This is a genomic window from Dermacoccus sp. UBA1591 (assembly GCF_002322065.1).
Lineage (GTDB): Bacteria > Actinomycetota > Actinomycetes > Actinomycetales > Dermatophilaceae > Dermacoccus > Dermacoccus nishinomiyaensis.
This window is the reverse complement of the sequence record NZ_DCNR01000004.1, coordinates 1,365-49,178: the sequence shown is the minus strand read 5'-3', so window position 1 is coordinate 49,178 and position 47,814 is coordinate 1,365. Positions and strand designations below refer to the sequence as shown.

At 70.0% G+C, this 47,814-nt stretch carries 40 protein-coding genes, 1 tRNA gene and 2 pseudogenes; 29 read left to right on the top strand and 14 right to left on the bottom strand.

The genetic code is table 11. From position 1 onward, the window contains the following. Nucleotides 1-18: 18 nt before the first annotated feature. Both nhaA and acs read right to left on the bottom strand, forming a co-directional pair. Complete coding sequence (gene nhaA, locus B2284_RS00815; RefSeq protein ID WP_136788496.1) at nt 19-1,386, bottom strand: Na+/H+ antiporter NhaA; 1,368 nt, start codon at nt 1,384-1,386, stop codon at nt 19-21. 278 nt (nt 1,387-1,664) lie between these two features. Further along, a complete protein-coding gene (acs, locus tag B2284_RS00810) occupies nt 1,665-3,614 on the bottom strand; it encodes an acetate--CoA ligase (RefSeq protein ID WP_170957217.1) in 1,950 nt (649 codons plus the stop codon). A gap of 223 nt (nt 3,615-3,837) precedes the next feature. Here acs and B2284_RS00805 point away from each other — a divergent pair, with 223 nt between their 5' ends. The 8 genes and pseudogenes from B2284_RS00805 to B2284_RS14400 form a co-directional block, all read left to right on the top strand. Beyond that, a complete protein-coding gene (locus tag B2284_RS00805) occupies nt 3,838-4,698 on the top strand; it encodes a Fic family protein (RefSeq protein ID WP_006944034.1) in 861 nt (286 codons plus the stop codon). A 402-nt stretch (nt 4,699-5,100) separates the two neighbouring features. Next, nucleotides 5,101-6,075, top strand: coding sequence for a CpaE-like family protein (locus tag B2284_RS00800; protein WP_006943999.1), 975 nt, complete (start codon nt 5,101-5,103; stop codon nt 6,073-6,075). Beyond that, nucleotides 6,066-7,184 (top strand): TadA family conjugal transfer-associated ATPase, encoded by a 1,119-nt coding sequence (locus B2284_RS00795; protein WP_240742508.1) that lies wholly within the window; start codon nt 6,066-6,068, stop codon nt 7,182-7,184. Before B2284_RS00800 ends, B2284_RS00795 begins: the two co-directional genes overlap by 10 nt. Further along, entirely contained in the window at nt 7,181-7,879 is a 699-nt protein-coding gene (locus tag B2284_RS00790) for a type II secretion system F family protein (RefSeq protein ID WP_074046550.1), read from the top strand. Before B2284_RS00795 ends, B2284_RS00790 begins: the two co-directional genes overlap by 4 nt. Next, a complete protein-coding gene (locus tag B2284_RS00785) occupies nt 7,876-8,496 on the top strand; it encodes a type II secretion system F family protein (protein ID WP_170957218.1) in 621 nt (206 codons plus the stop codon). Before B2284_RS00790 ends, B2284_RS00785 begins: the two co-directional genes overlap by 4 nt. A gap of 78 nt (nt 8,497-8,574) precedes the next feature. Continuing rightward, nucleotides 8,575-8,787 carry a DUF4244 domain-containing protein gene (locus tag B2284_RS00780; RefSeq protein WP_006943941.1) on the top strand — a complete coding sequence of 71 codons (213 nt, stop codon included), beginning with the start codon at nt 8,575-8,577 and terminating at the stop codon, nt 8,785-8,787. 209 nt (nt 8,788-8,996) lie between these two features. Then, complete coding sequence (locus tag B2284_RS00775; protein WP_038569562.1) at nt 8,997-9,317, top strand: TadE family type IV pilus minor pilin; 321 nt, start codon at nt 8,997-8,999, stop codon at nt 9,315-9,317. Further along, nucleotides 9,314-9,838: pseudogene (locus B2284_RS14400) on the top strand (Rv3654c family TadE-like protein); the annotation flags it as partial. The gene B2284_RS00775 and the pseudogene B2284_RS14400, both read left to right, overlap by 4 nt. A gap of 93 nt (nt 9,839-9,931) precedes the next feature. Here B2284_RS14400 and B2284_RS00770 read toward each other — a convergent pair. Continuing rightward, the gene (locus tag B2284_RS00770; RefSeq protein ID WP_136788499.1) at nt 9,932-12,472 is read right to left on the bottom strand and encodes a DEAD/DEAH box helicase; all 2,541 of its coding nucleotides are present in this window, start codon (nt 12,470-12,472) and stop codon (nt 9,932-9,934) included. A gap of 152 nt (nt 12,473-12,624) precedes the next feature. On the opposite strand from B2284_RS00770, the gene B2284_RS00765 reads away from it, so the two are divergent. Together B2284_RS00765 and B2284_RS00760 are read left to right on the top strand one after the other, a co-directional pair. Further along, nucleotides 12,625-12,975, top strand: coding sequence for an STAS domain-containing protein (locus tag B2284_RS00765; protein WP_286697076.1), 351 nt, complete (start codon nt 12,625-12,627; stop codon nt 12,973-12,975). Between the two features lie 84 nt (nt 12,976-13,059). Next, entirely contained in the window at nt 13,060-14,613 is a 1,554-nt protein-coding gene (locus tag B2284_RS00760) for a DUF7059 domain-containing protein (RefSeq protein ID WP_136788501.1), read from the top strand. Nucleotides 14,614-14,642: 29 nt separating this feature from the next. Here the strand turns inward: B2284_RS00760 and B2284_RS00755 are convergent, their stop codons facing one another. Next, complete coding sequence (locus B2284_RS00755; protein WP_006943991.1) at nt 14,643-15,455, bottom strand: dioxygenase family protein; 813 nt, start codon at nt 15,453-15,455, stop codon at nt 14,643-14,645. A 316-nt stretch (nt 15,456-15,771) separates the two neighbouring features. Between B2284_RS00755 and topA the strand changes: the two genes are divergently transcribed. Continuing rightward, complete coding sequence (topA, locus tag B2284_RS00750; RefSeq protein WP_006943967.1) at nt 15,772-18,594, top strand: type I DNA topoisomerase; 2,823 nt, start codon at nt 15,772-15,774, stop codon at nt 18,592-18,594. A 61-nt stretch (nt 18,595-18,655) separates the two neighbouring features. On the opposite strand, the gene B2284_RS00745 is transcribed toward topA, so the two are convergent. Next, on the bottom strand, nt 18,656-19,216 hold the full coding sequence (locus B2284_RS00745) for a dienelactone hydrolase family protein (protein WP_074045737.1): 561 nt from the start codon (nt 19,214-19,216) through the stop codon (nt 18,656-18,658). A 95-nt stretch (nt 19,217-19,311) separates the two neighbouring features. On the opposite strand from B2284_RS00745, the gene B2284_RS00740 reads away from it, so the two are divergent. The 6 genes from B2284_RS00740 (at nt 19,312) to B2284_RS00715 (ending at nt 24,824) form a co-directional block, all read left to right on the top strand. Next, complete coding sequence (locus B2284_RS00740) at nt 19,312-19,959, top strand: hypothetical protein (protein ID WP_074045736.1); 648 nt, start codon at nt 19,312-19,314, stop codon at nt 19,957-19,959. Between the two features lie 33 nt (nt 19,960-19,992). Next, nucleotides 19,993-20,760 (top strand): MerR family transcriptional regulator, encoded by a 768-nt coding sequence (locus tag B2284_RS00735; RefSeq protein WP_074045735.1) that lies wholly within the window; start codon nt 19,993-19,995, stop codon nt 20,758-20,760. Between the two features lie 236 nt (nt 20,761-20,996). Further along, the gene (gene tmk, locus B2284_RS00730) at nt 20,997-21,803 is read left to right on the top strand and encodes a dTMP kinase (RefSeq protein WP_082740423.1); all 807 of its coding nucleotides are present in this window, start codon (nt 20,997-20,999) and stop codon (nt 21,801-21,803) included. Further along, nucleotides 21,800-22,981, top strand: coding sequence for a DNA polymerase III subunit delta' (locus tag B2284_RS00725; RefSeq protein WP_074040169.1), 1,182 nt, complete (start codon nt 21,800-21,802; stop codon nt 22,979-22,981). Before tmk ends, B2284_RS00725 begins: the two co-directional genes overlap by 4 nt. Before the next feature lie 23 nt (nt 22,982-23,004). Next, nucleotides 23,005-24,570 (top strand): alpha/beta hydrolase, encoded by a 1,566-nt coding sequence (locus B2284_RS00720; RefSeq protein ID WP_083603862.1) that lies wholly within the window; start codon nt 23,005-23,007, stop codon nt 24,568-24,570. A 180-nt stretch (nt 24,571-24,750) separates the two neighbouring features. Beyond that, nucleotides 24,751-24,824 (top strand) — tRNA-Thr (locus B2284_RS00715). Nucleotides 24,825-24,940: 116 nt separating this feature from the next. Here B2284_RS00715 and B2284_RS00710 read toward each other — a convergent pair. From B2284_RS00710 to B2284_RS00690, 5 genes are all read right to left on the bottom strand, one after another. Continuing rightward, entirely contained in the window at nt 24,941-26,662 is a 1,722-nt protein-coding gene (locus B2284_RS00710) for an AMP-binding protein (RefSeq protein WP_115296947.1), read from the bottom strand. Nucleotides 26,663-26,722: 60 nt separating this feature from the next. Further along, a complete protein-coding gene (locus B2284_RS00705) occupies nt 26,723-27,331 on the bottom strand; it encodes a response regulator transcription factor (RefSeq protein ID WP_062256035.1) in 609 nt (202 codons plus the stop codon). A 55-nt stretch (nt 27,332-27,386) separates the two neighbouring features. Continuing rightward, a complete protein-coding gene (locus B2284_RS00700) occupies nt 27,387-28,595 on the bottom strand; it encodes a sensor histidine kinase (RefSeq protein ID WP_200829302.1) in 1,209 nt (402 codons plus the stop codon). A 106-nt stretch (nt 28,596-28,701) separates the two neighbouring features. Continuing rightward, entirely contained in the window at nt 28,702-29,550 is an 849-nt protein-coding gene (locus B2284_RS00695) for an ABC transporter permease (RefSeq protein WP_131941707.1), read from the bottom strand. Between the two features lie 166 nt (nt 29,551-29,716). Then, complete coding sequence (locus B2284_RS00690; protein WP_131941705.1) at nt 29,717-30,637, bottom strand: ABC transporter ATP-binding protein; 921 nt, start codon at nt 30,635-30,637, stop codon at nt 29,717-29,719. A gap of 161 nt (nt 30,638-30,798) precedes the next feature. Here B2284_RS00690 and B2284_RS00685 point away from each other — a divergent pair, with 161 nt between their 5' ends. After that, nucleotides 30,799-31,926, top strand: coding sequence for a hypothetical protein (locus tag B2284_RS00685; RefSeq protein WP_131941703.1), 1,128 nt, complete (start codon nt 30,799-30,801; stop codon nt 31,924-31,926). Between the two features lie 88 nt (nt 31,927-32,014). Here the strand turns inward: B2284_RS00685 and B2284_RS00680 are convergent, their stop codons facing one another. After that, entirely contained in the window at nt 32,015-32,944 is a 930-nt protein-coding gene (locus B2284_RS00680; protein ID WP_235006308.1) for a bile acid:sodium symporter family protein, read from the bottom strand. 323 nt (nt 32,945-33,267) lie between these two features. Between B2284_RS00680 and B2284_RS00675 the strand changes: the two genes are divergently transcribed. After that, nucleotides 33,268-34,656: an MFS transporter gene (locus tag B2284_RS00675; protein WP_131941699.1), complete on the top strand. Its 1,389-nt coding sequence runs from the start codon at nt 33,268-33,270 to the stop codon at nt 34,654-34,656. A 38-nt stretch (nt 34,657-34,694) separates the two neighbouring features. After that, a complete protein-coding gene (locus tag B2284_RS00670) occupies nt 34,695-35,963 on the top strand; it encodes a TerD family protein (RefSeq protein WP_131941697.1) in 1,269 nt (422 codons plus the stop codon). A gap of 36 nt (nt 35,964-35,999) precedes the next feature. Here B2284_RS00670 and B2284_RS00665 read toward each other — a convergent pair whose 3' ends face one another. Beyond that, nucleotides 36,000-37,232, bottom strand: a complete 1,233-nt coding sequence (locus B2284_RS00665; protein ID WP_170957219.1) for a CapA family protein — start codon at nt 37,230-37,232, stop codon at nt 36,000-36,002. 315 nt (nt 37,233-37,547) lie between these two features. Next, nucleotides 37,548-38,138 carry an inorganic diphosphatase gene (locus B2284_RS00660; protein ID WP_006943947.1) on the bottom strand — a complete coding sequence of 197 codons (591 nt, stop codon included), beginning with the start codon at nt 38,136-38,138 and terminating at the stop codon, nt 37,548-37,550. Between the two features lie 126 nt (nt 38,139-38,264). On the opposite strand from B2284_RS00660, the gene dacB reads away from it, so the two are divergent. Beyond that, nucleotides 38,265-39,662, top strand: a complete 1,398-nt coding sequence (gene dacB / locus B2284_RS00655) for a D-alanyl-D-alanine carboxypeptidase/D-alanyl-D-alanine endopeptidase (RefSeq protein WP_136788503.1) — start codon at nt 38,265-38,267, stop codon at nt 39,660-39,662. 105 nt (nt 39,663-39,767) lie between these two features. Here the strand turns inward: dacB and B2284_RS00650 are convergent, their stop codons facing one another. Beyond that, the gene (locus B2284_RS00650; protein ID WP_006943989.1) at nt 39,768-39,986 is read right to left on the bottom strand and encodes a YlcI/YnfO family protein; all 219 of its coding nucleotides are present in this window, start codon (nt 39,984-39,986) and stop codon (nt 39,768-39,770) included. A 450-nt stretch (nt 39,987-40,436) separates the two neighbouring features. Here B2284_RS00650 and B2284_RS00645 point away from each other — a divergent pair. The 8 genes and pseudogenes from B2284_RS00645 to folB form a co-directional block, all read left to right on the top strand. Then, a pseudogene (locus B2284_RS00645) lies at nt 40,437-40,610 on the top strand (ferritin); the annotation flags it as partial. 91 nt (nt 40,611-40,701) lie between these two features. Beyond that, nucleotides 40,702-41,757, top strand: coding sequence for a zinc-dependent metalloprotease (locus tag B2284_RS00640; RefSeq protein ID WP_136788505.1), 1,056 nt, complete (start codon nt 40,702-40,704; stop codon nt 41,755-41,757). Further along, a complete protein-coding gene (gene tilS / locus B2284_RS00635) occupies nt 41,754-42,815 on the top strand; it encodes a tRNA lysidine(34) synthetase TilS (RefSeq protein ID WP_136788506.1) in 1,062 nt (353 codons plus the stop codon). The genes B2284_RS00640 and tilS overlap by 4 nt, the downstream gene beginning before the upstream one ends. 73 nt (nt 42,816-42,888) lie before the next feature. Then, nucleotides 42,889-43,440, top strand: coding sequence for a hypoxanthine phosphoribosyltransferase (hpt, locus tag B2284_RS00630; protein WP_038571717.1), 552 nt, complete (start codon nt 42,889-42,891; stop codon nt 43,438-43,440). A gap of 237 nt (nt 43,441-43,677) precedes the next feature. Next, on the top strand, nt 43,678-45,726 hold the full coding sequence (gene ftsH / locus B2284_RS00625) for an ATP-dependent zinc metalloprotease FtsH (protein ID WP_136788507.1): 2,049 nt from the start codon (nt 43,678-43,680) through the stop codon (nt 45,724-45,726). A 5-nt stretch (nt 45,727-45,731) separates the two neighbouring features. Then, nucleotides 45,732-46,325, top strand: coding sequence for a GTP cyclohydrolase I FolE (gene folE / locus B2284_RS00620; RefSeq protein WP_006944026.1), 594 nt, complete (start codon nt 45,732-45,734; stop codon nt 46,323-46,325). Nucleotides 46,326-46,345: 20 nt separating this feature from the next. After that, on the top strand, nt 46,346-47,305 hold the full coding sequence (folP, locus tag B2284_RS00615) for a dihydropteroate synthase (RefSeq protein ID WP_286697075.1): 960 nt from the start codon (nt 46,346-46,348) through the stop codon (nt 47,303-47,305). After that, a partial coding sequence (gene folB, locus B2284_RS00610) for a dihydroneopterin aldolase (protein ID WP_286697074.1) occupies nt 47,302-47,814 on the top strand: 513 nt, incomplete at its 3' end. The genes folP and folB, both read left to right, overlap by 4 nt.

Genomic DNA, 47,814 nt, shown 5'->3' with positions numbered 1-47,814 from the left:
CGGTGGGCTGCGGGCGGGTCAGGCAGTGCTGGGGCGCTGGTAGACGTCGGGGATGCCGTCGTGGTTGTCGTCCCGCTCTTCCTCCTCGGCGAGCTGGGCGTAGACGCGGTTGCGTCGTGCCAGCACGATGCTGGCGAGCGCAGCCGACAGCAGGCTGCCGAGCAGGACGCCGATCTTGACGTGGTCGTCGGAGGAACTGCCTGATCCGAACGCGAGTTCACCGATGAGCAGGCTGACGGTGAAGCCGATGCCGCCGAGCAGGCTGAGGCCGAAGACGTCGCTCCACGTGAGGTTGTCGTCGAGTTCGGCGCGTGTGAACTTGCTGACGAGGAACGTGCTGCCGAAGATGCCGACCGCCTTGCCGAGCACGAGCCCGGCGATGACGCCGATCGTCACGGCGTCCGTCAGCGTGTCGGTGATGCTCGTGCCGACGACGGTGACGCCCGTCGAGAAGAACGCGAAGACGGGCACCGCGAAACCGGCGGAGTAGGGGTGCAGGCGCTGCTCCATGCGGTCGGCGATCGCGTGCTTGCCCTTGACCGGCACGAGCAGGCCGAGGACGACACCGGCGATCGTCGCGTGGATGCCCGAGTTGAGCACGCACACCCACGCGGCGATGGCGAGCACTCCGAGGACGACGGGGTTCTTGAGGCCCCGCTGAACGGCGACGCCGAAGAGCGCGATCGGCACGATGGCCGCGACGAGCCACGTCAGCGAGAAGCCGTGGCTGTAGAAGATCGCGATGATCGTGATGGCGATGAGGTCGTCGACGACCGCGAGGGTGAGCAGGAACGAACGCAACGCCGTCGGCAGGTGCGAGCCGATGACGGCGAGCACCGCCAGCGCGAACGCGATGTCGGTGGCCGTCGGGATCGCCCACCCCTGCGCGCCGTCGCCACCGGCATTGATGGCGGCGTAGATGAGAGCGGGGACGGCGACGCCGCACACGGCCGCGATGACGGGAACCGCCGCAGCCGAGGGGTTCTTGAGATCGCCGACGACGAACTCGTGCTTGAGCTCGAGGCCGACGACGAAGAAGAACAGTGCGAGCAGACCGTCGGCCGCCCAGTGCGCGACGGACATGTTGAGCCCGAGGAAGTGCGGGCCGATGTGCGCGTCGCGCAGCACCTCATAGCTGTGGCTCCACGGCGAGTTCGCCCACGTCAGCGCAGCCACGGCAGCCATGAGCAGCAGGACCCCACCGATGGTCTCCGTCTGGAGCAGTTCCTTGACGCGCCTCGCCTCGGGCCACGTGCCGCGGGTGAACATTCGCTTGGCCATGCGACCTGCCGTCGCGACGGGGGCTTGGTGCGCGTAGGTCTTGAAGTCCTCGAACTCCGGCGGCTCGTCACTCATCGGAGGGAGGGGGTTCTTGTTGCCGGGCATGGGCGGCTCCTCGGGGGTAGCGCTGAGCAGGGGCACCCGGTGGCTCGTGAGCACTCCTCGGGCGGCCGACCAGACTTCCCGGCACACCAATTGCTGAGAATTCTACGGGAGTTCGCCCCACGTCCGATCCGACGTCCGGTGCGCGGGACGCCCCTGCCCCCGTCCAACTGGCCCCACCACGCGATGGCGGGTAACTCAACGCCGGCAGGCAAGTGCCCGCCTACCTGTGAGTTACCCGTCATCGTGAGCCGGTGAGCCGGTGAGCCGGAGGCGAAGAGCTACTTCTTCAACCCCGCCTGGATCTGAGCCATGACGCTCGGGTCGGCCAACGTCGTGGCGTCACCGGCTTCACGGCCCTCGGCGACATCCTTGAGCAGGCGTCGCATGATCTTGCCCGAACGCGTCTTCGGCAATTCGTCGACGACGAGCACCTGTCGCGGCTTCGCGATCGGCCCGATCTGACGACCGACGTGCGTGCGCAGCTCCTGGACGAGCTCGTCGCGGGCTGCGTCTACGGCGTAGTTCTCCCGCGATTCTTCGCGCAGGATGACGAACGCGCAGACGGCCTGGCCGGTCGTCTCGTCCGCGGCGCCGACGACGGCGGCCTCCGCGACCGTGTCGTGGCTGACGAGCGCCGACTCGATCTCGGAGGTCGACAGGCGGTGACCGGATACGTTCATGACGTCGTCGACGCGGCCGAGCACCCAGATGTTGCCGTCCTCGTCGCGCTTCGCGCCGTCACCGGCGAAGTACATGTCGGGGAAGCGCGACCAGTACGTGTCCTCGTAGCGCTGACGGTCGCCCCAGATGCCGCGCAGCATCGACGGCCACGGGTCGCGGATGACGAGGTAGCCGCTCTCGCCGTTCGGCACGCTCTTGCCCTCTTCGTCGACGACGTCGGCGGTTATGCCGGGCACGGGTGCCTGCGCCGAACCGGGCACGAGCGCCGTGACGCCGGGCAGCGGCGACATCATGATCGCGCCAGTCTCCGTCTGCCACCACGTGTCGACGATCGGGGCCTCACCCGCGCCGATGACGTCACGGAACCACATCCACGCCTCAGGGTTGATCGGCTCGCCGACCGAGCCGAGCACCCGGATGCTCGACAGGTCGTACTCCTGCGGGATCTCCTCGCCCCACTTCATGCAGGTGCGGATCGCCGTCGGCGCCGTGTAGAAGATCGACACCTTCTTGTCGGCGATGATCTCCCACCAGCGACCCTGATGCGGGGTGTCGGGCGTGCCCTCGTACATGACCTGCGTCGCGCCGTTCGCGAGCGGGCCGTATGTGATGTAGCTGTGGCCGGTGATCCAGCCGACGTCGGCGGTGCACCAGTAGACGTCCGTGTCGGGGTGGACGTCGTGGACGACGGCGTTCGTGTACGCCGCCTGCGTCAGGTAGCCGCCCGAGGTGTGGAAGATGCCCTTCGGCTTCCCCGTCGTGCCCGAGGTGTAGAGGATGAACAGCGGGTGCTCCGCATCGAAGTTCTCGACCTCGACGACGGGTTCGGCGGCCTCGAGCGCCTCGTCCCACCACATGTCCTTGTCACCCATCGTGACGTCCTCGCCGGTGCGCTTGACGACGAGTACGCGCTGCACGCTCGTCTCCCCGCTGACGGCCTCGTCGACGGCCGGCTTGAGCGCGCTCGGCTTGCCGCGGCGATAGCCGCCGTCAGCGGTGATGACGACCTTCGCCTCACCGTCGGCGATGCGGGTGCGCAGCGCGTCCGCCGAGAAGCCGCCGAAGACGACGGAGTGGACGGCGCCGATGCGCGCGCACGCGAGCATCGAGATGACGGCCTCGGGGATCATCGGCAGGTAGATCGCGACGCGGTCACCCGCTTCGACGCCGGCGGCGCGCAGAGCCCCGGCGGCGCGCTGCACGCGCTCGGTGAGGTCGGCGTACGTGATGGCCTGCTCGTCGCCCGGCTCGCCGACGAAGTGGATGGCAACGCGCTCGCCGTTGCCCGCCTCGACATGGCGGTCGGCGCAGTTGTAGGCGACGTTGAGCTCACCTCCGACGAACCATTTCGCGACGGGCGCGTCGGACCAGTCGAGGACCTCGTCGAAGTCCTTGCTCCAGGTGAGGCGCTCGCGGGCCTGCTTCGCCCAGAACGCGAGGCGGTCGGCGCCGGCCTCTTCGTACAGCGACGCCTGGCCCACGGCCTGGGCCGTGAAGGCCTCGCTCGGGTGGAAGGGGCCGGGCGTGGGGTCGGGGGTTTCGCTCATGGCGGGCGCTCCTTGCTTAGTCTCGGACACTCCGGCGTCGGCCGCCGAGCGGGCGGGCGCCGGGCCTGCTCGCGCTCGGATCGGGGGAGGCCCCGGATCGTCGGCGCGATGAGGTGTGGATCACAGGCGTCAACCCTTTTCTATCGCATCGCCCGGGTGGCGCGTCGAGGGCGGTTCGCATACTGACGGGTAGCAAACGTGGGGCGCTGAGTACGCTTGCGCCATGACTGCGACCGTCGACGCCGTGCGTGCCCTTGCCGACCTGCCCGAGGTGGGCGAGAGCGTCGATCGTGCCCGTGAAGCCTGCACCGAACTGCGCTGGCACAACGCGTTGCGACGGCGCATCCCGCAGGCCGCCGCCGAGTCGCGTGTGCGCGGGGCGCGGGCCAGCGCCGCGCTGGACGGCGCCGAGGTCTCCGTCGACGTCGTGCGTGAGTTGGTCGTCGGGCTGACGTCGTGGCCCGAGGAGCCCGACCCGCTCGAGCGGGCGCTGCGCGGCGCGGTGCAAGCCACCGCCGAGACGGAGCATGCCCGAGACCTCGTGCTGACGTCCCCGGCTCAGGCCCTCGCACGCCTCCACGTCGCCGTAGCGGGGTCTTCGGCGGGTGTCGATCTGCCGCCCGACGCCGTAGGACGCCCCCGTCGCGATGACGAGGTGTGCGCCGAACTCGTCGAGGTCGGAGCGCCCGTGCCGGCACTGGAACTTCCCGCGCGGCTCGGAGGGCTCTACGAACTCGTCGCGTGCCATGACAAGGCACCGGTGGCGGTGGTCGCCGCCCTCGCTCATGCCGAGATCGCGACGATGCGCCCCTTCGTGCGCGGGAACGCGATCGTGGCGCGAGGTTTCGAGCGGGCCCTCGTGCAGGCCGCCGGGCTCGACCCGACGGGAGTCTGCGTGCCCGAGGTCGGCCACCTGCGCGAGGCGAGCGCGGGATACGTCGGGGCGCTCGCGGCGTATGCGACCGGCTCCGCGGACGGGGTTCGCCTGTGGCTGACGTTCTGCGTCGGCTCGTACGAGCGGGGCGCGCGTGAAGGCATGCGCATCGCGGACGCGGTCCTCGCCGGGCGGCTCGGCGGATTGTAAGCAATTGCCACCCACTTCAGGGTGGAGTCTTGGCGTAATGTGGGTGAAGTCTCAGTAAATCAACAGGTTCCGGCTTGGATTAGCGTGCCCACCGTGACATATTGAAGCAGTGCGCTCCCCTCGGGTCGAGCGCTGGCGTGCATGCCGCACCCCCAAGGGTATGCACGCATAGACAGCCCCCGTCGTCCCCCCGACGGGGGCTGTCGCTGTTCCTGGCCGGTGGGTGCGGCGGGGGCTGGAATTCGGCGGGCCCCGACGGAGGCGCTGAGGCCGCGACGGGCGGGTGCGTCATCCACAGGGTGTGACGGCTACGGCCGGTTTTTGCCCTCGCCTGCAGGCTGATCCACAGGTTCGGCTCTCGCGACCTTGGCCCGGGCTGGTGCCGGCCGTGACGGTGGAGCCATGAACGCATGGGACGACGCGGGGGCGAGATTCGAACTCCCCGGGCGGCATCGAAGCCGCAGTGAAGAGCAGTCCGCCGAGTCGGCGCGAGGCGACGGAGCGCGTGATGCCTGGCCGGATGGCGAGGTGTTCGCCGACGACGTCGATGATCTGGCCGGTTCGGGCGGTGGCATCGTCGGCGTCGGGGATGGGGCCCTCGAGGCCCCGCTCGTGCGTGGACGTCGCATCGCGGTGATGTGCCCCGATTCGAGCATCGACGGTGCGTGCTTCGGGGCTGCGCTCGCGGGGTATCTGGCGAAGGTCGCGGCGGCCAGCGGCTCGTCGAGACCGCCGGTGGCCCTCGTCGACGGTCAACCCGGAACGGGTGGGCTCGACGTGCTGCTCGACCTCGAGACGACGCCCGGTGCGCGCTGGCCGGCCCTGCGTGGCGCGGGATCCCACATCGACGGTGAGCGGCTGCTCGCCGCCCTGCCGCAGCGCGACGGGGTGGCGGTGCTCAGCCACACCGCCTCTCCCGCCGTCGTCGACGAGGAGTCGAGGCGCGCGACGCACGAGGCGCTCGCCCACGTCGCGGGGGACGTCGTGCACTGCCTGGCCGCGCATCCGCTGCCACGCCCGGGGGAGTTCGACGTCATCGTGCTGCTCGTGCGCGGCACGCTCGCGTCGACGGCTGCAGCGCAGCACACGGTGCGAGCGCTCACGGAGCTCGCGCTGGACGAGCCGGGCGGCTCGAGCATCGCGCCGGTCGCGCTCGTCGCGCTCGAGACGCCGGTGCGTACGCGCTCCGTGCTCGCCGAATCGCTCGGTGCCCCGCTTGTCGCGGCCGGCCCGACGCGGTGGCGCATGAGCGCCCACTGCCCGGCCGACCTGCTCGCGGGCCGATGGCCGGGGCAGCGTGAGACGACGATGACCCGCCTCGTGCGCGACGTGTCGATGTTCGTCGCGCGCCTCGAACGGGAGCCGTCATGGGCGTAGCCGAAGGCATGTGGAAGGAGATCCACGCCGGGCGTGCACCGAGCGCGCGCTCGCTCGAATCGCTCGTGAAGCTCGACGCGCCGGTGTTCGGGCAGGAGCAGCGCGTCGCACTCGAGGCGCGCCTCGACGCCGATGTCCTCGGCGCCGGGCCGCTGCGTGAAGCGCTCGAACTCCCCGGGGTGAGCGACGTGCTCGTCAACGGCACCCGGGGTGTCTGGGTCGATCGCGGATGCGGCGTCGAACGGATCGCGCTCGACCTGGGCGGCGAGGAAGACGTGCGGCGACTCGCCGTGCGCCTCGCTGCCGCAGCGGGCCGGCGCCTCGACGACGCGAGCCCCTACGTCGACGCCGTCCTGCCCGGCGGGGTGCGACTGCATGCGGTGCTGCCGCCGCTCGTCGACCACGGCGCACACCTGAGCCTGCGTGTGCCGGGCGGCTTGCGAATCGGTCTCGGCGACCTCGTCGCCCGCGGCGCGATGGACGACGAGGTGGCCGCGCTGCTGCTCGCCCTCGTGCGGGCCAAGGTGTCCTTCGTCATCAGCGGTGGCACCGGAACGGGCAAGACCACGCTGCTCGCGGCGCTGCTGCGTCACGTGCCCCACGACGAACGCCTTCTCGTCGTCGAGGACGTACGGGAGCTCGCCGTCGAACACCCGCACGTGGTGCGACTCGAGGCGCGCTCCCCGAACGTCGAGGGGGTCGGCGAAGTGCCGCTGGCCGCGCTCGTGCGGCAATCCCTGCGCATGCGGCCCGATCGGATCGTCGTCGGCGAGGTGCGTGGCGCCGAGGTGCGTGAGCTCATGACAGCGCTCAACACGGGCCACGAGGGTGGGTGCGGCACCGTTCATGCCAACGCGGCGGCCGACGTGCCCGCGCGTTTCGAAGCGCTCGGCGCGCTGGCCGGCATGAGCCCCGAAGCAGTGCGCACACAGCTGCGGCCGGCGATCAGCGTCGTCATCCACGTCGAACGCGTCGACGGGATGCGCCGCGTCGCGAGCGTCGGGATGATGGGGGGCGACCATCACGGCTTGCGGGTCGAGGCAGCCTGGCAGCGCGGTGTGCGCGCGGGTGCCTGGCCCGCTCTGTGCGACCTGGCAGGTGTGCGATGAACGTCATGACCTTGGCGCTCGCGGCCGCCGTCGCCGTCATCGCTTGGCCGGCTCGGGTGCAGGCTCTTCCGCGGGAGGACCGGCGGCCGGTGCGAGGGGTGCGGCGCCTGAGCAGCAGCGATCCCGAGGCCGAATGCCTGCAGGTCGTGGACGCTCTCGTCACGGTGCTGCGCGCCGGGTCGGCCGTCACGCCGGCCCTCATCATGGCGCTCGATGGTGTGGGGGCCACCTCGGCGGGTGGGAGCGCGACGAGTGCCGGGTGGCAGCGGCTGCGCCTCGAAGCGGTGCGCGACGGTGATGTCGTGCAGGTCTGGCGCGACCTCGGACGCTTGTGGCGCAGCGCCGCGTTCGAGGAGGTCGCCGCGGCCTGGCAGCTGTCGGCGCGGCACGGATGCCCACTCGCCGACGCGATGGAGGGTGCCGCCCGCAGTGTGCGAGCACGGCGCTCGCATCGTGCGTGCGTGGACGGTGCGACGGCGGGTGCGAAGGCGAGCACGTCGGTGCTGCTGGGCCTGCCGGTGCTCGGGGTGGGCCTCGGGATGCTGCTGGGCGTCGACATGCTCGGTTGCTACAGCGGCTTCTCCGGGCTGGTGACGCTGTGGCCCGGGATTGCGCTCATGTTCGTCGGGGCGCGGTGGTCGCGTCGCATGACGGCGTCCGCGCTCAAGGCACCGACCGAGGCGGCGACGTCATGACGGTGTGGGTGCTGGTGGCGGCGAGCGCCGCTGCGATGGCGTTGTGGCCGAGTTCGACGCGGGCCGAGCGGCCCGTCCTCGTCACGAGCGACGAGAGCGACACGGCGGATCATCCGTTGGCGGTCGCCTCCTCCATCGATCTGCTCGCCCTCGCACTGGAAGGCGGGGCGCCCGCCGTCGTCGCGCTCGAGGCCGTGGGAGCGGCGCAGCGGGGAGGGCCGTCGACGGAGACGGCGTTTCGGGATGCCGGCGGGCTCGAGCTGCCGAACAGCGCAGGCTCGCCGGGGAACGCGGCCGGTGGCGTCAGTACGGTCAGCCGCGTCGCGGCGGCGCTGCGCTGGGGCGTGGACGAACGTAGCGCTTGGTCGCTCGCGCCGCCCGTCTGGCGTCCCGTCGCGACAGCCTTCGAACTGGCCGGACGTTGCGGCGCGGCGCCGAGCTCGCTGCTGCGGCAGGCGGCCGACGACCTGCGTCGCTCCGAGGCCGAACGTGTCACGCAAGCGGGCGCGAAGGCCGGCGTGCGCATCGTCCTGCCGCTCGGCTTGTGCTTTCTGCCCGCCTTCATCCTCATCGCCATCGTTCCGCTCGTGCTCGGGCTCGTGAAACTGCCCGCCTGAGTGCCCACACACTCCGTCGCCGCCGGCGCCGGGACGTCCACTCCGGACGACAACCGCACCACCTTCAAGGAGACAACCATGATCGCCACCACCCGCCGTACCCGTGACGAGCTGCTGCGCCGCTGGCGCGCCGCGAGCGAAGCCGCCGAGCACGGCATGTCGACCGCGGAGTACGCCGTCGGCACCATCGCCGCCGTCGCGTTCGCCGCTGTGCTCATCGCCATCGTCAAGTCCGACACCGTCCGATCCGCGCTCGAGGGCATCTTCTCCTCGGCACTGTCGACGCGCTGACGGCGAGGGCGACGATGACCACGCGGGCGACGGCGCTGGGGGTGGCGAGGGCGACCTCGTCGCGGGCGACGCTCACGGCGACGAGTGCTCCATCGACTCGAACGGCTCGGCCTGCGGCCGGTCGGGCGTCGACGAAGCCTGCGTCCGCGACCATGGGATGCAATCTGCCCACATGGTTGCGCCGTCGTTGGTTGGTCGACGAATCAGGCATGGCTACAGCGGAATTCGCCGTTGCGCTGCCCGCCGTTGTTGTCGTCGTCTCGCTCGTCGTCGCCCTCACGCAGTTGTTGTTGACCCATCATCGGACGTGGAACGCCGCCTCCGTCGCCGCCCGTTCGGCAGCCAGGGGTGATGGCGACGACGCCGTACGTCGCGCCGTCGCCGCGACGGGCGTGCCGGCGACGTTGAGCGTCGCTCGCGACGGCGGGTGGGTGACGGTCTCGCTCGTCGCCCGCCCGCCGTCGCCCCTCGGCTGGGTGCTGCCCGATGTCACGGCCCGCGCGGTGGCAGCTCAGGAAGAGGGCCCATGATCTGGCGATCCCGACAGCCGCGTCTACCCCAGCACGGGTCGACGCGTTCGTCGCAGCCATCCCATCTGTGGCGCCGGCTGCCGCGCGCGTATCCACGGACGTGGTCGCGGTCGTCCGCGCAAACACAAACACCGACACCGACACCGACAAGGTCGATACCGGCAAGGTCACGGACACCTGATCCGCGCGCACCTCGGACTCCGAGCGAGCGTGGTGGTGCGAGCGTCGTCATGGTGGGCGTCGTCGGGATGCTCGTCGCGCTGTTCGCGGGTGTCGCGACGTATGCGCGCATCGCCGTCGACGCCGAGCGCGTGAGGCTCGCGGCGGATCACGCGGCGCTGGCGGGTGCGTCCGTCGTGCTCGGCGCAGCACGCCTGCCGGCAGGGGACGCCTGCGCGGCCGCCGGGCACAGTGCTCGCCTCAACGATGCGACGCTCACGACCTGCACCGAGTTGTCGACGGGGGTGCAGGTGACGGCAAGTCGTGCCTCGGCCCTCGGGCACGAGGTGACAGCGACCGCCCGCGCCGGCGCGCCCGAAGACCACTCGGCCAGACAGACGTCAGCACCCCCGTCGCCGGTGTCAGGGCCGCACCCGACGGGTCGACAACCGGACTTAGCCGCCCTCGAGGCGACGCGAGTCGTCGTCAGGCGCGTCGGCGAGGACGCACTCGAGCAGCGTGAGGGCGCCGGCCTTGTCGAGCGGGGAGTTGCCGTTGCCGCACTTGGGCGACTGGATGCAGGCCGGGCAGCCGTGTTCGCAGCCACAGGAGGCGATGGCGTCCTGCGTGGCGCGCAGCCACGTCGCCGCCCGTTCGTAGGCGCGCTCGGCAAAACCCGAGCCGCCGGGCAGGGCGTCGTAGACGACGACGGTGGGCATGTCCGTGTCGGGGTGCAGCGCGGTCGAGACGCCACCGACGTCCCACCGGTCTCCCTGCGCGACGAGCGAGATCAGCCCGATCGAGCAATGCTCGGCCGCGTGCAGAGCCCCGGGCGCGCTCTCTGGTGTCACGCCGGCGTCGAGCAGGTGCTCCTCGGGAACCGTCCACCACACACCCTTCGTCATGAGGGTGCGCTCGGGCAGATCGAGCGGGTGCTCACCGATGACCTCGCCCGAGGGCAGTCGTCGCAGAAAGCTCGTCACCTGCGTGCGCACCCGAATGGTGCCGTAGTGGACGCCGACGGTACCCCATGTCTGCGACCGATCCTCCTCGAGGATGTCGAACGAGCTGACGGAGCGAGCCGCCGTCGACCACCCCGGGTTGCCGCGCACGACGTGCGCACTGCCGTCGTCGAGGTCAAGGGACGTCACGACGAACGTGCGCCCTTGATGGACGTACACCGCGCCCGGGAAGACGCTCGAGTGGGCGCGCTCCCCGTCGACCGTGCCGAGCACGGCCCCGGTGCGCGACTCGACGATGCGCACGTCACTGCCGCCGTCGCCCCGCAACGAGACGTGGTCGCCGGGCCGGTCGTCGCGCGCCCAGTACCAGCCGCTCGGACGCCGACGCAGGACGCGCTGGGCGACGAGCGCCTCGACGAGCGGCCACATGTCCGCGCCGAAGAGAGCCTCGTCGGCGGCCGTCAAGGGCAGTTCGGCAGCGGCGCTCGCGAGCTGCGGCCCGAGCACGTACGGGTTGCTCGGATCGACGACGGTCGCCTCGACCGGGCGGTCGAAGAACACATCGGGATGATGGACGAGATAGGTGTCGAGCGGATCGTCGGCGGCGACGAAGACGGCGAGCGCGTCACGCCCCGAGCGCCCCGCCCGCCCGCTCTGCTGACGCAGCGACGCGACCGTCCCCGGCCACCCGGCGAGCAGGACGGCGTCGAGGCCGCTGACGTCGATGCCGAGCTCGAGCGCGCTCGTGGCGGCCACCCCGGCGAGGGTGCCGTCGCGCAGCCCGCGTTCGACGGTGCGGCGTTCCTCGGGCAGGTAACCCCCGCGATAGGCAGCGACGAGGTCGGGGTCGAACCCGTGGTTCCACAGGCGGTTTCGCGCCATGTCGGCCATCACCTCGACACCCACACGCGAGCGCGCGAACGCGAGCGTCTGCACGCCGCGCCCGACCAGTTCGCCGAACAAGTCGGCCGTTTCGGCGGCGGCACTACGACGCCCGAGGTCTTCGACAGTGGGGCCATCGTCCACGCCGCCTTCCTGGGCGGCGCCACGATCCTGGGCAGCGCCAGGAGCAGCCTGGGCCGCGCCGCCATCCCGCGCGGCGTCGCCATCCTCGTCGCTCATCCCATCTGTGGCTGCCGCCACGGCCCCACCCATGGCCTCTGCCGCGCCCGGGGGCGGGCCGGGCTCCCACAGCGCGAACGTCAGGGCTGGGCTCGGCGAGCCGTCGTCGGTGACGGCGTCGACGTCGAGGCCCGTCAGAGCGCGGGCGTGTGCGGCGGGTTCACCGGAGGTCGCGGAGGCGAGCACGAACGTCGGGTGGCTGCCGTAGCGCGCGGCGACACGGCGCAGACGTCGGATGACGCCGGCCGTGTGGGCGCCGAACACGCCGCGATAGACATGGCACTCGTCGATGACGACGAGGCGCAGCGAGCGCCAGAAGATCGACCAGCGTTCGTGAGCGGGCAGCATCGAGTGGTGGAGCAGATCCGGGTTGGTCAGGATGATGCCGGCGTGGTCGCGGATCCAGCGTCGCTCGTCCGGGGGAGTGTCACCGTCGAGCGTCGCGATGCGTGCACCCGGGATGGCGAGGGCGTCGAGGCGCGCGCGTTGGTCGGCGGCGAGCGCCTTCGTGGGCGAGAGGTAGAGCGTCGTGGCTCCGCGGATCGCCGCGAGCGCGCTGACGGGCGGGTCGCCGGGGCGGCGCGCGAAGTCGGCGCCGTCGACGGCAGCCGTCAGCATCGGCACCTGGTAGGTGAGCGACTTGCCCGAGGCGGTTCCGGTCGCGACGACGACGTGGCGGCGCTCGAACACGGCGTCGAGTGCGGTTCGTTGGTGCGACCACAGATGGTGGATTCCCTTGCCCTCAAACGCAGCTCGAACCGCAGGCGCCACCGCGTCGGGCCACTCGGCGAGCGAGGCCTCACGAGCAGGGCGCGTGCGCACGTGGGTGACACCACCGGTGCCGGCGTCACGCAGCGCGTCGAGCCATTGCTCGGGGCCCGCACCGTCAGTGCGCGTGACCGCAGAACTCATGCGCACCCTCCACCCTGGATCTCACCTCGAAGGAGATGAATGTGAAATCAACTTGCATTGACTTTTCGGCTTCCTGTGACAAAACTGAATCCCCAGAGAGCAGGCCTCGCCTGCGCCAGGATGAACCGTCGAGCAGCAGGAGCCCGGGCCGCGTGGAACTCAGAGTGAACCTTCGCCGGGACGAGGGCATCGCCGTCATCGCCTTCGCCGGGGAGGTCGACGTGTACACCGCCCCCGTTCTGCGGGACGCCATCTCGAAGGTACTCGCCGCTGGTGACAAGGCGATGGTCGTCGACATGAGCGAGGTCAGCTTCCTCGACTCGACCGGCCTCGGTGTGCTCGTGGGCCGCCTCAAGGCCGTGCGGATGCTCGAGGGGGTCATGCGGGTCGTCATCACCAATCCCCGGGTGCTTCGCAATTTCCAGATCACCGGCCTCGAGAAGATCTTCACCATCGATTCCACCGCCGCTGACGCCGTCGCGGCGGTCAAGGCGGGCGCCTGACGCTCCGCCGGCGCGCGCCGGTCCTCATGGGGTCGGTCCTCATGGGGTCGGCGGCGTGCACCAGGTCAACGTCATACTGGGGTCATGTCTTCCCCGGCCCCTCACGTCGACGATTCCACGCGCGATCAGCTCGCCGCTCTGCGCGCTGACCTCGTTGCGGCGCCCTACACCGTCGAGGCGGTCGCCGACATCCTCGGTCCGAGTGCGTCGGCCGCGCTGCACCGCGAACAGCCGACGGCTGCTCGCCGCATCCTGGCCGACGACGACAGTCCTGTCGCGACGATGGTGGCACTGTTCACGCTCGGTGGGCGCATGAGCCCGGCGCGGATCGAGGCGGCCTTCCCCGCCGCGGGGGTCGACGGTCTCACGGCGCTCGGGCTGCTCGCCGACGACGACACCCTCGAGCAGATGCGCGCCGACGGGGACGACCGCGTCCTCGTCGCTACGTGCGACCTGCGCCCGTACGGCGACGAGACGTCGTCATGGTGGCTGGCATCGGATCTCTCGGAGATCGCGACGGGCCAGGTGCTCGAACCCGATCATGTGCTCGGCATCGGTGGCGCGTCGACGACCCTCGCAAGATGGACCCCGCGACGCACCGTCCGCAGCGCACTCGACCTCGGCACCGGCTGCGGTGTTCAGGCCGTGCACCTCGCGGGCCACGTCGAGCACATCGTCGCCTCGGACCTCGCGACACGCGCGCTCGCCTTCGTCTGCTTCAACGCCGCCCTCAACGATCTCGACGTCGAGGTGCTCGCCGGTTCGATGCTCGAACCGGTCGACGGCCGCCGATTCGACCTCATCGTGAGCAACCCGCCGTTCGTCATCACGCCGCGTCGCCCCGGCATGCCCGAGTACGAGTACCGCGACGGCGGTGCGGTGGGTGACGCCGTCGTGCGCAACCTGGTTCGCGACGTCGGCGCCCACCTCGAACCCGGTGGTGTCGCACAGTTCCTCGGCAACTGGGAGATGCGCGACGGCGAGACGTTCGAAGACGTCTGGGAGCGATGGCTCGACGGCGTCGACCTCGATGCGCTCGTCGTGCAGCGCGAGGTGCAGGATCCGTGTGAATACGCCGAACTGTGGGCGCGTGACGGTGGCGCGCCCGTCGGGTCGCCCGAGTACGACGCCATGTACTCGGCCTGGCTCGACGACTTCGCGGCGCGCGGCGTCGAGCGCATCGGCTTCGGCATCGTCACACTCCAGAGGCCGGCCGCACCCCGTCCCCGGTTCACCGATCTGCTCGACGAGCGCGGCTCTGTCGCCGCCGCCATGGGCCCGACGATCGACGCAGGTCTCGCCGCGCGGGCGTGGATGGCACGTGTCGGAGACGACGCGGTGCTTGACTCGTTCTGGCAGGCCGCGCCGGACGTCACGGAGGAGCGTCACACGAAGCCCGGAGCGAGCGACCCGAGCGTCATCATGATCCGTCAGGGCGGCGGGTTCGGCATGTCGATCCAAGCCGACACCGTGCTCGCCGCGTTCCTGTCGGTCTGCGACGGATCGATGACGGCGCGCACGGCGCTGGAGGCCATCGCGACGCTCGTCGACGTGCCCGCTGACGACGCCGTCCGCGGCACGCTGCCGCTGCTGAAGCGCCTCGTCGCCAACGGTTTCCTCACCCGCGTCGAGCGCTGAGCACCCCGCAGTTAGGTACGGCCGGGGCGTCAGGCCAGCTGCCAGCTGCGCTTGCTCAGGCCGTACCAGAAGCCGTCGACGGTGGTCTGCGCCGACGCCGACGCCGCGCCGTCCGGGTTGGCGGCGCCGAGCGCGACGTAGAGCGGTGCCCAGTGCTCGGTGCGCGGGTGCGCCTCATGGGCGGCGGGGGCCTTCGTCATGAAGTCGAACAGTGCGTCGAGGTCGCCGCTCGCCATCGTCTCGGCGGCCCAGTGGTCGAACTCCGATGACGGCGCGGGCGGGGCGTCGTCAGCGTCACCGCTCGGACGGAACCACCGCAGGTTGTGGGTCGTGAACCCGGAACCGATGATGAGCGTCCCCTCGTCGCGCAGCGGCGCGAGCTTGCGGCCCAGCTCGAACAGCTCGACGGGGTCGAGCGTCGGCATCGACATCTGCAGGACGGGCACGTCGGCGTCGGGGAACATCTCGACGAGGGGGACGTACGCGCCGTGGTCGAGACCGCGTGATGGGTCCTGGTGCACGGGCCGCTCGGGTGTGCCGACGAGGCGGGCCACCGATTCGGCGAGTTCGGGCGCGGCGGGCGCGTCGTACGTCACCTCGTAGTACTTCTGCGGGAATCCCCAGAAGTCGTAGGTGAGCCCGGCGCCGCTCGTCGACGACACCGTGACGGGCGCGTTCTCCCAGTGCGCCGAGACCATGAGGATCTGCTTCGGCTTGGGCAGTTCCTTGCCCCAGGCGGCCAGTTCGGCGGTCCAGGTCGCATCGTCCGCGAGGGGCGGCGCGCCGTGGCTGAGATAGGCGACGGGGAGTCGGCCGTCGGTGGCCTGTGTCGAGGTGCTCATACTGACGAAACTAGTTGACGTATCAACTTTATTCCAGTGGGTTCCTCGAGTAGCCGGAACACCGCTCTCGGCCGTCCTCGACATTCCGCTCCGCCCTCGGGCGTCGGTGCCGGGCGGCGCTGTGGGTGCGGGGCAGGGGCGGGCGTCACGCGGCAGGACCCGTCACGTCTGAGTCGCGGTGCCCCTCCCGCGTCGCGACGGAGGTGCTCCCGCTGCCCCACGACCGGCTGTCGGTCCCGTCGGGTACGGTCTAGACGACCGCACGCGAAGGCGACGACGAATCCGTGGCCCGTGCGCGAACCGAAGGAGCACCCCAGTGGCGTCAGGCAAGAAACTCGTCATCGTCGAATCGCCCTCGAAGGGCAACAAGATCGCGTCTTATCTGGGCAGCGACTACGTCGTCGATGCCAGCGTCGGGCACATCCGTGACCTGCCGACGCCGAGCGAGATGCCGGCCGACATGAAGAAGGGCCCGTACGGGAAGTTCGCCGTCGACGTCGACAACGGTTTTGCGCCGTACTACGTCGTCGACGCGAACAAGAAGAAGAAGGTCGCCGAGCTCAAGCGCGCTCTGAAGGACGCCGACGAGCTCTACCTCGCCACCGATGAGGACCGCGAGGGCGAGGCCATCGCGTGGCACCTGCTCGAGACGCTGAAGCCGAAGGTGCCGGTCAAGCGCATGGTCTTCCACGAGGTGACGAAGGAGGCCATCCAGCGCGCCGTCAACGACACGCGCGAGCTCGACATGCAGATGGTCAACGCGCAGGAGACGCGCCGCATCCTCGACCGTCTCTACGGCTACGAGGTGTCGCCGGTGCTGTGGCGCAAGGTGCGTGCGGGCCTGTCGGCAGGGCGTGTGCAGTCGGTCGCGACGCGCATGGTCGTCGAGCGTGAGCGGGAGCGCATGGCGTTCCGTGCCGCGTCGTACTGGGACGTCGAGGGCGAGTTCGAGGCGAAGTCGAGCCAGGCGTTCACCGCCAAGCTGACGGGCGTCGACGGCGAGCGGGTCGCCTCCGGCCGCGACTTCGGCGACGACGGGCGCCTCAAGAGCTCGGGCGTGCGCCACCTCGACGGTGCGGCGGCCGAGAAGATCGCTGAGGCGACGCGAGCCGGCCACGCCGAGGTCAGTGCCGTCAGCGAGAAGCCGTACTCGCGCAAGCCGAGCGCGCCGTTCATCACCTCGACGCTGCAGCAGGAGGCCAGCCGCAAGCTGCGTCTGGGCTCGAAGGACACGATGCGCGTCGCGCAGCGCCTGTACGAGAACGGCTACATCACGTACATGCGTACCGACTCGGTCGCCCTGTCCGAGCAGGCCATCAGCGCCGCGCGTCAGCAGGCGCGCGACCTGTACGGTGCCGAATACGTGCCGGACGCTCCCCGCCGTTACGCGGGCAAGTCGAAGAACGCGCAGGAGGCGCACGAGGCGATCCGCCCGGCCGGTGATCGCTTCCGCACGCCCGCCCAGGTCGCCGGTGAGCTGCGCGGCACCGAGTTCGCGCTGTACGAGCTGATCTGGAAGCGCACCGTCGCCTCGCAGATGGCGGACGCGAAGGGTTCGACGGCGTCGGTGAAGGTCGCCGTCGGGGTCGAGAGTTCGGGTATCGCCAAGCGCGCCGAGTACTCGGCGAGCGGCACCGTCATCACGTTCCGTGGTTTTCTCGCCGCCTACGAGGAGGGTCGCGACGCCGATCGTTACTCGAACGATGACGGCGAGCGTCGCCTGCCCAAGCTGTCCGAGGGTGTCGGCCTCGACGTGCTGCGCGCCGAGGCGTTGGGTCACGAGACGTCGCCGCCCGCGCGTTACACCGAGGCGACGCTGACGAAGGCACTCGAGGAGCGCGGCATCGGCCGCCCGTCGACGTACGCCGCGACGGTCGGCACGATCCAGGATCGCGGGTACGTGCGAACGCGCGGCAGCGCGCTCATCCCGACATGGCTCGCGTTCGCGGTGACGAACCTGCTCGAGACGCACTTCCCCAGCCTCGTCGACTACGACTTCACTGCCTCGATGGAGGAGGGGCTCGACCGCATCGCCGCCGGTGACGAGGAGCGCGCGGCCTGGCTCACGCGCTTCTACTTCGGCGACGAGGGTGAGTCGGCCGAGGGCCTCAAGCAACTCGTCGACGACCTCGGCGACATCGACGCACGCGGGATCTCCACCATTCCGATCGGCGAGGGTCTCGTCGTGCGCGTCGGGCGGTACGGGCCGTACGTCGAGGAGGAGGTGCCGAACGGCATCGATCCGGCGACGGGTGAGGTCAAGGAGGGCTTCGACCCCGAGAAGGTCGGCGAGAAGCCGCGGCGCGCGTCGATCACGGACGACATCGCGCCCGACGAGATGACGCCTGCGAAGATCCGCGAGCTGCTCGACGCCTCCGACGACGACGGCCGCGTCCTCGGCACCGACCCCGAGTCGGGCCACGAGATCGTCGCCAAGTCGGGACGCTACGGCCCGTACGTCACCGAGGTGCTGCCGGAGGTGACGCCTGCCGACGGTGAGAAGCCGAAGAAGAAGGCGGCGAAGCCGAAGCCGCGCACGGCGTCGCTGTTCAAGGACATGGATCTCGCGACGATCGAGCTCGACACCGCCCTCAAGCTGCTATCGCTGCCGCGCGTCGTCGGCGTCGTCGAAGAGAAGGCGACGGCCGAAGACGGCACGGAGACGACGAAGCAGGTCGAGATCACCGCGCAGAACGGGCGCTACGGGCCGTACCTGAAGAAGGGCACCGACTCGCGCTCGCTCGAGAACGAGGCGCAGCTGTTCACGATCACGCTCGAGGAGGCCGAGGCGATCTACGCCCAGCCGAAGCAACGTGGCCGCGCCGCCGCGAAGCCGCCGCTCAAGGAGTTCGGCGCCGACCCGACGTCCGGCAAGCCCGTTGTCGTCAAGGACGGCCGCTTCGGCGAGTACGTCACCGACGGCGAGACCAACGCGACGCTGCGCAAGGACGACGACGTCGAGACACTGACGGCCGAGCGGGCCTACGAGCTGCTCGCCGAGAAGCGCGCCAAGGGCCCCTCGACGCGCAAGAAGGCCGCCAAGAAGTCGACGAAGAAGGCTGCGACGAAGAAGACCGCCGCCAAGAAGACGACGACGAAGAAGACCGCTGCGAAGAAGACGACGGCCAAGAAGGCCTGACGACTCGCAGCAGCGTCATGACGCCCCGGTTCGAGTGTTGCTCGAGCTGGGGCATCGTCTGTCAGCGGATGAACGCGTCGAACGCGGCGATGCTCGCGTCGCATGCGGCGGCGTCCCCGTCAGGGGTGGCGAGGTCGGTGAAGAGGTGGCCTTCGCCGGGTGCGACGACGTCGTCGAACGGCGCGCCCGAGGTGGTGACGGCGTCGCGCAGCGCGGTGACGTCGGGTTCGCTGATGAACGGGTCGACGGCATGGCGATGCACCTGGACAGGGACGCCGCTCCAGGTTCCGTCGCGCGGCGCTTCGACGTTGTGTAGGAGCACCGCGGCACGCGCGTCGGGTCGCTTCGCCGCGAACGCCTGAGCGAAGAACGCGCCGAGCGAGAAACCGGCGAGGACGGCGTCGGCGGGCGCGTCGTCGAGTGCCGTGCGCGCATGATCCATGAGGGCGCGAACGCCCACGGCGTCGCGGTGGGCGAGCCCGTCGTCGGTCGAGACGAACACGTGCCCGTCGTAGTAGTCGGGGGTGACGACGACGTGGCCGAGCCCGCGCAGGGCGTCAGCGAAGTCGAGGACGGCCGTGCGCAGGCCGAGCGCTGAGTGGAACAGGACGATGTGAGCCATGGTCCCAGTGTCGTTCTTGAACGTGTTCAAAACATGCGAGGATGGGTGAGAGATGCGGCGCCGATGGGCGCGGCAGGACGACCGGGAGAGACATCGTGGCGAAGATGCTCGGCGCAGGAATGACGGGGGCGGGCGCGTCGAGCGCCGGCTCGCTTTCGGGGTCGCGAACGTCCGTGTGGCACACGGGCGGGCGGGCCGCCGTCATCGGTGTGGGGTCTGTGGCGGCGGGTTTCGTCGTCTCGTCGGTCGCTGTCGCCGTCGCCTGGGTCCGCGGCCCTGCCGATGCCTACTCGCCCGCGAACTGGCTGAGTGACGCCGGGCTGGCGCTGGCGCTGCCGTGCGCCGTCATTGCGTGGGGCCTCGCGGCGTGGTCGTTGCACCTGACACGGGGGCTCACGATGGGGGCGCGGCAGTTCTCGCTCGTGCTGTGGGGCGCGGCGACGCCGTGCGTCTACGGCTTTCTCGCGATGCTCTCGTTCGGTGTGTTCGGTGGCGACTGGGCCGGTGGCGGGCTCTTCTGGTCGGCGACGACCCTGATCGGCTTCTGCATCTGGTTCGTCACGTTGACGCCGATGTTCATCATGCTCATCGCACGGCCTCTGCTCTCGCGCGACCCGGCGACGGTGCCAGACTTGCCCGGGGCCGCTGCGCTGAACGGTCGTGACGAGCGCGACGAGGACATCGAAACCGGGATGATTGGCGCGCGCGCCTGCCTGCGAGAGGTCTTTCGGCGCGAACCTTGACCCTGACGTGACGTGAGGCGATGGAGTGAGGTCATGACCGACGAACTGACGGTGGGGCAGGTGGCGGCACGTTTCGGCGTCACCGTCCGCACGCTGCATCACTACGACGCGATCGGGCTCGTGCGGCCGAGCGAACGTGGCTGGAACGGATACCGGCTGTACACGCCGGCGGACGTGCAACGCCTCGCTCGGGTCGTGCTGCTACGGCGCCTCGAGATGCCGCTCGCGGACATCGCCGAGGCGCTCGACGAACCGGCCGTGCTGGCGGCACTCCTCGTCGAGCACAGGGAAGCGGTCATGGCCAGGCGCGACGAGCTCGATGCGCTGGTCGACGCGATCGACACCGCACTCACATCGGAGGCAACCATGAGCAAATATCAGATCAGCAGCGCCGAGATGAAGGAGATCTTCGGCACCGGATACGACGAGGCGTACGACGTCGAGGCGCAACAGCGTTGGGGTGGGACGGAGGAATTCGCAGAATCCCGGCGCCGCGCCAAGAGCTACGACAAGGCGACCTGGCATCGCATCAAGGCCGAGTCGGACGAGGTGTTGGCGGCATTCGCCAGGGCGATGCGTGACGGCGCGGCACCCGGCAGCGCGCAGGCCGACGCCGCAGTTCAGGCGCACCGCGACCAGATCGAACGCTGGTTCAATCCGGTGCCTCTGCCGATGCTCCGGGGGATGGGCGCCATGTACAGCACCGACCCACGCTTCGCGCAGACCTACGACGACGTCGAGCCCGGCCTTGCCGCGTACGTCACGGAGGTGGTCGCCGCCTACTGTGACAGCCGGGGCTGACGGTCGACACGCGTCCCTCTCGCCGGGGCCGTGCTGCCGGCGGGCGTGGACCGCTGCCCGACTTTTGTGCATCTGCACGAGGAATGTGCCGCATATTCCTCGTGCAGATGCGCAAAAGTCGCGCAGCTGGCAGGCGGCGCTTGTCGCGACCCCGTACGGTGGCCCAGCGACGCTCCCCAGCAGGCGATTTCTGCGAGTTTCCGGGGTTGTCGGACGCACTGGGTAGGGTGAGCGCCATGCCCGACGACCTGCGCCTCGACGTCGAAACGCTGCGCGCCTCGAGTGACGTCATCAGCGACGCCACGACCGACGCCGTCGCAGATGTCGACGCCAACACCAAGGGCGCACCAAGTGTCAGCACCGCAGCCGGCGACGAGGTCGCGGCCGACGTGGCCGCGCACGGGCTGTTCGTCACGTTCGAAGGTGGTGACGGCGCGGGCAAGACGACGCAGATCGAGCGTGCCGCTGCGTGGCTGCGTGAACTGGGCCGTGAGGTCGTCATCACGCGTGAACCGGGCGGTACCCCGCTGGGCGTGGAGATCAGGCGGCTCCTGCTCCATGGCGACGACGTCGCGTCGCGCGCCGAGGCCCTGCTCTACGCCGCCGATCGGGCGCACCACGTCGAGACGCTCGTGCGACCGGCCCTCGCGCGCGGTGCGGTAGTGCTGCAGGATCGCTACATCGACTCCTCGATCGCCTACCAGGGCGCCGGTCGTGCGCTGGCCGCCGACGACGTCGAGTCCATCTCACGCTGGGCGACGCGCGGGCTGACGCCGGACGTCACGGTGCTCATCGACGTCTCGCCCGAGGTCGCGCGCGAACGTCGCGGCGCGCGCGGTGCCGAAGACAGGCTCGAACGTGAGGCCGACGACTTCCACACCCGCGTGCGCGAGCACTTCCTCTGCCTCGCCGCGCGCGACGAGGCGCGCTACCTCGTCCTCGACGCGGGTCGCTCGCGCGACGACCTCACCGCCGCCGTCCGCACACGACTCGAACAGCTCCTCAAGAGCGGCACGACGCGCGCATCAGGCGGCCCCTCATGAGTGACGTCGCGACGACCCGCCGGGTGCCGGGCGTCGGCGAGGGCGTATGGCGTGATCTCGTCGGTCAACAGGAGGCGGTGCGCACGTTGAGCGAGGCCGTCGGCGACGCCCGTCGCATGACGCATGCGTGGCTCATCACCGGCCCGCCCGGCTCGGGCCGTTCCAACGCGGCTCGCTCGTTCGCTGCCGCGCTCGAGTGCCCGCAGGGCGGGTGCGGGGAGTGTCGCGAGTGCCGGACGACGATCGACGGCTCCCACGCCGACGTGCAGATCGTCTCGACGAGCGGCCTCACGATCCAGGTGCGCGAAGCGCGCGATCTGGCGTTGCAGGCGCAGTCGTCGCCGACGGTCGGGCGCTGGCGCGTCATCGTCATCGAGGACGCCGACCGTCTCACCGAACGCGCCGCCGACGCGCTGCTCAAGGCGCTCGAAGAACCCGTCCCGCGCACCGTGTGGCTGCTGTGCGCGCCGAGCGTCGAGGACGTCATCGTGACGATCCGCAGCCGTTCACGCCACGTCCGCCTGCGCATCCCGCCGCCCGACGACGTCGCCGAACTGCTCGTGCGCCGCGACGGCGTCGACCCCGCCATGGCGGCGTACGCGGCACGCGCGGCGCAGTCGCACATCGGCATCGCGCGGCGCCTGGCGCGTGACGAGGGGGCGCGCATCCGGCGGCGCGAGACGATCCTGCTCGCGCTGCGTATCCGCGGGCTCGGCGACGCCATGAAGGCGGCAGCTGATCTCGCCTCGATCGCCGAGGACGAGTCGGGCGCATCGTCGGGGGAGCGCAACGCCGCCGAGAAGGCCAAGCTGATGGAGCAGCTCGGCGCCGACCCGAGCGCGCGCACGCAGCCGCCGCACGTGCGCTCGGCGATCAACCAGCTCGAGAAGGAGCAGAAGACGCGGGCGACGCGTTTCGGTCGTGACGTCATCGACCGCGCCCTCGTCGATCTCGCCTCGATATATCGCGACGCGCTCGTGGTGCGCTGGGGCGATCCGGTGCCGCTCGTGAACGCCGACATCGTCGACGACGTCGGCCGGCTCGCGCGCGCGTTCACCCCCGAAGGGCTGCTGCTCGCGCTCGACGCCATCAGCACCGCGCGTGAGCGCATCGCCGCCAACGTCCCCCCGCTGCTGGCCCTCGAAGCCATGTGCATCTCGCTCGAACTGCCCTCATGAGGCAGCCGGATAGGAGTCGCCCCGTGAAGCACATCGCGCGCTCGCGCCTGACGCAGGTGGCCGCGCTCGCGGCTGCGTCGATGCTCGCCGTCGGTGGGTGCAGCACGTCGTCTCCCACCTCGTCGGCGTCGTCGGACCCATCGGGCGGCGGCGCTGCGTCCGCCTCGTCGGCCGCGGGAACGGCCGCGACCGGTCCGCTCAGTGCGTTCTACACGCAGCAGCTCGACTGGAAGAGCTGCGACGATGGCGAGTGCGCGAAGCTGCGCGTGCCCATCGACTACGCGAAGCCGAGCGGCCCGAGCATCGAGGTCGCCGTCAACCGCATGAAGGCGACAGGGACGAAGAAAGGCTCACTCGTCGTCAACCCCGGCGGCCCCGGTGGCTCGGGCGTCGACTATGCCGCGGCGGCCGACCAGATCGTCAGCAGGTCGGTGCGCGACAGCTACGACATTGTCGGGTTCGACCCGCGCGGTGTGCAGCGTTCGGCCGCGATCACGTGCGTCGACGACGCGACGCTCGATCAGTTCATGGGTTCCGACCCCTCACCCGACGACAAGAGCGAGCAGAACGCGCTGCTGGCCGGCGACAAGAAGCTCGCCGACGCGTGCAAGAAGAACGCCGGCCCGCTGCTCGGCCACGTCAGCACCGAGGAGGTCGCGAAGGACATGGACGTCCTGCGCGCGGCTCTCGGCGAGCAGAAGTTGAACTTCCTCGGCAAGTCGTACGGCACGATGCTCGGCGCGACGTACGCCGACCTGTTCGCGAAGAACGTCGGGCGCATGGTGCTCGACGGCGTCCTGCCGCCCGATCTGACGATGCAGCAGATCAACGAGGGGCAGGCGACCGGCTTCGAGAAGGCGCTCGACGCCTACCTCGCCGATTGCGTCTCGGGCGGCAAGTGCCCGCTCGGGTCCGACGCCGCGTCCGCGAAGAAGAAGCTGCAGACCTGGCTCGCCGGCCTCGACGCCAAACCCATCAAGGCGAGCGGCGACAAGCGGCTCAGCACCCTGACGGAGGGCTGGGCGATCAACGGAATCGCCGCGTCGCTCTACGACCAGGCGAAGTGGGGTGAGCTGACGCAGGCGCTGCGCAGCGCACTCGGTGGTGACGGCACGCAGCTGCTCAACGCGGGCAAGAGCTACGCCGAGCGCAACGACGACGGCACGTACCAGAGCAACATGATGCAGGTGCTCAACGCCGTGACGTGCCTCGATCGGCCCGCGCCGACCGGCGGCGTGGCCGAGTACGAGAAGGACGCGGAGGCGTTCTCGAAGAAGGCGCCGACGTGGGGCAGGCAGATGGCGTGGGCCGGCGCGGTGTGCGCCGACTGGCCGGTCAAGACCACGGGCAGACCGCACGAGGTGAAGGCGGCCGGGTCGGCGCCGATCGTCGTCCTCGGCACGACCCGTGACCCCGCGACGCCGTACGAGTGGAGCGAACGCCTCGCCGGTGAACTGCAGAACAGCCGTTTCATCAGCTACGACGGTGACGGCCACACCGCCTACGGGCGCGGCTCCCAGTGCGTCGACAATGCCGTCGACCACTACCTCGTCGACGGCTCCGATCCTGCGAAGAAGACCACCTGCTGAATCGGGCTGACGGCGCGTCCTACGCCGGGCGCACCGAGCCGCCGTAGGCGCCCAACCATGGGGAGGCGCCGCGGCTGCTGGGGTTGGTGCCCCCTGGGGCAGCGAGCGGGCGGGATTGGCGCCCCCCGCGCCGCTCGTGTAAAGTTTTGCCTCGCTGCCGGAGATATCCGATCAGCGGTTGCCGCTTTAGCTCAGTCGGCCAGAGCGTCTCACTCGTAATGAGAAGGTCGTCGGTTCGATTCCGACAAGCGGCTCCGAAGAAAGGCCCCCGAAGATTCGGGGGCCTTTCGCGTGCCCGGGCCGGCCGGCGATCCAGCCCGCCCACGAGAAGCACCGGTACAGCGGCGAGCGCCACGTCGGCCGTCGCAGGTCAGTGCTCGAAGTCGTCGTCGCGGAACTCGCCGTCGGGGCGCACGTCGTTGCGGGCGAGGTCGTTCTCACGACCGCGGAGTTCGACGCGGCGGATCTTGCCCGAGATCGTCTTGGGCAGCTCGGCGAACTCGAGTCGGCGCACACGCTGCCAGGGCGCGAGTCGCTCGCGGGCGAAGGCGAAGATGCTCTCGGCAGTCGCCGCATCCGGCGAACTGCCTTCGACGAGAACGAGATACGCCTTCGGGACGGCGAGTCGCACGGCGTCGGGGGCGGGCACGATCGCCGCTTCGGCGACGGCAGGGTGCTCGATGAGCACCGACTCCAGCTCGAACGGGCTGATCTTGTAGTCGCTCGCCTTGAACACGTCGTCGGTGCGCCCGATGTAGCTGATGTACCCCTCGTCGTCGATCGCGGCGACGTCGCCCGTGTGGTAGAAACCGCCCGCCATCGCGTCGGTGTTGCGGGCCTCGTCGCCGAGGTAACCCGTCATGAGTGGCAGGGGGTGGGCGGCGAGGTCGAGGCAGATCTCGCCCTCACCGGCGCCGTCGAGCCGTTCGCCGCTCAGCGGATCGACGATGACGACGGGCACGCCCGGCAGCGGGCGTCCCATCGACCCGGGCTTCACCGCCGAGCCGGGCGTGTTGCCGACGGCGGCCGTCATCTCCGTCTGGCCGTAGCCGTCGCGGATCGTCAGGCCCCACGCCCGTTCGATCTGCGTGATGACCTCCGGATTGAGCGGTTCACCCGCGCCGATCAGTTCGCGCAGCGCGCCGCGCCCACCGGTCAGGTCGGCGTTGATGAGCATGCGCCACACCGTCGGCGGCGCACAGAACGTGGTCACCTCGCGGGCGCGCAGTTGCTGCAGCAGGGCGGCGGGGGAGAAGCGCGTGTAGTTGTAGACGAAGATCGTCGCCTCGGCGATCCACGGCGCGAAGAAGCACGACCATGCGTGCTTCGCCCATCCCGGGCTCGAGATGTTGAGATGGACGTCACCGGGGCGCAGACCGAGCCAGTACATCGTCGACAGGTGACCGATCGGGTAGGAGGCCTGCGTGTGCTCGACGAGCTTGGGGCGACTCGTCGTGCCGGAGGTGAAGTAGTACAGCAGCGGATCGCCCGGCGCGGTGCCCGGGTGCTCGGTGGGCGGGACGTCGCCGACGCGGCGATACGCCCCGTGCAGGTCGGACCACCCGTCCGCCGCGCCGACGCTGAGCCGCGTGTACTCGCCCGGCACGCCCGAGAACTTGTCGACGTCGCCCGCGTTGGCGACGACGTGCCGCACCCCGCCGCGCGCGATGCGGTCGCGCAGATCGGCGGGCCCGACGGCCGTCGTCGTCGGCATGATGATCGCGCCGAGCTTCATGACGGCGAGCATGAGATCCCACAGTTCGATCTGGTTGCCGAGCATGAGGACGACAGGGTCACCGCGCCTCACGCCCTGCTCTGCGAGCCACGTGGCGACGGCGTCGGAGCGGCGCGCCATCTCGTCGTACGTCACTTCGAGCGACGAACTGTCCTCCTCGACGATGACGATGGCTGTGCGGTGGTTGCCGCGCGCGACGGTGTCGAACCAGTCGATCGCCCAGTTGAAGCGGTCGCCGACATCGGGCCACGTGAACGTCGCCACAGCGTCGTCATGGCGTCCGCGCAGCTCGAGGAGTGAGTCGCGCGCGGCGCGGTAGGCCTCGGTGGGGGAGAGGTTGGAGGCGGTGGTCGTCATGGGACGACATTGCCAAATGCGAGCCCGGTTACTGCGTGGTACGTGTGAAGTGGGTCACGTTCACAGCCACCCGTTCTCCTGCGCGATGCGCACGGCATCGGCGCGGGTGCGTCCGCTCGTCTTGCCGATGGCTGACGACAGGTGGTTGCGCACCGTGCCCTCCGACAGGAACACGGCGCGGGCGATATCGGCCACGGTGCCGCCGGCTGCGGCGGCGCGCAGGACGTCGAGTTCGCGTGCCGTCAGCGGTGATTCGCCGAACACGAGACTGTCGGCGGCGAGCTGCGGGTCGACGACACGCAGGCCCGCGTGGACGCGGCGCACGGCGTCGGCGAGTTGCGTCGCCGGGGTGTCCTTGACGACGAACCCCTGCACCCCCGCCTGCATCGCGCGCCGCAGGAAGCCGGGCCGACCGAACGTCGTGACGATGAGGATCTTCACCGCGGGCAGCGCCTGACGCAGCGCGGCGCTCGCCTCGAGGCCGTCCATGCCGGGCATCTCGACGTCCATGAGGACGACGTCCGGCGCGTGCTCGCGGCACGCGTCGAGCACCTCGTCACCCCGCCCGACCTCGGCGACGACCTCGAGGTCGCTCTCCAGATCGAGCAGTGCCGCGAGCGCGCCACGCACCATCGCCTGATCGTCAGCGATGAGAAGTCGGATCGTCATGGTCGGCCTTTCGTCGTCGTTCCCCGCAGGGCGAATCCACCTGCGTAGGCGCGCCTCACTCGACGCCCCGTCGCTCGGCAGCTGCGCCGTCGTCGGTGCCCGAGGCCGGCGCATCACGCGTCAACACGTCCAGCGTGAACCCGTCGTCGCTGCGCGTCTCGACGACGGCACCGACGGCCGCGGCGCGTTCGCGCAGACCCGTGAGCCCGTTACCGTCGCCGGCGTTCGCAGCAGCGCCACGACCGTCGTCGCGCACACTCAGACGCGTCGGGGAGAGAGCGATCGTCACGTGCGAGGCGCCCGCGTGGCGGATGACGTTCGTCGTCGCCTCGCGCACGGCCCAGGCGAACAGTTCACGCAGGTCGGGGGAGACGTCGTCGACGTGGCGGGGCAGGTCGACGGCGATACCGGCGTCGGCGAATGCCCTTCTCGCCCGGGCGAGTTCGCCCGACAGCGACATCTCGCGATACCCCGAGACGGTCGTGCGCACGTCGGCCAATGCCCCGCGCGCCAGCTGCTCGAGCTCCGCGATCTGCGTCTTCGCCTTCTCGGGATCGACGTCGACGAGCTTGCCCGCGAGCTCCGCCTTCATCGTGATGACGGTGAGCGAATGACCGAGGATGTCGTGCAGATCGCGCGCCATCCGGTTGCGCTCGTCCTGCACGCGCAGCAGCGCTGCATCCTCGCGGGCCGCTTCCGCGTCGCGTGTGCGTTCGGCCGAGAACGCGCCGAGCCCGGAGGCCAGCCCCGACGCCACGGCCGCGAACAGCAGGCCCGGCTGCAGCGACGAACCGGTGAGCGCGTGGCTGAGCGACGCCGTCGCCGTGACGACGCTGAGCGCGAGCGCCGCGCCGAGCAGCGGCGTCATCCCGAGCATGAAGATGACGAGCGAATACGGCAACAGTGCGAAGGCGTCCTGGCCGATGAGGGGCGCTGCGCTCAGCATGCAGGCGGCGACGACGAGCGCCGACGTCGCGACGACGGCCTGCGTCGAGCGGGTGCGCGGGGTGCCGCTCCAGAGCCGACGCATCGTCGCCGCGATGACGGGGACATAGACGGCCGCGCCCGCAAGCAGCAGCAGGGCGCCGGCGGTGCGGCGGCCGCCGTCGGCGATGTTCTCCGTGACGGGTTGCACGAGGAAGATCAGCCAGAACACGACCCAGAACCAGGCGAGCATGCCGCGGGTGCGCGCGCGCCGGGCGCCGACGTTGCGGGTGCGGGCCTGCTCTCGAGGCCAGGCCAGGGCGGGTCGTCGCGGGCTCACGTGGCCCAACCTATCCGGGTCGCACGGGCCTGGTGGCGGATCGTGCACGCCGCCGTGCTGGCCGGCAGAGTCTCGATCCGGCACCGGGCGTCGGGGTACGCGTTGCTCACACGCGCGCCGTGTCGCGACGGAAGCTCCAGGCGGCGCCACCGATGAACAGCAGGCCCCACGCGACGAGGTTGAGCGCCCACACGAGGTGGAAGCTGCCGTGACCGCCCGACGTCGTGAGCGACAGCGGCCACTGGGCGAGCTTGCCGATGCCGTACATCGGCGTGAACTGGGCGAAGTGATCGAACGTCGAGCCGTCCTTGATCGGGAAGAAGATGCCGCCGAGCATCGACATGATGGCCATGAGCCCACCGAGCATCTGCATGACGGAATCACTCGGCAGCAGGTATCCGAGCAGCAACCCGAGCGCCGCGAACACGAGCGAACCCGCGACGATGACGGCGCCCGCCTCGAGCCACGACAGCACGTCGGCGTGCGCCTTGCCCGAACCGAGACCGGCCGCGAACGTCACGCTGACGGCGATGAGCGCCATGACGATCGCGGCGATCATCTTTATGACGATGTACGCGACCGGTTGCAGAGGCGTCAGGCGCAACTGCCGGGACCACCCCGCCGCGCGCTCGATCGAGACGCTCGCGCCGGCGCTGGTGGCCGCCATGATCGCGCCGTACAGCGCCATGTTCACCATGAGATAAGCGTTGACGTTCGCGACCACACCGTTGCCGATCACCTGATCGCCCTCGGAGATCGAACTCGCGACGAAGACGAACATCGCGATGGGGAAGATGAGCGTGAAGATCAAGCTGCGCCTGTTGCGCAGCACCCGCCTCAGCTCCAGGCCCATGACGCGGGCGTTGAGGCCGCTGCCTCGCGGCGCTCGACGCTCCGACGGGTCGAGGGGCGCGCCGTCGAGACGCGGGGTGAAGGTGCTCGTCGTGGTGGACATGGCAGACCTGCTTTCGAGAGGGGCGCTCGTCCTCTGCGTGCAAATGCACCCGGGTGCATCTGCACGCAGAGAACAGGGTGCCGACGTGGTCGGGATGGGGAGCGAGAGGTGAAGTGAGGAAGCGCGAGAGAGGGTGAGAACCCGAAGGGGTGAGGGGGAAAGGCCGTCAGCGGGACACGGTGGCGCCCGCTTCGGACGGCGAGGTCAGCTCGACGAAGGCGTCCTCGATGCCGCGCGAGGTGATGTCGAGGCTGTGCGCCGTTGTGCGCGTGAGGAGTTCGCGTGCGACGGCGTCGCTGTCACTCGTGTGGACGACGATCTGGTCGCCGTGGACGTCGACGCCCGAGACGCCCTCGATCGCCTCGACGAGGGCGATGTCCGCGTCGGGCCAGGTCGCGCTCACGCGTCGGCCACCGCCCGCTGCGCGGATGTCGCTGCTCGAGCCGTCGGCGACGATCTCGCCGTCCCGCATGACGACGACGCGGTCGGCCCACGCGTCGGCCTCCTCGAGGTAGTGGGTGGCGAACAGGATCGTTCGGCCGCGCGCGGCGTCGGCATGGATGGCCTCCCAGAAGGCCCGGCGGGCGTTGACGTCCATGCCTGTCGTCGGTTCGTCGAGCACGATGAGCGCGGGGTCGGGCACGAGCGCCATCGCGAACCGCACGCGCTGCTGTTCGCCCCCGGAGCACTTGCCGAGGCGCCGGTCGGCGAGGTCGGTGATGCCGGCGGTGGCGAGGACGTCGTCGACGGGCCGGGCGTCGGGGAACAAGGCGGCGACGTACTCGACGCTCTCGCGCACCGTCAGATCCTTGAGCAGTCCGCCGGTCTGCATGACGGCGGCGACGAGGCCACGCGCGACGGCCGCGTGCGGCGTCATGCCGAAGACGGTGACGTTGCCCGTCGTCGGTTCGCTCAGGCCGAGGATCATGTCGATCGTCGTCGTCTTGCCCGCGCCGTTGGGGCCGAGGAACGCGACGACCTCGCCGGGCGCGATCTCGAGGTCGACCCCACGGACGGCCTCGACGCGCCCGTGCTTGCCGGGGAAGGTCTTCGTCACGCCGGTGAGGGTGATGGCTGCGTTGTTCATGCCTCCAGCCTCGTCGCGGTGGGCGGAGCGGGCCTCGGGCGGACGTCACGACCGCGCCATGACAAGTGTCACGAGTCGACGCTGCGGCGGCGGCCGGCCGTCAGTATCGGCGGTTCAGGGGTCACGCTTCACCGCGAGATCGCGCGTGACAGAGTGAAGGCATGCCCAGTCCGCCGACGAAACCGACGCGTAGCCCTGTGACGAAGGCGGGCGCGGGCACCGCTGTCGGCTGGATGAGTGTCGCCGCCGTCATCACGATCCTCGTGACGCGCGGCTACCTGCTCGCGACGGGTTACCCGCAGGTTGGCGGCGAGATCTTCCACATCGCACACGCCGTGTGGGGCGGGTTGCTGCTCATGATCGCGTTGACGGTCGTGCTGTCCCTGGCCAATCGGTGGGCGACGGCGTTCGCCTCGATCGCGGGTGGCATCGGCATCGGGTTGTTCGTCGACGAGATCGGCAAGTTCATCACGAAGGACAACGACTACTTCTTCCCTCTCGCCGCGCCCCTGTGCTACGCGATTCTCGCGGCGCTCGGGGTGGCCGCGATGCGGGTGGGTTCGCAACGGCCGCCCCACGCTCGCAATCACCTCTACGCCGCGCTCGAACTCATGAAACCGGCGGCTGACGGGCCGCTCACGCGCAGCCAGGTCGAGACGATCGAGGGTCACCTCGACGCCGTCAGGCGCGACGAGCCGACGGGGCAGGAGCGCGCCATCGCCGAGGGGCTGGCGCAGGCTCTCGACGTGGCGCGAAGCCAGGCCGTCCCCGATGACGAGCGTCGCGTCGGGCGGATGATGGAGCGTCTCGACGCGGTCGAGGAGCGGCTGCTGCCGCCGAGCCGTCAGCGCAAGCTGAGCCGTCTCGCGCTGGGCGTGCTCGCTGTCGTCGGTGTCTTCGCCGGTCCGGGCGTGTTCGTCTACTCGCTGTGGCAGGCCTACGGTCCGGACGCCGTCAGCGGCCACAACAGTCTCCTCGGCGACCACCCGGGCAAGGTCGCGTGGACGGCCGCGAGCGTCGCCGCGCTCATCGGCACCGTCGCCGCGTTCTTCGCCTGGCGAGCGGTGAAACGACTCGGTGACGACAGCAGCAGCCTCGCCGACGGCGCCCGCTGGGGCATCGCGGCGCTGTTGCTCATGCTCGGCGGCGTCAATCTGCTCAACGCCTACTTCAACCAGTTCCTCGTCTTCATCAATGCCTGCCTCGAGGCAGGCGTCGTCGGGCTGCTCGCCCGCGTGAAGAGCCGCGCCGACAAAGCCGCGAAGACGTTGGGGCACGACCACTCCTGACGGCGGCCGAACTCCGTGGTCGCGCGCTTGCACGCACGAACAGAGACGGTTGGACGCACTTGCCCGACACGCCCGCGGGCTGACGGTGTCAGCCCCGTGACGGCTCGCGTTCGCCGACCGGCTGGCGCGCGAACCACGCCGCGAGGATGGCGCCCGAGACGTTGTGCCACACCGAGAACACTGCCGACGGCAGCGCGGCCAGCGGCGAGAAGTGCACCTTGGCCAGCGTCGCGGCGAGGCCGGAGTTCTGCATGCCGACCTCGAACGCGAGCGCGCGGCGCGCCTTCACGTCGAGCCCGGCGAACCGGGCCGCGATGTAGCCGAGCAGCAGCCCGAAACCGTTGTGCAGCACGACGGCGAGGAAGACGATGCCGCCGACCTTCGCGAGCTTTCCGGCGCTGCCGGCCACGACGATCGCGACGATCCACGCGATGACGAACGCGCTGATCCACGGCAGCGCGGGCGCGATGGCGCGTACGCCCTTGTCACGGATGATGAGCCTGACGACGACGCCGAGCACGATCGGCACGAGCACCGTCTTGACGATGTCGACCATCATCGACCCCGCATCGACGTGCAGGTACGACCCGGCGAGGAACGCCGTCAGCAGGGGTGTGACGACGGGAGCGACGAGCGTCGAGACCGTCGCGACGGAGACGCCGAGGGCGACGTCTCCCTTCGACAGGAACGTCATGACGTTCGACGCCGTCCCGCTCGGCGCGCAGCCGACGAGAATGAGCCCGACGGCGAGCTCGGGGGAGAGGTTGAGTGCGTGCGCGATGATCCAGCCCGCTCCCGGCATGATGACGTAGTGCGCGGCCAGCCCGATGAGCACGGCCCACGGGCGGCGCAGGACGGCGGCGAAATCGCGCGGCGTCAGCGTCAGCCCCATCGTGAACATGACGACGCCGAGCAGGTACGGCACCCACGACGCGTGTGACGTGAACGTCGACGGGCTGTTGTACCCCCACAACCCGGCGATGACGACGACGATCGGCAGCACCGTCACCGCGATCATGGCGGCGCGACGCTGCGCGGGCGTCTCGACGGCGTCGGCGCCGCTCGTCGAGTGGGTGGTCGCTGAGTCGGTGGTCACCGAGTCGGTGGTCGCGGGAGTGGGGTGCTGCTCGTTCGTCACATTCGTCAGAGTAGAGGCGGGCGCCGACAGCAGTTGGCGATGTTCACGCAGCGGGTCCAGCCGTGCCGACGGTGCGAGGTGGGAGGTGCGCGAAAAGCGTTGCCGCCGGGGCCCGCTCAGAGCATCGTGGCTGCGGCGGGGTCGCTCGCATGCGTAGAAGCGACGCCGGGCAACATCGAGAACCGAACTAAACTGGCGTCACCATGACGTCCCACACCGCCGCGCCCGTTGACACGCCCACCTCGAAACTTGTCGCCCCGCTCGGTGGGCGACGCGCCTGGGCGATCTGGACCGCGGCGGTGAGCGTCTACGTCCTCGCCGTGTTCCACCGCACGTCGCTCGGCGTCGCGGGCATCCTCGCGGCGCAGCGCTTCGGGATCTCGAGCGGACAACTCGCGACGTTCGCGATGGTGCAGTTGCTCGTCTACGCCGTCATGCAGGTGCCCGTCGGCGCGATGCTCGACCAGTTCGGTTCGAAGAAGCTGCTGGCCGCCGGAACGCTGACGATGACGCTCGGGCAGGCGTGGTTCGCGTTCGCGTCGACGTTCGCGCAGGGCATCTGCGCGCGCGTCCTCGTCGGCATGGGCGACGCGATGATCTTCGTGTGCGTCCTGCGCATCGCGGCGTTGTGGTTTCCGGTGCGACGCGCGCCGATGGTCACGCAGATCACCGGGTTCGCCGGCCAGCTCGGCTCACTCCTCGCGGCAGGCCCACTCGCCGTCAGCCTGCACAGCCTGGGGTGGCGCACGACGTACCTCGGCGCGGCGGCGTTCGGCGTCGTCCTCGGCGTCGTCATGTGGTTCGTCGTCATCGACTCGCCGACGCACGACGAGCGCCGCGACTCGATCCGCCTGCGCGCCGTCGGGCAGACACTCGCGCAGGTGTGGCGCGAGCCCGGCACGAAGCTCGGCCTGTGGGCGCACTTCACCGCGCAGTTCTCGATGAATGTGTTCATGCTGCTGTGGGGTTTCCCGTTCCTGACGAAGGGGCAGGGCCTGTCCGAGGGTGCCGCCAGCACGCTGCTCAGCATCATGGTCGTGACGATCATCGTCACGAGCCCACTCATGGGCACGTTCACCGCCCGCTTCCCGCACCGACGCTCCGTCGCCGTGTTCGCCGTCGTTCTCACCGTCATCACGCTGTGGACGATCGTGCTGCTGTGGCCCGGCCGTGCACCGTTGTGGTTGCTCGTGCTCCTGTGCATCGCAATGGCGTTCGGCGGACCAGGCTCGATGGTCGGCTTCGACGTCGCCCGCTCGTTCAACCCCGCCGCACGCATCGGCAGCGCCAACGGCATCGTCAACGTCGGCGGCTACGTCGCGTCCGTGACGTGCATCGTCCTCATCGGCCTCGTGCTCGACCACGTCGCCCCCGGCGGCCCGGCGACGTACGACGTCGAGGCGTTCCGCAAGGCGATGAGTGTGCAGTACCTCGTGTGGGCACTGGGCCTGGCGATGATGTGGCACTACCGCCGCCGCACCCACGACGTCGTCCTCGCCGACGACGACTACGCGCACCTGCGAGCGGGCGTCTCCCGCCGCCGCACCGAGCGCGCCGGGGCGGCCGAACACCGAGGTGCTACCCGCGCGTAAGCCCCTCCGCCGTCGCGAGCCTGTGCCAGGGTGGCGGAATGAACGAGTTGAGCAAGGGAGCCAACGCGCCCCTCGGCGGCACCCGCCTCGCCATCACGGTCGTCGGCACCCAGCCGGGCACGGTCGACCTCATGGTGCTGCAACTGACCGCAGACGGGGTCGTGCGCACCGACGACGACTTCGTCTTCTACAACCAGCCCCGCTCACCCGAGGGCGCGGTGCGTCTCGATGGTGGTGACATCACCGTCGACCTGTCCGCGCTCCCGCCGCAGATCGAACGTCTCGCCGTCGCCGTCGCGATGGATGACGCGGCGCCGGGCTCGCTCGCCTCGTCCCCGCAGCTCGCCGTCACGATCGACGCGCACGGTGAGCAGTACGCCGTCACCGCAACCGGATTCACGAGCGAGCGCGCGGCGGTGCTCGTCGAGATCTACCTGCGAGGCGGCGCCTGGAAGGTGCGCAACGTCTCCGCAGGATGGGACGGCGGGCTGCCCGCGCTCCTGCGCGAGCACGGCGTGAGCGTCGAGAACGACACGCCTCAGACGCCCCTCGCGGCCGCCTCGACAGCTGGACCGCTCCCCGCCACGCCTCCTGTGGCTGCGCCTCCTGTTGCTGCGCCGCCTGCCGCTGCGCCGATGCCGTCGTCGAGCGGCCCGGTCGATCTCGGCAAACGCACGGGGGCGATCAGCCTGACGAAGGGGCAGCGTGTCTCGATCGAGAAGTCGCCCGTCATCACGGCTCGCATCGAGTGGCCGGCCGCCACCGACTACGACGTCTTCGCTCTCGTGCGCTACGCCGACGGCCACGACGAGACGGTCGCGACGTTCGGGACCAAGGAGCAGCCCCATGCCACGCAGCGCTCCTCGGACGGCGCCGTCACGCATCTCGGCGACGTCGGACGAGCACGGACGGCACGCACCGGTGGGGGACTGTTCGGCCGCAAGAAGCAGAGCCCGCCTGCGCCGATGACGAGTGAGACGATCGAGATCCGTCTCAACCCGAAGGTCGTGGCGGTGCTGCCCGTCGTGTACTCGGCGCAATCGAACGGCACGGGGTCGTTTCGCCGCTACCAGGTGTCCATGTCGATCGACAACGGCGCCGGCACGAGTGTCCGCATCGACGCGAGCAACGCGAGCGATCACGACAACATCTACACCTGCGTTCCGGGGATCGTCGTCAACAGCCCCGACGGGGTGATCGTCGACTCGCTCGAGTTGTACTCCGCGCCGACCTCGGAACTGCGCCCCGTCCTCGACGACCACCTCACCGTGCACATGGACGCCGGGGGGCTCAACCTCTACAAGTGAGAGTGGAGCGCTCGCTCAGCTGGGCGACACGTCGAGTCAGCTCGCGGGGGTGGCGTCGCACTTGCTGCCAAGCTGCGTCATCGCAGCCTTGACACGGCCGTAGGCGTCGGCGTTCTTCGTCGGCGTCGCGAGTTCGATGACGTGCCCGGCGAGGTTGACGTGCGTCGGCTGGTAGGTGAGCTGCTGCGTCACCTTGCCGTCGTCACCCTTCGTCAGCTTCACGTCGACGATCATGCCGTCCTGCGTCGACGGTTTGAGGCTCGAATTGACGCTCGGACCCTGGTTGCTCAGGAAGTTGCCCATGCCGTAGACGACGTACTTGCCGTTGATCTTCTCGCACGACTGCGGCACGTGGACATGCGTGCCGAGGATCGTGTCGACGTCGTCGCTCGCGAGCAGTTTCGCTGCGAGTTCGCGTTGCTCGGTGGAGGCCGGGATGCTGTACTCCTTGCCCCAGTGCATGCTGAGGACGACGACGTCCGCGCCCGCAGCCTTCGCCTTCTTCGCGTCGGCCAGGATGCCCTCGGCCTTGACGACGGGGAACTGCCAATACTTGAGCCAGGGCCATTCGGGCGGCACGACGGTGTTCGAGGCGTCCGCGTTTCCGGTCGTGTACGAGTACGCGAGCTGCGCGACCTTGACGCCCTTGACGTCGTACATCACGGCGCTCTGGCCGGTGCTCGGCGTCGGCGTCGGGCCCTGGTTCTTCAGACCCGCGTCGTCGAGCGATTTCTTCGTCTCGCCGACGCCCTGGATGCCGCGGTCGATGACGTGGTTGCCGACGCGGTCACAGCCGTCGAACCCGGCACGCTTCAACGATCCGGCGACCTCGTGCGGGACATTGAAGCTGAGCGTCGCGGGGATGGAAAGGTTCGTGTTCGTCGTCGACAGCGGCGTCTCCATGTGGCAGATCGCGAGATCGAGCGCACTGATCGGCTTGGTGACGTTGGCGAACATCGGGTCGAAGTCGTAGCCCTTCGCGCCCTTCGCCGCCGCATTGTGCGCGGCGTCGTCGCGCACGGGCACGTGGACGAGGATGTCGCCCGAACCACCGATGTCGATGCTCTTGCCGGCCGCGAGGCCCGGCGCGTTCGACGAGCCGGGTTGCGCCGACGACGCGCCCGAGGCGCCCTGAGAACCGCTGGCCCCTGACGCCTTGGACGACCCGGCGCCTGACGACCCGCTGCTCTTCGATCCGTCGTCGTTCGATGAGCATGCCGCCGCGCTCAACGTCATGGCCACCGCGAGCACTGTCGCGGCCTTCCGCATGCCGTGGTTCCTCGCCCCCTGGTTCATGTGCCAACGATAGACGGGGTATTGACCGCCGCAGCAGCAATTGAAGGCGTTCCGGTGACGCAGCACTCTCGTGCCCCCGCAGGTCGCGCAGACCCGCCTGCGCCCCTGCGATTCATGTCCACATCGGCGATCTACGTCCACATTCGCGCAGGTTGGTTGACGCTGCCGAAACCACGTCGGATCTCATCTCGCATCGTCAACCCTGCCCAAGAGCCAGAACACGCCGCAGCCCCCGTCCGAACTCGGACGGGGGCTGCGGCGTCGCTGAGCGTGACGCTCAGGGGTGGGTCACTTCGTCGGCTTCTCGGCCTGGGAGTCGCCGGGTGCCTTGTCGATGGAGCGCTCGGTCTCGTGGGCGTCGTGGCCCGGCATCGCCCAGCGCGCCGTCGTCATGCCCTCGGCCTTGGCGCGCTCGAGCGCTTCCTCGACGGTCTTCTGCGCGGCCGCGGCGTCGACCCAGTGCGAACCCTCTTCGACGGACTTGCCCGGCTCGAGCGCCTTGTACGTCTCGAAGAAGTGCGACATCTCCTTGAGCGTGAAGTCGGAGACGTCCTTGATGTCCGTCACGTGGTCCTGACGCGGGTCGCCCGCGGGGATGCACAGGATCTTGTCGTCGCCGCCGGCCTCGTCGACCATGCGGAAGACACCGATGGCGCGGGCGCGCACGACGCAGCCGGGGAACGTCGGCTCGTCGATGAGCAGCAGCGCGTCCAGCGGGTCGCCGTCCTCACCGAGGGTGTCCTCGATGTAGCCGTAGTCGGCCGGGTAGTGCATCGCGGTGAACAGGATGCGGTCGAGGCGGATGCGGCCCGTCTCGTGGTCGACCTCGTACTTGTTGCGTGTGCCGCGCGGGATCTCGATGGTGACGTCGAACTCCATGGTTCGTGCCCTCCGGATAGCTGGTGTAATGGTCGTTCCTTAGTGTTCCGTACCGGGGCGCGGATGAAAAACTCGTCATCGACGTGCGATGGCGCGGCAGCAGGACGCGATTAAGGTGGTGCCCCGATGAAGAAGCGGACGTGGGCCGTCAGCGGTGCGCTCGTGGCGGCGCTCGCGGGGTACGGCGCGCTCGATGCGTACGACGTGGTGCCCGGCGTCCTGACGCTCGCGCCGACGAACACCCCCAAGGCCGTGACGGTCGAGGGCAAGACGTATGAGCCGTTGCAGAAGGCCGCGTCGGCGTCGTTGCCGTCGGCGAGCGTCGGGGCCGCGCCGAGCGCGAACGAGGTGAAGAAGTCGGTCGAGGCGTCGCTTAAGAACCCCTGGTTCGGTTCGCCGACGGCGGTGACGGTACGCGATGCGTCGACGGGAACCGTTCTCTACGAACACGATTCGAGCAAGGCGACGACGCCGGCGTCGGTGACGAAGCTCGCGAGTGCGTTCGCGATCGCCCATAGCGAACTCGACCTCGACAAGGGACTGACGACGCGGGCGACGCTCGAGGGCAGCACCGTCGAGCTCGTCGCCGGCGGTGACATGACCCTCGCCGAGGGGGCGGGCGATGCGACGAAGGTCGCCGGTCGCGCCGGCCTCGGCGACCTCGCGGCGCAGAGCGCGGCGGCGCTCAAGAAGCAGGGCATCACGAAGGTCACCGTCGACACGAACACCTCGTACGCGCCCGGGCCGAACAAGGCGAAGGGGTGGGAGGACGCGCTGTTCGACTACGGTTTCACGGCGCGCATCACGACGTTGGCGCTCGCCTCCGAGCGCGCCGACAACCGCACCCCGGCCGTCGCCGACCCGACGAAGGACGCCGCGCAGGCATTCGTCAAGGAACTCGGCAAGCGCGGTATCACGGCGACGTACGGCAAGAACGTGACGACGCCGGTGGCGGGGCAGCAGCTCGGGTCGGTGACGTCGGCGCCGGTGCTCGACCTGCTCGGGCTCGCCTTGCAGGATTCGGACAACTCGATGGTTGAGTCCCTCGCCCGTCAGGCTGCGGCGCTCGACGGCGTGCACGGCGATTCGGCCGCGGCGGGCACGTGGGTGACGTCGGTGCTCGAGCGTGAGGGCGTCGACGTCAGCGGCGTCAAGCTCGTCGACACGAGCGGTTTGTCGTCGGGCACGACGCTGCCGGTGCGGGTGCTCGGCGACGTGCTGACGCGCGCATCGACGGGCAAGGATGCGATGTATGCGCGCGTCATCGAACGGTTGCCGGTCTCGGCGTGGAACGGCACCCTGCACGATCGATACATGCGCGCCGAGTCGCAGGACGGCGCCGGGCTCGTTCGGGCGAAGACCGGGTCGTTGCCTGACGCGTCATCCCTCGCGGGCCTGGCAACGACGAAGAACGGCCACCCGCTCGTGTTCGCCGTGACGACGAACGGCACGTTCTCCGACGGCGCCATCGGCGCCAAGACAGCCGTTGATCACCTCGTCGCCGAGCTGACGAAGCTGCCCTGAACTCAGCATGTGTTGACGCTCGGCAGCATGCGTTGTCGAATCGCCGGCCGTCGCGTCGCCGCTCATGTTGACCGTGGATTCAGGCTGCCAGAACGGACGCACCGCTCAGGCGCTTCGGCGCAGTTCGTGCTCGACGGCCCGGCGGATCCAAGCCGAGACCGACCGATCGTCAGCTCGAGCGGCGCTCTTGACCTCTTCGAGCAGCTCGGGCGGGAAGCGGACCGGAACGGGTGTGCTCAGCCGTTCCTTCCGCCGACGAGGCGTGCCTTGGGGCTGCTGGTTGGCTGCGTCGGCATAGAAGTCGTATTTCTGCTGCGCGCTCATGGGTTCAGACGTCATGACGGTCCTTCCGGTAGGTCGCGGCCAACGCTGACGAGGCGACGTAGCACCCGATGGGGCGGCACCTCGACGGGTCGCCCGAACGAGATGGCGCCAGCGCCACCATGAGCACCTCTCCGGTCACCTCGGCCATCATCGGCACCGCCCTCGGCATCGGTCGCCATGCCGCGCAGCAGTGCTTCGCCTCATAGGCGACGACCCTGACGCTCACAGTGACTTCGGCGGGCATCGTGCTCGCCGTTGGCCGCTGTTCTTGCTGCCACGGTGCAACAGCTCTCACCGAACAACCTCGACGCAGAGGTGCTCGTGACTGCGACGGACGTCGCCTCTCCACGGGATCTCATGCCCTACCGCTGGCCCGTCGACTGACCTCGGTGCGCGAACCGTGCTGGGGCATCACGCGATGGAGTCGGTCGAGGGTGGCGGGCTCACATCGGCGACCTCGACTCCCGTCCGCTGCTCAGCTGGTTCCTGTCCGAGCAGATCGAGGAAGAAGCCACCGTCTCGCAGATCGTCGGGCGTCTGAAGTTCACCGACAGCGACGGTCCCGGCCTGTTCCGTCTCGACGCCGAACTCGGCGCCCGCCCCGTCAAGACGACGGAGGTCTGAGCGTGCCGCCCCGTCGTGGGCTCTCGGACTCGACGCCGGGCGATTCGCGACCGTCAAGGGGCTGTCGGCGCTGCGCGGTAGCGTGAGCAGCATGGGTGAACCGAGCTACATCGACTGGCGTTTCGCCGCGACGACGGGCAAGAAACTGCATCGTGGCGGCCCGCGCCTCAGTGCTGCCGAGGCGAGCGACGCCGTCGCCGAACTGCGTGACGCCGCCTGCCGCGCCCACGATCCAGTCGCGCAGACGGCGCAGCTCGTCACGCCCGACGACATCGGCGCGGTGCGCGTCGTCGACCGCAGCGCGTGGGTCGACGTCAACATCGCCTCCCTCGACGGGATGATCGCGCCCGTCGTCGACAAGATCACCGCCAAACGCGCCGCCGGGCCGGTCGCGCGCGCCATCACCGCCAAGGTGAGCGGGGGAGAGGTCGGCGGGCTCATGGCGTTCATGTCGGGCAAGGTGCTCGGTCAGTACGACATCGCACCCGGCGGCACGCCGTCGCTCCTGCTCGTGGCGCCCAACATCGTCCAGGTCGAACGCGAACTCGACGTCGACCCGCACGACTTCCGCCTCTGGGTGTGCCTGCACGAAGAAGCGCACCGCGTGCAGTTCACCGCCGTGCCCTGGCTACGCGAGCACGTCGTCTGCGCCGCCCGAGACCTGCTGGTCGACATGGCGCCGACGCCCGAGGAGATGGCGACACGCGTCGGCGAGATCGCCAAACGTGTGCCCGAGGCGTTCAAGGAGGGCTCGATGGGGCTGAGCGACATCTTCGCCACCCCCGAACAACGCGCGCGCATGGCCGACCTCGCCGCCGTCATGTCCCTGCTCGAAGGCCACGCCGACGTCGTCATGGACGACGTAGGCCCGCAGATCGTGCCGAGCGTCGAGACGATCCGCGCCCGCTTCGGCGACCGCCGCGCCGGTCTCGGCAACATCGACAAGCTGCTGCGACGCCTCATGGGCCTCGAGGCCAAGATGCGCCAGTACCGTGACGGCGCAGCGTTCGTGCGCGGCGTGCAGGAAAAGGTGGGAATCGACGGTTTCAACGCCGTCTGGGCCGCCCCCGAGAACCTGCCGACGCCCGCCGAGATCCAGCGCCCTCAGCTGTGGGTCGAACGCATCCACGGGTCGCTGTTCCGATGAGTGGCCCGCACCCCAGCGTCGCTCTGACGCGCCTCGCCGTCCGCACCGCGCTGCAGCGCACGTTCTCGAGTGATGCCGCGGGTGAGCGGCGCGTCGTCGCCGGCGTCAGCGGGGGAGCCGACTCCATGGCGCTCGCCGCGGCCCTCGCGTTCGAGGCGCCGAAGCAGGGCGTCGCGGTCGACGTCGTCATCGTCGACCACGGGCTGCAGGCGGGCTCGGCGGACGTCGCCGAACGCGCGCGCCGCGCCTGCGTCGACCAGCTCGGCTTCGCGGACGACGACGTGCGCACCGTCGCCGTCATCGTCGACGCCGACGCGCCGGAAGGGCTCGAAGCGGCCGCCCGCGCGGCCCGTCGTCGAGCGCTGTTCGACGTCGCGGACGCAGTGGGCGCGGCGCGCGCGGTGCTCGCGCACACGGCCGACGACCAGGCCGAACAGGTGCTGCTCGGCCTCATGCGCGGCAGTGGCACCCGAGCGCTCGCCGGCATGCGTGCCGACCGTGCGCGCCTGCTGCGGCCTTTTCTGCTCGGCCCCGAGATCGTGCCCGGCGGGCCGGTGCGGCGCGTCGACACCGAGCTCGCCTGCGAAGCGCTCGGGCTCGAACCATGGCACGACCCGCACAACGACGACCCGGCCTTCAGCCGGGTGCGCGCGCGCCACACCCTCGCGGCACTCGAACGTGAACTCGCGGCACCGACGCTGCGCCGCAGCCTGTTCCGCACCGCGGCCGCAGCCGGCCGCGACGCCGACCTGCTCGACCGCCTCACTGACGAGGCGCTCGCGCGCTCCGCGGGCACCGACAACGCCCAGGCCTGGCCCGCGACGTGGAGCGTCGTAGCGCTGGTCGGGCTCGACCCGGCGCTGCGCATCCGCGCGCTGCGCCGCCTCCTCGTCCTGCACGGCGCCCGCGACGCCGAACTGTCGAGCGGGCACCTGTTCGACGTCGAACGGCTGCTCGTCGCCTGGTCGGGGCAGGGGCCGATCGACGTCCCGGGTAGCGTTGAGGTTCGACGCGTCGGGGGCGAGATGACCATCAGCCCACGCCGCAAGGGAGAATGACGTGGACGGCCGCCCGCGAGCACGCGTGGTGGCGAGCGCCGGCAAGACCGGCAGAGACGACGAGGAGCCGGTGATGGACTCTTCCCAGATGGGAAACGACCTCGAGAACGTGTTGTTCACCGAGGCACAGATTCACGCGAAGCTCGAAGAGCTCGCTGCGCAGATCTGGCGTGACTACGAGGGCAAGGACGTGCTGCTCGTCGGCGTGCTCAAGGGCGCGATCCTCGTCATGGCCGACCTCATGCGAGCGCTGCCGGGCTCGGTGCCGATGGACTGGATGGCCGTCAGTTCCTACGGCTCGGGGACGAAGAGCTCCGGCGTCGTGCGCATCCTCAAGGATCTCGACGCCGACATCTCCGGCCGCCACGTCCTCATCGTCGAGGACATCATCGACTCCGGGCTGACGCTGAGCTGGATCCGCAGCAACCTCGAGTCGCGCAACCCCGCGTCGGTCGAGATCTGCACGCTGCTGCGCAAGCCGGAGGCCGCGAAGGTCGAGATCGACTGCAAGTACGTCGGATTCGACATCCCCAACTCCTTCGTCGTCGGCTACGGGCTCGACTTCGACGAGAAGTTCCGCAACCTGCGCGACATCGGCACGCTCGCGCCGCACGTGTACTCCTGATCGAGCGTCCTCGCGGCGCTGACCCCGGCGTCGCCACCGGCCGCGCCGGACGACGCACGGTTGCGCTGTGCGCGAACCCGCGGCGCAGCGGCGCGTTCAGTGGGTCACACTGTCCTATCGAGACGCATCCGCTGTCGTCGCGCGCGGGGAGCGGGAACATCGCCGCCGCGCCGCGCGTTGGCGGTTTGTTGACTGGCACTTCTTCGATGAGAGGGTCGGGGCTCGCCCCGCAAACAGATGAACGCTAAGAAAATCATGCGCACGCCGGGCCTGTACGTGGTCCTCGCGCTCGCCGTGGCGCTGCTGTTCTACATGTTCAGCAACATCGGCGGGTATTCGCGCATCGACACCTCGCAGGCCATTTCCCTCATCAACGCCGAAAAGGTCGAGAGTGCGAAGGTCACGCCCGACAGCGTCAGTCTGACGCTGAAGGACAAGCAGGACATCGGCAAGCTCAAGGACGTCAAGCGCGTCGAGGCCGACTACGTCGACGCGCGCGGCAAGCAGGTCGTCGACTCCCTGAGCGCGCACACGCCCCCGAAGGGATACACGGACGACCCGCAGCGTCAGGGCATCTTCGTCACCCTGCTGATGAACATCCTGCCGATCCTGCTGCTCGTCGGTCTGTTCTGGTTCCTCATGAGCCAGGCCCAGGGCGGCGGTTCGAAGGTCATGCAGTTCGGCAAGTCGAAGGCGAAGCTGCACAGCAAGGACATGCCGACGACGAAGTTCAGCGACGTCGCGGGCGCCGACGAGGCAGTCGAGGAACTCAAGGAGATCAAGGACTTCCTCGCCGACCCCGAGAAGTACGAGAAGATCGGCGCCAAGATCCCCAAGGGCGTGCTGCTGTACGGCCCGCCCGGCACGGGCAAGACGCTGCTCGCACGCGCCGTCGCCGGCGAGGCGAACGTGCCGTTCTACACGATCTCAGGTTCTGACTTCGTCGAGATGTTCGTCGGTGTTGGTGCGAGCCGTGTGCGTGACCTGTTCGCGCAGGCCAAGGAGAACAGCCCCGCCATCATCTTCGTCGACGAGATCGACGCCGTCGGCCGCCACCGCGGCGCCGGCCTGGGCGGAGGCCACGACGAGCGTGAGCAGACGCTCAACCAGCTCCTCGTCGAGATGGACGGCTTCGACGACCGCACGCGCGTCATCCTGATCGCGGCGACCAACCGCCCCGACATCCTCGATCCGGCACTGCTGCGTCCCGGCCGTTTCGACCGTCAGATCGCGGTGGAGGCGCCCGACATGGGCGGCCGCCACCACATCCTGCAGGTGCACGCCCAGGGCAAGCCGATGGCGAAGGACGTCGACCTCATGTCGGTCGCGCGCCGCACACCGGGCTTCTCCGGCGCCGAGCTCGAGAACGTGCTCAACGAGGCTGCGCTGCTCACCGCGCGCACCAACGGCACGATCATCACGAACGAGGCCCTCGACGAGGCGATCGACCGCGTCATGGCCGGCCCGCAGAAGAAGTCGCGCCCGATGAGCGCGAAGGAGCGCAAGGTCACCGCGTACCACGAGGGTGGCCACGCCCTCGTCGCCGCCGCGATGAACAACACCGACCCGGTCAGCAAGATCACGATCCTGCCGCGCGGGCGCGCGCTGGGCTACACGATGGTGCTGCCGACCGACGACAAGTACTCGACGACGCGCAACGAACTGCTCGACCAGCTCGCGTACGCCCTCGGCGGCCGTGTCGCCGAAGAGATGGTGTTCCACGACCCGAGCACCGGTGCGAGCAACGACATCGAGAAGGCCACCGACATCGCCCGCAAGATGGTGACGCAGTTCGGCATGAGCGAGAACGTCGGCGCCGTGCACCTCGGCAACTCCGGCGGCGAGGTCTTCCTCGGCCGCGACATGGGCGGCAACAACCGCGAGTACTCCGAGCAGGTCGCCGCGATGGTCGACGTCGAGGTCCGCAAGCTCATCGAGGCCGCACACGACGAGGCCTGGCGCGCGCTCAACAACAACCGCGACATCCTCGACGCCCTCGTGCTCGAACTGCTCGAGAAGGAGACCCTCGACGCGCCGCGCCTGGCTGAGATCTTCTCCGCCGTGCGCAAGGAGCCGGTGCGTGAGGTGTGGCTCTCGAGCGAACAGCGCCACGTCAGCACGCGCGGCCCGGTCATGACGCCCGCCGAACAGCGCGCCATCGACCTCGGCAAGAACCCGCACGCCGACGAGCGTCCCGACGGCGAGATCAGCCTCTACCCGCCGCAGCCGCCGGCCGGCCCTGGCCTGCAGGGCCCCAGCGACGTCGGGCCTGGCCTGGGTGACTGAGCGCCGTGGCTGAGACGCACGACGTGGTCGGCGCCGAGGTCGACCTTGCGCGCCTCGAAGCGGCCGTCCGCGAGATCCTGCTCGCGGTCGGGGAGAACCCCGACCGCGAGGGGCTCGTCGAGACGCCCGCCCGCGTGGCACGCGCCTACGCGGAGATCTTCGCGGGCCTGCGACAGAACCCCGAGGACGTGCTCGTCAAGACGTTCGACGTCGACCACGAAGAGCTCATCCTCGTGCGCGACATCGAGGTCTACTCGACGTGTGAGCATCACCTGGTGCCGTTCCACGGCGTCGCGCACGTCGGGTACATCCCGTCCACGTCCGGCCGGGTGACGGGGCTGAGCAAGCTCGCGCGGCTCGTCGACGTGTTCGCGAAGCGCCCGCAGGTTCAGGAGCGGCTGACGACACAGATCGCCGACGCGCTCGTCGAACACCTCGACGCGCAGGGCGTCATCGTCGTCATCGAAGCCGAGCACCTGTGCATGTCGATGCGTGGCATCCGCAAGCCGGGCGCGCGCACGATCACCTCGGCCGTCCGCGGCCAACTGCGCAACCCCGCGACCCGCGCCGAGGCGATGAGCCTCGTCATGGGCAAGTGACGCACTCGTCGGAGGAACGCATGAGTGAGATGCGCACGGATCGTTCGTCTCCAGGTGATTCGAACGGCAATGCGCTCGACGGTTCGTCGTCGCGTGCGGATGGACCGGTGCGGCGTCCGCTCGTCATGGCAGTCGTCAACGTCACGCCCGACTCGTTCAGCGACGGCGGACGCTGGTTCGACGCGGCCGCCGCGGTCGAGCACGGCCTGCAGCTGGTGGCGCAGGGCGCCGACATCCTCGACGTCGGCGGCGAGTCGACCCGTCCGGGAGCCCAGCGTCCCAGCGCTGACGAGGAGGCCCGACGCGTCATCCCCGTCGTGCGTGAACTGGCCGCCGCGGGTGCGCGCGTGAGTGTCGACACGATGCGCGCGAGTGTCGCCGAGGCCGCCGTCGCTGCCGGAGCGGACATCATCAACGACGTCAGCGGCGCGCTCGCCGACCCAGCGATGCGCGACGTCGCCGCCGCGAGTGACGCGACGTTCGTCGCGATGCACTGGCGCGGGCACTCCGTCGACATGCAGCAGCACACCGCGTACGACGACATCGTCACGGATGTGTGTCGCGAGCTGGCCGAGTCCGTGGCCGCGCTGCGGGAGGCCGGCGTCCGCGACGGCAGGCTCGTCGTCGACCCCGGCTTCGGGTTCGCGAAGACGGCCGAGCAGAACTGGGAACTGCTCGCGCGCATGGGCGAGTTCGACGTCGACGGGCTGCCGGTGCTGTGGGGCACGTCGCGCAAGAGTTTTCTCGGCGTCGCAGGGCGGACGCCGCAGCTCATCGCGGACGGCGCGTCCGTCCCGCCCGCCGCGCGCGACGCCGCGACGGCCGCGACCAGCGTCCTCGCCGCACAGCACGACGCATGGGCGGTGCGCGTGCACGATGTGCCGTCGACGCTCGCAGCGCTCGACGTCGTCGCCACGGCGCGCGGGGCCGTGGCGCCCCGGTCGGCCGGGGAGCGAGTGAGCGGAGGCATGCCCCGATGAGTGACCGCATCACCCTCACCGGCCTCGCCGCGACGGCGTGCCATGGCGTGCTCGACTTCGAGAAGCGCATCCCCCAGCCGTTCGTGCTCGACATCAGCCTCGACGCCGACCTGGGCCCCGCGGGCCGCAGCGACGATCTCGAGGCGTCGCTGTCGTACGCCGACGTCGCCGCGCGCGCCGTCGAGGTGTGCTCCGGCGAGCCGGTCGATCTCATCGAGACGCTCGCCGAGCGCGTCGCCGACGCCTGCCTCGCGTGGGAGATCGTCGAGGCGGTCGACGTCACCGTCCACAAGCCGCACGCTCCCGCAGGTGTCGCGTTCACCCCGTCGACCGGGGCGTTGGCAGGCCCGTCGGTGAGCGTTCGCCGCGAGCAGCGCCGCCGCGTCGTCGTCGCGATGGGCACGAACCTCGGACGGCGGGTCACGACGTTGCGCGCGGCGCTCGACTCGCTGCGGGCGCTCGAGGGGTTCGAGGTGACCCAGGTGTCGCCCCTCGTCGAGACCGACCCC

What these genes read in the sequence shown, in the direction of transcription:
- nhaA (WP_136788496.1), bottom strand. Translation starts at nt 1,386, where the DNA reads ATGCCCGGCAACAAGAACCCCCTCCCTCCGATGAGTGACGAGCCGCCG.
- acs (WP_170957217.1), bottom strand. Translation starts at nt 3,614, where the DNA reads ATGAGCGAAACCCCCGACCCCACGCCCGGCCCCTTCCACCCGAGCGAG.
- B2284_RS00805 (WP_006944034.1), top strand. Translation starts at nt 3,838, where the DNA reads ATGACTGCGACCGTCGACGCCGTGCGTGCCCTTGCCGACCTGCCCGAG.
- B2284_RS00800 (WP_006943999.1), top strand. Translation starts at nt 5,101, where the DNA reads ATGAACGCATGGGACGACGCGGGGGCGAGATTCGAACTCCCCGGGCGG.
- B2284_RS00795 (WP_240742508.1), top strand. Translation starts at nt 6,066, where the DNA reads ATGGGCGTAGCCGAAGGCATGTGGAAGGAGATCCACGCCGGGCGTGCA.
- B2284_RS00790 (WP_074046550.1), top strand. Translation starts at nt 7,181, where the DNA reads ATGAACGTCATGACCTTGGCGCTCGCGGCCGCCGTCGCCGTCATCGCT.
- B2284_RS00785 (WP_170957218.1), top strand. Translation starts at nt 7,876, where the DNA reads ATGACGGTGTGGGTGCTGGTGGCGGCGAGCGCCGCTGCGATGGCGTTG.
- B2284_RS00780 (WP_006943941.1), top strand. Translation starts at nt 8,575, where the DNA reads ATGATCGCCACCACCCGCCGTACCCGTGACGAGCTGCTGCGCCGCTGG.
- B2284_RS00775 (WP_038569562.1), top strand. Translation starts at nt 8,997, where the DNA reads ATGGCTACAGCGGAATTCGCCGTTGCGCTGCCCGCCGTTGTTGTCGTC.
- B2284_RS00770 (WP_136788499.1), bottom strand. Translation starts at nt 12,472, where the DNA reads ATGAGTTCTGCGGTCACGCGCACTGACGGTGCGGGCCCCGAGCAATGG.
- B2284_RS00760 (WP_136788501.1), top strand. Translation starts at nt 13,060, where the DNA reads ATGTCTTCCCCGGCCCCTCACGTCGACGATTCCACGCGCGATCAGCTC.
- B2284_RS00755 (WP_006943991.1), bottom strand. Translation starts at nt 15,455, where the DNA reads ATGAGCACCTCGACACAGGCCACCGACGGCCGACTCCCCGTCGCCTAT.
- B2284_RS00745 (WP_074045737.1), bottom strand. Translation starts at nt 19,216, where the DNA reads ATGGCTCACATCGTCCTGTTCCACTCAGCGCTCGGCCTGCGCACGGCC.
- B2284_RS00735 (WP_074045735.1), top strand. Translation starts at nt 19,993, where the DNA reads ATGACCGACGAACTGACGGTGGGGCAGGTGGCGGCACGTTTCGGCGTC.
- tmk (WP_082740423.1), top strand. Translation starts at nt 20,997, where the DNA reads ATGCCCGACGACCTGCGCCTCGACGTCGAAACGCTGCGCGCCTCGAGT.
- B2284_RS00725 (WP_074040169.1), top strand. Translation starts at nt 21,800, where the DNA reads ATGAGTGACGTCGCGACGACCCGCCGGGTGCCGGGCGTCGGCGAGGGC.
- B2284_RS00710 (WP_115296947.1), bottom strand. Translation starts at nt 26,662, where the DNA reads ATGACGACCACCGCCTCCAACCTCTCCCCCACCGAGGCCTACCGCGCC.
- B2284_RS00705 (WP_062256035.1), bottom strand. Translation starts at nt 27,331, where the DNA reads ATGACGATCCGACTTCTCATCGCTGACGATCAGGCGATGGTGCGTGGC.
- B2284_RS00695 (WP_131941707.1), bottom strand. Translation starts at nt 29,550, where the DNA reads ATGTCCACCACGACGAGCACCTTCACCCCGCGTCTCGACGGCGCGCCC.
- B2284_RS00690 (WP_131941705.1), bottom strand. Translation starts at nt 30,637, where the DNA reads ATGAACAACGCAGCCATCACCCTCACCGGCGTGACGAAGACCTTCCCC.
- B2284_RS00685 (WP_131941703.1), top strand. Translation starts at nt 30,799, where the DNA reads ATGCCCAGTCCGCCGACGAAACCGACGCGTAGCCCTGTGACGAAGGCG.
- B2284_RS00680 (WP_235006308.1), bottom strand. Translation starts at nt 32,944, where the DNA reads ATGATCGCGGTGACGGTGCTGCCGATCGTCGTCGTCATCGCCGGGTTG.
- B2284_RS00675 (WP_131941699.1), top strand. Translation starts at nt 33,268, where the DNA reads ATGACGTCCCACACCGCCGCGCCCGTTGACACGCCCACCTCGAAACTT.
- B2284_RS00670 (WP_131941697.1), top strand. Translation starts at nt 34,695, where the DNA reads ATGAACGAGTTGAGCAAGGGAGCCAACGCGCCCCTCGGCGGCACCCGC.
- B2284_RS00665 (WP_170957219.1), bottom strand. Translation starts at nt 37,232, where the DNA reads ATGCGGAAGGCCGCGACAGTGCTCGCGGTGGCCATGACGTTGAGCGCG.
- B2284_RS00660 (WP_006943947.1), bottom strand. Translation starts at nt 38,138, where the DNA reads ATGGAGTTCGACGTCACCATCGAGATCCCGCGCGGCACACGCAACAAG.
- dacB (WP_136788503.1), top strand. Translation starts at nt 38,265, where the DNA reads ATGAAGAAGCGGACGTGGGCCGTCAGCGGTGCGCTCGTGGCGGCGCTC.
- B2284_RS00650 (WP_006943989.1), bottom strand. Translation starts at nt 39,986, where the DNA reads ATGAGCGCGCAGCAGAAATACGACTTCTATGCCGACGCAGCCAACCAG.
- B2284_RS00640 (WP_136788505.1), top strand. Translation starts at nt 40,702, where the DNA reads ATGGGTGAACCGAGCTACATCGACTGGCGTTTCGCCGCGACGACGGGC.
- tilS (WP_136788506.1), top strand. Translation starts at nt 41,754, where the DNA reads ATGAGTGGCCCGCACCCCAGCGTCGCTCTGACGCGCCTCGCCGTCCGC.
- hpt (WP_038571717.1), top strand. Translation starts at nt 42,889, where the DNA reads ATGGACTCTTCCCAGATGGGAAACGACCTCGAGAACGTGTTGTTCACC.
- ftsH (WP_136788507.1), top strand. Translation starts at nt 43,678, where the DNA reads ATGAACGCTAAGAAAATCATGCGCACGCCGGGCCTGTACGTGGTCCTC.
- folP (WP_286697075.1), top strand. Translation starts at nt 46,346, where the DNA reads ATGAGTGAGATGCGCACGGATCGTTCGTCTCCAGGTGATTCGAACGGC.